This window comes from Blautia sp. AF26-2, from assembly GCF_003460955.1.
Lineage (GTDB): Bacteria > Bacillota > Clostridia > Lachnospirales > Lachnospiraceae > Fusicatenibacter > Fusicatenibacter saccharivorans.
On the sequence record NZ_QTWD01000005.1, the window covers coordinates 634 to 58,304 of the forward strand.

The following is a 57,671-nucleotide window of genomic DNA, read 5'->3' on the forward strand; positions in this document are numbered from 1 at the left end:
TTACTTGAGAAATCAAGTACAAAAATAGGATATCGCGGGATGGAGCAGTCTGGAAGCTCGTCGGGCTCATAACCCGAAGGTCGTAGGTTCAAATCCTACTCCCGCAATTTTATGCCTAGTTAGCTCAGTTGGTAGAGCAGAGGACTGAAAATCCTCGTGTCTCTGGTTCGATTCCGGAACTAGGCATATTTTACGGAGCATTAGCTCAGTCGGTAGAGCACTTGACTTTTAATCAAGTTGTCCGGGGTTCGAATCCCCGATGCTTCACTATGTGGAACCCTTTCGAGGGTTCTTTTTTTGTTCTGCATATCCCAAATTGGTCCACCGGACCAATTTTGATTATGTTTATCTTAAGGTTACGGCGAAAATCTTGCAAAAGAGCAGGAAATGTACTATGCTTTGAAAGAATAAAAAAGAACGGAGGAATCTGTTTATGGCACAAAAAAAGAAAAACAAAAGACGAAGACGCCAGTTTCAGCAGAAAGTGATTTTAAGTGTTCTGCTTGTTATCATTATCGGATTGATTGGCGTGCTTGGATATCAGATGCAGAAGAACGAGAAAAAACAGACGGATGGAAACGCAAGTGCATCCTCTTCGGTTTCGTCATCCTCTCTTGTTGGGGACAGTTCAGAGCCGATATCGGATTCCAGCCCGGAGGAGGAGATTACACCGACGTCTGAGCCGGTACAGCAGATTTCGTCAGATGGTCTGAACAGTCAGCATGCCCTGCTGGTGCGGGAAAGCGATCTGGCTGAGATGATGAATCTGGGCGGAGATGAGAGAATTTATCCGGCGTCGATGACAAAGATTATGACAGCGCTGCTTACCATTGAAAATCTTCCAGATCTGAACGAGACGATTACGGTTCCGGAGGACATCTTCGAGGAACTGACGGCACAGGATGCGTCGGTAGCGGGATTTAATCCGTACGAACAGCCGACGGTTCGTGATCTTCTCTATGGTGTGCTGCTGCCATCCGGCGCAGATGCCTGTGAGACATTGGCGAGAGCAGTCGGCGGATCGGAAGAAGGTTTTGTGGCCATGATGAACCAGAAAGCAGAAGAACTGGGACTTACCAATACGCATTTTGAGAACTGCACGGGACTGCATAACGACAACCATTATTCTACCTGCCGTGATATTGCGGTGCTGATGAGCGAGTGTCTGAAGAGTGATACGTTTCGCGAGATCGTGACGAGGGAGGTTTACACAACGGAAGCTACCGCATCACACCCGGAGGGAATTACGCTGTATGACACGATGCTCCACCGGTTTACCAGCTATGAGATGAGTACGACACTGGAGAACGGGGCAGTCATTGAAGGCGGAAAGACCGGATTTACCGATGAGGCGGGTCAGTGCCTGGTCAGCTTTGCAGAATATGGAGGAGAAGAGTACATACTTGTTACGGCAGAGGCCATGACGGATTCGGGATCTGCGGTGGACAGCATCGCGGATGCGAGTACGGTGTATGGAAGATTACAGTAAATACAGGTGAAAGTGAGAGCTGGAAATGGGAGAAAATTCCCGGTTCCGGCTCTTTTTTTGCGTGAAGCAAGTCGAGAAAATAAGGTGTGGATAACATTAGGGATGTTTTGCACGGAATGCGCAGAAAAGAATTATGTTTTCCACAAAAGAAGGAAGCGCAGGGGAAAAATTGTGGATAACGGAAAGGAAAAATCCAGTTTTTGTGTATAGATCGCGCCGGATGGGAAATACTGCTTACTGTAGAAAAGCAGGAGGAGAGCGAGAAATCGAAAAACGCCTCTGAAATGCTTAAAAAGATATCAGCAGAGGTGGTAAGAACATGAAAAGAGACAAGTTGAGAATCGGCGTGATCACAGCGGCACTGGCAATGATGATTGCAGGCGGAGTGCTGACCTGGCAGCAGGATGCGAGAAACGGTAAGGCAGATCAGGCGAAACAGGGAGAGACGGCACAGCTTACAGAGGACGAAAGCACCGGAACTACAGAACAGCAGACGGAGGAGACGGCGGGAGATGCAGACGGAACGCGTGCCGTACAGGATCAGGCAGATGATGTGGAAAACAGTCTGGAACAGGTGCCGGAAATGGAAGCGGCGTGTGAAGAAGAGGCGGTGGGAAATCCAGAAGCAGATGCAGAGACGGCTCAGAATACACCGGAAGAATCAGATGGGAATACAGAAAGACAGGACGCGCAGGCGGTAAACGGAACAGCGGCGGATCAGAACGGAGAAACAGGATCAGGAGAAACAGCGGCGAATGAAGAAACGAGTGCAGCATCCGGAACTGTGGATTCTGCAGAAAATCAGGAAACGGCAGTTGAGACAGCAGGGGCTGCACAGGATCTGATGTTCAGCGAAGCGACAATCATGGAACTGCCGGTTACTGGAACAGTTCTGATTCCGTATAACATGGAAAATACCGTTTATTTCCCGACACTGGATCTTTACCAGTGCAATCCAGGCGTTGTTTTCTCGGCGGCAGAAGGAACTCCGGTTCTGGCGGCAGCGGACGGAGAAGTTGTGAGTGTGGAAAATGATGCAAGAACCGGCCTCACCGTCACCATGAATCTTGGAAATGGATACGAAGCCATCTACGGACAGCTCACAGACGTTTCCCTCGAGGCAGGCCAGAAAGTTCAGAAAGCAGCACGGATCGGAGCAGTTGCAGCACCGACGAAATATTATGTAAAAGAGGGAAGCAATCTTTTCTTTGAGATGAAAAAAGATGGAAAAGCCATTGATCCTATGGTATATCTCCCGGCAATTTCGGAATAAAAAAGAGGACCTGCACGAAATGGGATGCGGGAAAGTATTATAAAGTGTAGGATTCGCAATCGAATCTTTTTTACAGGTTTTGAATACAAAAAAGGCGGCGCAGACCGCGGATGGTAAAATACCGTTTTTCGATTGCTTTTTATAAAAAAGGCTGGCTGAAAACAGTCAGCTTTACATATAACAAACAGGATTGTTTTGATATAGAAAAAAGGCGGAATAAAAGGAAAGTAACCGGTTACAGAAAATGTGAAAGATTGTCATTTTAGGGGTTTCGTTTTTGGCTGTTATCGGTTAAAATAGACGTAGTGGACAGATCCTGAAAACAAGGAGGATTAGAAAAATATGGAGCTTTTATTTATGGACCCGGTGTTCAAAGAAGCAATCTGGGGTGGAACAAAGTTAAGAGACGTATTTGATTACGAAATTCCGAGCGATACAACCGGCGAGTGCTGGGCGATCAGCGGACATGCCAACGGAATGAGCCATGTGGCAGGCGGAAGATTTGATGGAAAAACATTAGGTGAGCTCTGGAAAGAGGAGCCGGAAATTTTCGGAAATTACCCGGGAAGCCAGGTTCCGCTGCTGATCAAGATCATTGATGCAAAAAATGATCTGAGCATCCAGGTTCATCCAGATGATGCTTATGCAGGAGAGCATGAGAATGGATCTCTTGGAAAGACCGAGTGCTGGTACGTGCTGGACTGCGAACCGGGTACAGAAATTGTTATCGGACACAATGCAAAAGACAAGGCAGAAGTGGAGAAAATGATCCGCAATCATGAGTGGAGCGATTTCATCCGCAAAGTGGCGGTACATAAGGGAGATTTCTTCCAGATCAATCCGGGATGCGTACATGCCATCAAAGGCGGCACACTGATTCTGGAGACACAGCAGAGCAGCGATATCACCTATCGTGTATACGATTATGACAGACTGCAGAACGGCAAACCGAGACAACTTCATGTAGAGCAGAGTATCGATGTTATCGAGGCTCCGTTTAAAACGGCAGATATCGATACCTTTACAGAGGAAATCCCGGGCGCGGTACATACCCATTTTGTAACATGCAAGTTCTACTCTGTAGATAAATACGACATCGACGGTGTATTCACCTTGGATGCGAAAAAATATTATACTAATGTAAGTGTAATCGCCGGAGAGGGTACTGTAAACGGTATTCCGGTTAAGAAAGGTACTCACTTTATTATACCGGCTAATTTTAATGGATGCAGATTTGAAGGAAAGCTTTCTGTAATCTGCTCAAATCCAGAAGCATAAGAGAGGAGAAAAACACAATGAGACTTGGAGCATTAGAAGCAGGCGGAACAAAGATGGTCTGCGCAATTGGAAACGCAAATGGAGAAATTTATGAGAGAATTTCTATCCCGACCGAGACACCGGAAATTACCGTTCCGAAAATGATTGAGTATTTCAAAGAGAAGGACATTCAGGCACTGGGAATCGGTTGCTTTGGACCGATCGACCTGAACAGAAAATCCGAAACATATGGTTACATTACCACAACTCCCAAATTAGCATGGAAGAACTACAACATCGTAGGCGCTTTCGCAGATGCACTGGACATCCCGGTTGGATTTGATACCGATGTAAACGGTTCTGCACTGGGTGAGGCTACCTGGGGAATCACAAAAGGTCTGGACAACAGCATTTACATCACCATCGGAACGGGCGTTGGAATGGGAATTATTTCCAATGGCAAGCTGTTGCACGGCATGCTTCATCCGGAAGGCGGACACGTTCTGCTGACCAGACATCCGAAAGATACTTACGGCGGAAAATGCCCGTATCACAGCAACTGCCTGGAAGGCCTTGCTGCAGGTCCTGCCATTGAAGCACGCTGGGGCAAAAAAGGTATTGAGCTGGCAGACAAAAAAGAGGTATGGGAGCTTGAGGCTTACTATATCGGACAGGCACTTGTAGACTGCATCATGCTGCTCTCCCCGCAGAGAATCGTTTTGGGCGGAGGCGTTATGCATCAGGAGCATATGATGCCGCTCGTAAGAGAAGAAGTAAAGAAACAGCTGAACGGATATCTTGTAACAAAAGAACTTGAGGATCTCGACAGCTACATTGTACTTCCAAGCCTGAACGACAACCAGGGTATCATGGGCGCATTGAAACTGGCGGTAGATGAGCTGGCAATGCAGTAAAAATAAAAATGAGAAAACCGTTCGGAGAAATCCGGACGGTTTTTTGCTTACAGGAAACTTCGTTGAATTTTCCTGCGAAGCAGGACTCTTTCTTATTTTTTTGATTGCGCCTAAAAGAACCGAGTGTTAAAGTTACATAGAATACAGATGAACAGAAGGAACGGAATTTGAAATGGAACAGGGGAATTTTACATATATTCTGGAATGCAGCGATGGATCTTTTTATACAGGCTGGACCAATAATTTGGAACGCAGAGTAAAGGCACACAATGCTGGAAAAGGAGCGAAATATACAAAGAGCCGCAAACCGGTAAAACTGGTGTATTTTGAAACCTTTTTAACAAAACAGGAGGCTATGCGGAGAGAATGGGAAATTAAGCAGCTTTCGCGGGTAGAAAAATGGAAGCTGATTCAAGCGAAGAAGCAATAAAAATACAAAAACAGACGGCTCAAACAGGCACAACGGTAGGTGCAGGCGAGTAGTCTGTTTTTTTGTGTCAAAGCAGGTCGAACGATTCCAGAAGAAAATAGATATTTTGACTTGAAAAATAATTTTATCCTGCTATAATAAAAGAAACAATGATAAGTAGTAATGAAAACTACATGAAGTAGTAATTGAAATACACAGCGTTTCTGACAGGAAAGGAGTGAGTAGAATGAAGTATATCAGAAAAAATGGAATCAAGGATCCTGGCAGTGCGATTACACATGGGATTGCACTGATCCTGGCGGTGGTGGGAACGCTGCCATTGCTTTTGAAGGCGGCGCGGGAGCCGGATCATCTGCATGTGGTTGCGATGGCGGTGTTTATGCTGAGTATGATTTTGCTGTATCTGGCGAGCACCGTGTATCACACGTTTGATGTAAATGGGAAGGTAAACCGTCGACTGAAAAAGTTTGATCATATGATGATTTCAGTGCTGATTGCGGGAAGCTACACACCGATCTGCCTGATTGCACTGCATGGACGGACGGGAATTGTACTTTGTGCATTGGTGTGGGCAGCAGCAATTGGCGGAATTCTTGTCAAGGCATTCTGGATCAATTGTCCGAAGTGGTTTTCCTCAGTGTTGTATATCGCAATGGGATGGCTGTGTGTACTGGCATTTCATCCGCTGTTTCTGGCTCTTTCATGGCCGGCATTTGGATGGTTGCTGGCGGGCGGCATCATTTATACGGTCGGCGGGGTGATTTACTCCTTAAAAATGCCGATGTTTAATGCGAAGCATAAAAAGTTCGGAACACATGAAATTTTCCATCTGTTTGTGATGGGTGGCAGCTTCTGTCATTTTATTGTGATGTATTATTTTGTGGCGGCGATGCCGGTATAAAAACTTGTTTGAAGATAAAACAGTAATGCAAAAATAAAATACTGCGGAACGTATTTTCGTTATACCCGGGTATTAACATTTATTTGGGAAAACTTTACGCTCCGCAGTACTATTTTTGCATTATTTTTTCTTTTGACGGTATTCACTCGGAGAAATTCCGTAGACTTTTTTGAATACCTGTGTAAAATAAGAAAAATTCGTGTAGCCGATATTCGTTGCAATTACACTGACCGGGAGATTGGTTCCCTCAAGCAGGGAAATCGCAATTTTCAGTTTTTCCTGCACGATATAGTCAGAAAGTGAAATTCCTTTTACCTTTTTGAAAAGCCGGGAGAGGTATTCCGGGTTCATGTATACCTGATGTGCGATTTCGGTGCGGGTAACATTCTGGTGAATATTTTTCTGAATAAAATTTACCACCTGGTCGATCTGTGAAACACCTGGTTCTGCGCTAATTTGAAGGCTTTTTAGATAATCAACGGAAAAATCAAGCAGTTTATGCATCTCTTCTATGGAATGACAGGAGTTGTTCAGGGCGTGAATATCGTATTCTTTTTCAAAAACACCGTGTGCATCGATGTGGTGATGGTTCAGAATCTGATAGAAGATCTGAAGAAAATCCTGTAAAAAGAGACTGAGCATTTTCTGGTTTACATGGCCGGATTCTTTTTGGCGGAGCAGATAATCATGCATGTCTGCACGGACGGCATCGTAATAACCAGAGGAGAGCATGAAATTCCAGTGGACAAAATCCGGAGGGGTGTAGGGAACCTGGGAAATGCTGGATTTCTGATAAAAAATACCGCTATAGTTTGCCACATTTTCACTGCGCTGTTCCAAAAGCTGCTGTATTTTATCTGGTAGCAGAAGAAAATTTGCAGAATGAGCACAGTAGCATGCTATTTTAAAGTGGAGATACTGTGAAGCGGCTTCCACAAAAGTATGCAAATAAATTTGCACCTGATCTTTTGTAAAATTATCGGTTTCGTATAAAATAAGGGCAAAAACCTGTTCGTGGACATGGCAGAAAAGCAGTTTTTTAGTGAACGGCTTAAACAGCTCGGAAACGACATTCTGCAGGATAGAGCGGAGGAGAGAAAGGTCACGAACTGGATGTGGCGTGTCCTGTTCGAGAATATCAATCAAAGTCAGAACACAGGAACGGCCGGGATCGAGTTTTATGGAGATCGTGTCCAGAAAACTCAGAATATTCTGCGGTTCTGCAGGCTGTTTCTGCAAAAATTCATTTAAAAGCACATCAAGAAGATCCATTTCGCGTTTGCTGAAATAGTTTCCATATTCACTGTAAAATTTTTCCTTTCTTTCCTTTTGAATTTGCAGGACTGCTTTCTGAATGGAAACCTCAATTGCACTGTAGGGAGCGGGCTGAATCAGATAATCGAATCCGCCGAGTTGCAGTGCTTTTTGTGCATAGGAAAAATCTTCATGTGAGGTGAGAAAAATACATTTGATTTCTGGAAAATGCTCCGCAACCCATTCATAAAGTTCAAGACCGCTGCCGAGCGGCATTTCGATATCGCAGAGCATGATATCCACGGAATTGTTTGAAAGAATTTCACGCGCACGGATAATGTCGTTAGCACAGAAAACCTGTCGGATGGAAAGCGCATCCCAGTTGATGCCGGAATGAATACCGGCGACAACATCGGGTTGGTCATCAATAATCAATACATTCATTCGGGATTCCTCCTCTTTCTAGGATAATGAAAACAAATTTTCGTTTGAGAGTAAGCTACTTTTAGTTTCTGAACTGGTATTTGGTTCTTCCTGGATGGGCAGGATAATTTCTGTCAGGGCGCCGGAGGAATTGTTCATACAGATCAGTCCGGCCTGATCACCGTAAAGTAAGGTAAGTCGTTGACGGAGATTGTGTATACCGATGTGCTGTCCGGTTACTGCATCTTCTGTATGTTGCAGAAAGGACTGCAGAAATTCGTCCGGAAATCCGGTTCCGTTATCCTGAATACTGATATTTAAATAATTTCCTTCTTCAGTCTCTGTCAGCTGTACGGAAATGTGTACATTGAGCGGCTGGCTGGAGATTCGCCCATGCTTAAAAGAATTTTCGACGAATGTCTGAATGCAGAGCATGGGAACCGGAAACTTTGAAACAGCGGGATCGGCAGAAATGGTCAGCTCAGAAGAATCTCTTGTGTTTAGCTTCTGAAGTTTATAATAATTCTGTACCTGATTCAGTTCCGTCTGCAGTGGCACAAGACTGCTGTTGTCGCGGAAGGTATAGCGGATATACTGGGAAACATATAAAATCATTTGCTGTGCATCGTTTCCTTTATTCTGTTGAATCATACCGTAAAGAGTTTTCAGGCAGTTCAGATAAAAATGAGGCTTCAACTGAATTTGAAAATATTGCAGCTGAGATTTTTGAATGATCAGCTTATTTTCATAAGTGCGGATTTTCAGATTGTGAATTTCATCCATCATTCGGTTAAAAGTGGAATTAAAGACGGAAAATTCACGGATAAACTGTGTTTCCTGCAGTTTTGAGTTCAATTTACCGTTTCGAATATTCTCCATGGTAGCGATTGCATCTCTTAATGGAGAAAAGTAAATTTTGATGGCCAAAAAACACATGAACGGAATCAAAAGCAGTGCCAGCACAGAGGCAATGATGGCAAACATCTGTGTCGCATTTAAATAAAACTGGCTTCCCTGGTAAGGGGAAAGGTAAAGCATGGTAATATCAGCATATTTTAAGCGATCCTGTACAACAAAAAAGTTTTCTTTTTGTCCTTTTTTGATGTGGTTATTGTCTTCAGGCGAAAAGGTCAGTTTATTTTCTGTAATGGTTTTAGAAGGATTTAATACGGTTCCGTCGTTGGAAAGATAGACGAGTGAACTAGTTTTATGCGTCTGTGTGGCGAGGCGAGATGGAGCCATGACCAGATCAAAATCTACGAGAGAAACACTGTAGGCATTGGAAAAACCGATAAGGCGAACCAAAAAGTATTTATCACCGACTTTATCGTAAAACCAGGATTTGGGAGTTGATTCAAAATCAAGGGATTTTACGTAATTCTGCATTGTTATTAATTCTTTATAGGAATAGCAGTCCTGATAGGCACAGCGGCAGACATCATTGGGAGCAGAATAAATATAGACAGCACCGAGACATTCTGTCAGAGCAAGCTGTTCCCGTGCTTTATTCACAATGGAGAGTGTATTTAAATGAACATCGAGCGGATCAAGTTTATATTTTAGTTTCTGATAATTCCAGTTCGTAGCCCAGTTCTGTGCCATTGAGGTTTCTATCTGGGAAAGATCTGCTTCTAACTGTTCCTGATAGAGAAACAGAGCATTTCGATTTGCAGAAGCGATTTCGCGGTTCAGCAGGCGAAGCGAGTAGAAATCAAAAAATATCGTCAGAAATGTAAGCGGAATAAGCATGATAAGGCTTATAAGGGTGAAAAAAATTTTTGATGAGATGTAAAAATTTTTACGAGATAACATAAGAACCTCCCAAAATATAACAATATAAGAAAAATCGTGTGAGCGTTCCAACTGTTGGAACATGCCATTTATTCTAATATAGATGTCGTGTGTTTTCAAGAAATAAGTATACAGATTCGTTAAAATAACGAAAGTTACAGTGGTATGTCACAATATATAAAGAGAAAGTCACAGATTTTATAGAGAAAGAGATACTTCTTTGATAGGATATAGCTATTCGTAAAACAAAGAAAAGAACAAAGGAGAGAAATGTAATGAATAAGAAAAAAGCAATGGCATTTTTACTTGTTTCTGTTATGGCGGGAAGTATGCTGGCAGGTTGCGGAAGCGATGCAAGCTCTGCACAGGGTTCATCTTCTAAGAGCGCAGAAAGTAGCAATAATGACAGCTATACAGTAAAAATTCTGGCACCTGGTGATGCAAGTACAGATGACTGCGCAAAAATTTCTGAAGCAGCGAGCAAAATCACAGAGGAAAAATTTAATACAAAAATTGAAGTAACAAGAGTTGGCTTTGGAAGCTATGATCAGCAGGTAAACCTGACATTGGCATCTTCTGAAAAATTGGATCTGATGTATGAGTACTGTGGAAATGTAACATCTGCAATCAGCAGCGGACAGATCCTTCCGATTACGGATTATCTGGACAGCTATGGCAGCGATATGAAATCTGAAATCAGTGAATCCGACTGGAAATGTGTAACCTTTAACGGCAATATTTATGGTGTTCCGTCCAATAAAGAGAAAGCAACGGGATGGGGATTTGCTATGAATAAAGAGATGGCAGATGCAACCGGAATTGACTATAGTTCTATTAAAACAGAAGAGGAGTTGGAGCCGCTCCTTGAAAAAGTAAAAGAAATGTATCCAGATGTATATCCCATTGTTTCTCATGTGGGTTCCATGAGCCTTATGACAAACCCAGATGACCTTGGTGGAGATATCGGATCTTTAGAGAGTGTATCTTCTGACAGCACAGAAGTTATTAATTACTACGCAACAGATAAATATATGAACGAAATGAAACTTCGCTATGACTGGGCGCAGAAAGGTCTGATCATGCCGGATGCTTCCACTTCTACTGAAATGGCAAATAGTCTGATTGGTTCTGGTAAAGGTTTTGGACGTTTTACAAATACAAAACCAGGTATCGAGCAGGAGATCGAAAAAGAGTCCGGAAAAGAAATCGTTGTTTTGAATCTGGTAGAACCATATACTACCACAACACGTGTTGACATTGTATGGTATGTTCCGCATAACAGTGATAAACCGGAAAGAGCTGTACAGGTATTAAACGAGATCTACACAAACCCGGATCTGGCAAATATTCTTATCAATGGTCTGGAAGGAACTCATTATGAGTTTACAGACAAAGACAACGGTGTCATCAACTACCCAGACGGTGTAACAGCAAGTAACACAGGTTATACCAGTCTTCCATGGGCTTGGCCGAATGAGGCAATTTCCTATGTATGGGAAGGAAATGATCCGGATATCTGGGATCAGACCCAGGAGTTCAACAACAATGCGGTTGTTTCTCCGGCCAAAGGTTTTGCATGGGACAACACAAATGTACAGAACGAAGTAACTGCATGCGCAAACGTAACTGCCAAATATGGTCCTGCACTGCAGTGCGGTTCCTTGGATCCAGAAACTACCATTCCGAAATTCCTGGATGAGTTGAAAGCAGCAGGAGCAGATACCATCATCGCTGAGAAGCAGAGACAGTTAGATGATTGGCTGGAAGCCAACAAATAATGGAGGCTGGGAAGATGAAAAGAAATTGGGGTAAAATTCGCAGATTTATTCCCATGTATCTGATGCTGCTTCCGGGGCTTGTATACTTATTTATCAATAACTATATGCCTATGGCTGGAATTATCATTGCATTCAAGAAATATAATTACAGTCTGGGAATCTTCAAAAGCCCGTTTACAGGTCTTAAAAACTTTGAGTTTTTGTTTAAGACAAAAGATGCTTGGACAATTACAAGAAATACACTGGGATATAACATTATTTTTATCGTGCTTGGAACAGTCCTTGCAATTGCAGTAGCAATTCTGCTGAATGAGATCCGTTCCACGATGGGAAAGAAAGTATACCAGACCCTAATTCTGGTACCGTTTCTGATTTCTATCGTCGTTGTCAGCTATTTGGTATATGGATTCCTGAGTACAGATGCGGGATTTATTAACAACAGTATTCTGAAACCGATGGGAAAAGAGGCAATTGGATGGTATTCCAATGCGAAATATTGGCCATTCATTTTGATTTTTGTCAATATATGGAAAAACCTGGGATATAACTGCATTATCTATTATGCAACGGTAGTAGGATTGGATGCCAGTCTTTACGAGTCTGCATCTATCGACGGTGCAAACCGCTGGCAGAGAATTGTACATATCACACTACCGGGATTGAAAACAACCATTATCACCTTGACGCTGATGAGTGTAGGACGTATTTTCTATTCAGATTTCGGACTGTTCTATCAGGTACCAATGAACAGCGGACCGTTGATCGATGTGACTAACACCATCGATACTTACGTATATCGTGGATTGATGGAGCTGAATAACATTGGTATGGCATCTGCCGCAGGTCTTTATCAATCACTGGTAGGATTTGCACTGGTACTGATTGCAAACCTGATTGTTCGAAGACTGGACGAAAACAGTGCATTATTCTAAGCGAAGGGAGAGTATGAAAAATGGTTGAAAGAAATAAAAGCTTTCAGATTGCAGCTAATGTGATTATGATCTTACTGTCCGTTATGTGTATCGTCCCGTTTATTCTGCTGATTATGTCATCAATCACCAAAGAGAACATTCTATTAAAATATGGATATTCTTTCTGGCCGCGTGAAATCAGTTTTGATGCATACAAAACACTGCTGGTAGATTCAGGCAGTATTGTAAGAGGTTATATCATTTCCGCACTGGTAACGGTAGTCGGAACCGTGGCAAACCTGACTCTGACAACATTGTTTGCCTATCCACTGTCAAGAAAAGAGCTTCCGGGAAAAGCATTTTTCTCCTTTGTGATTTTCTTTACGATGTTGTTCAACGGTGGCTTGGTACCGTCCTATATGATGTGGACTGGAATCTTTCATATTAAAAATACCATCTGGGCACTGATTGTTCCAAATCTTCTGATGGGAGCTTTCTATGTCATCATGATGAGAACGTATTTCACCACCAACATTCCTGATGCGGTCATCGAGGCTGCAAGAATTGACGGAGCAGGTGAGTGGAGAATTCTGGCAAAAATTGTTCTTCCGATGTCTACGCCGATTATTGCTACACTGGCACTTCTGGTCGGCCTCGGATACTGGAATGACTGGTTGAATGGTCTGTACTATATCAACAACGATAAACTGTACAGTATTCAGGTTCTGCTGAATAAGATGCTTCTGGATGTGCAGTATCTAATGAGCGGTGCTTCAGGAGGAGCATTGACACAAAGCATTACACTTCCGGCAACTGGTATCAAAATGGCCGTTGCAGTTATGGGAGCACTTCCAATTCTGGTTGTGTATCCATTCTTCCAGAAATACTTTGTGAAAGGTATTGTGATTGGAGCTGTAAAGGGCTAATAGAATTCTTATAATAGAAAGCAGACTTTCCAGATACACGCAGGAATGCGTGAGAATGGAAAGTCTGTTTTTTTGATGCAGCTTTAGTTCAGCTTAATATTTTTAAACAGCGATCCCAGTGTCGTTGTCACTTCCTCTGTCTCCGGGAGTTCGATGGTTTCTTCCTGAATTTCTTCGGCGGCAACGTCGTCGAGTGCCTTCATGGAGAGACTGAGTTTGCCGTCTTTGATGGCAATGACTTTTACTTTGACTTTATCGCCGACTGCCAGAACTGCAGACGGATGTTTGATGCGTTTGGCGCAAATCTGGGAGATGTGGACGAGGCCGGAGAGGCCGTTTCCGAGGTTGATAAATGCGCCGTATGGCTGCAGGCTTTCAACGGTTCCTTCGGTAACAAGGCCGACTTCTACGTTGGAGATTTTCTCTTTGCGCTCTTCGTCTGCTTTCTCGCGGAGAATTTCGCGGGCGGAGAGAATCAGACGGTCTTTTTCTTTGTCAAGGTCAAAAACCTGAACTTGAATGTCTTTGTTTAAATATTCGTTCAGATCTTCCACATAGTTCAGGGAAAGCTTGGATGCCGGGATAAAGCCGCGGATTCCTTCAACATAGGCAATCACGCCGGCATTTACAATGCCTTTTACTTTTACATCCAGTACGGTTTTCTCTTCTTTGTACTGTGCGAGTTTTTCCCATGCGAGGATATCGTTTGCCTCTGCGCGGGAGAGAAGAATGTTGCCGTGGCCGTCGTCTTTGCGGATCACGGTTGCGGTGATTTCGTCACCGACCTGAACAGCGTCTTTTAAGGAGAAGCCAGGCTCGTTGCTGAAGTCCTCGGCGCGGATGACGCCCTCTGCGTAGTATTTCAGATCGAGAATCACCTCTTTTTCATCTACGGAGATGACGGTTCCGGTGAGCATGTCGCCTTCCTCAATTTTTTTGAAGGAAGCTTCCAGCTCTGCGGAGAAGTCATCCATGGTTAATTGTTCTTCTGACATAATGAAACACCCCTTTTTCGTAAGAATAACAGGAAAACGAGAGGAAAATTGTGGATTTATGAAAAAATCGGGTTCAATTTTGCACGTTTTTCTATCTGCGTTTATCTTAACATAAAAGATTTTCTTTGACCAGATGAAAAAAGGATGGTAATATGTGTGTAGTCGTTACCAAAATTACTGAGACGCGCACTTGCTGCGCGGCTGCAGGAGAAAGTGATTCAGGTGGCCGCCCGGAACTTCGCGGAGCGAATTTGCATGTGCAGGGCGGCGGTTACTGGTCACGAAGTGAGCAGTAACTGTAGTCGTTACAAAAAAAGAAGTAAAACTACCGGGACGAACTTACTGTATACCACAAACATACAGAAGGGAGGAGTACTATTATGAAATCAAATTCAAGAGTTTATGTAATTGGACATAAAAATCCGGATACGGATTCCATTTGTTCGGCGATTGCCTATGCGGATATCAAGAACAGGACAGATAAAACCAAAACCTACATGGCGCGGCGTGCCGGTCAGATCAATGAGGAGACCGAGTATGTACTGAAGCGTTTTGGCGTGCGCGCACCGGGGTATCTGCCGAATGCGGGAACGCAGGTAAAGGAAATTGAAATCCATGAGGTGCCGAGCGTACCGGGCACGATTTCCGTGAAGAAAGCGTATTCCATGATGAAAAACAACAACGTGGTCACACTGCCGATTACTTCGCCGGACAATGATCTGCAGGGCGTGATTACGGTCAGTGATATCGCAGAATCCTATATGGATTCTTATGACAGCCATGTCATGTCACTGGCAAGGACGCAATACCGCAGTATCGCGGATACGTTGGATGGTTCGGTTATTGTCGGAAATGAACATGGTTATTTTATCCGCGGAAAAGTCGTTGTCGGCGCATTCCATCCGGATACGATGGAGAACTACATCGAAAAAGATGACCTTGTCATTCTCGGAAACCGTGCGGAGGACCAGCTCTGTGCAATCGAGATGGATGCAAGCTGCATTATCGTCGGACTTGGCGCAAAGGTGACGAAAACGATTCAGAAATTTGCAGAGGAAAAATGCTGTGTGATCATCAGCAGTCCGCATGACACGTATACGATTGCGCGTCTGATTAACCAGAGTATTCCGGTCAAATATCTGATGCGCAGAAGCAATCTGATCACGTTCAACACCGAAGATTTCCTCGATGATATCAAAGAAGTTATGAAAAATCAGAGACACCGCGATTTCCCGATTCTGAACAAGAAAGGAAAATATGTGGGAACGATTTCCCGTCGGAACCTGATCGGAAATGCAGGAAAGAAACTGATTCTCGTCGATCACAATGAGGAATCACAGGCGGTCGATAACGTCAAAGAGGCGGAGATTCTCGAGATCATCGACCATCATCGTCTGGGATCACTTGAGACGATGGCGCCGGTTATGTTCCGCAATGAGCCGGTGGGCTGCACGGGAACGATTATGTATGAAATTTATAAGGAAAAAGAGCTGGAGATCGCGCCGAACATCGCAGGACTGCTCTGCGCAGCCATCATTTCCGATACGCTGATGTTCCGGTCGCCGACGTGTACGTTTCTTGACAAAGCGGCAGCAGAGGCACTGGCGGACATTGCAGGCATCAGCATTCCGGAGTTTGCATCCGAAATGTTCCGTGCAGGAAGCAACCTGAAAGATAAATCACCGGAAGAAATTTTCTACCAGGATTTCAAAAAATTCATCATGGGCGATGTTACGTTTGGTGTCGGCCAGATTACATCCCTCGATGCGGGCGAACTGGAATCCATCAAGGAACAGCTTCTGCCGCAGATGGAAAGCGAGTGCGGAAAACACGGCATCGAGATGGTATTCTTTATGCTGACCAATATTATAGAAGAATCTACAGAGCTTCTGTATTATGGAAGCGGGGCAAAGGAAGTCATCGAAAAAGCTTTTGAAGATCTTCCGGTCAACGAGGTCAGCTGCGAGCTGAAGGGTGTTGTATCGAGAAAGAAACAGCTGATTCCGGCATTTATGATGGCGCTGCAGAATCAGTAAAAACAGAAAAAATAAAAAAGCGTGGTTCCGGGCCTGAAAACAGATCCGGGGCACGCTTTTTTCGGTCATAAAAGAGTGAAAAAGAGGAAAGGAAAGAAATAAGAATGGGAAAACAGACATGGAAAGCGGGAAATATGCTGTATCCGCTGCCGGCGGTCATGGTGTCGGTGCGCGGAAAGAACGGGGAGGACAACATCATCACCGTTGCCTGGGCCGGCACGGTGTGTACGAATCCTCCGATGGTATCGATCTCGGTGCGGCCGGAACGCTACAGCTATCAGATGATCAAAGAGAGCGGTGCGTTCGTCATCAACCTGACGACGGAGGACCTCTGCTATGCGACCGACTACTGCGGCGTGCGCTCGGGAAGAGATGTGGATAAGTTCAAAGAGATGAAACTGACGAAAGTCGAGGCGGAGGAGATTTCCGCACCGATGATCGGGGAGTCGCCGGTTAATATCGAGTGTAAAGTGGAGCAGGTGCTCGAACTGGGCTCGCATCACATGTTTCTTGCAAAAGTTGTGGCTGTCCATGCGGATGAGGCATACATGGATGAGCGCGGCCGCTTCGATCTGAACCGCGCGAAACCGATTGTGTATTCCCACGGAGAGTACTTTGGAATCGGGAAAAAGCAGGGAACCTTTGGCTGGAGCGTGAAGAAAAAATCGAAAACACCTAATATAAAAACAAAAAACCGCAGCTAATCTTTATTTTCTAAAGAATCAGCACGCGAAATTTTATAGTACTTTCGGTAAAAATATACAAAATCGACAAAAATACTGGGTAAATATTAGAAAACGCTACAAAATCATGATTTATTAGGAATTTTTTGCGTGAAATATTGCAAAAACCGGATATTTTATGCTATAATATCAACCAATCGTTGACCTTATAAAATTAAGTGTTCCGGAGGACGGGAGAATCCACCGGAGACGCGAGAGAGTGCGGAAATGATTTTCTCCACGCTTTAAGGCTGATGAGAACCGCAGATGGATCTTTTAAAGAAATCTTTCTGCACTACATTAAGGGAGAAATTTCAAGGAGGAAACGAACATGTCATACGTAGATGAGGTTATTGAGTCCGTAGTTGCAAAAAACCCAGCTGAGCCGGAATTCCATCAGGCAGTCAAAGAGGTTCTGGAATCTCTTCGCCCTGTTATTGAAGCAAACGAGGAAAAATACAGAAAAGTCGCTCTTCTGGAGAGAATGGTAGAGCCAGAGCGTCAGATCAAATTCCGTGTGCCGTGGGTAGACGATAAAGGACAGGCTCATGTAAACACCGGATATCGTGTACAGTTTAACAGTGCAATCGGACCTTACAAAGGAGGAATCCGTCTGCATCCTTCTGTAAATATTGGTATTATCAAATTCCTGGGATTCGAGCAGGTATTCAAAAACTCACTGACCAGCCTTCCGATCGGCGGAGGTAAAGGTGGTTCTGACTTCGATCCGAAAGGAAAATCTGACAGAGAGATCATGGCATTCTGCCAGAGCTTTATGACAGAGCTTTGCAAATATATCGGCGCAGACACCGACGTACCGGCTGGTGACATCGGAACAGGCGCAAGAGAGATCGGCTTCATGTTCGGACAGTACAAGAGAATCCGCGGCGTATACGAAGGCGTTCTGACTGGTAAAGGTTTAAGCTACGGCGGATCTTTAGCAAGAACAGAGGCTACCGGATACGGACTGCTGTACCTGACCCAGGAGCTGCTGAAACTGAACGGCATCGACATCGCAGGCAAGACCGCTTGTGTATCCGGTTCCGGAAACGTTGCAATCTATGCAATCGAGAAAGCTACTCAGCTTGGTGTGAAAGTTCTCACCTGCTCTGACTCCAACGGATGGGTTTACGATCCAGACGGAATCGATGTAGCTGCATTAAAAGAGATCAAAGAAGTAAATCGTGCCCGTCTGACCGAGTACAAGAAATATCGTCCAAACTCTGAGTACCACGAAGGACGCGGCGTATGGGTTGTAAAAGCAGACCTTGCTCTTCCTTGCGCAACTCAGAACGAGCTGCTGCTTGAGGATGCAAAAGCACTTGTTGAGAACGGATGCACTGCAGTATGCGAGGGCGCTAACATGCCTACTACTCTGGAAGCAACCAAATATCTGCAGGAGCACGGCGTAATCTTCGCACCTGGAAAAGCTGCAAATGCAGGTGGTGTTGCAACATCCGCACTCGAGATGTCCCAGAACTCTGAGCGTCTGTCCTGGACCTTCGATGAAGTTGATGCAAAACTGAAAAATATCATGATCAACATCACACACAACATGGTTGATGCTGCAAAACGTTACGGCCATGAGGGCGACTATGTTATGGGCGCTAACATCGCAGGCTTTGAGAAAGTAGCTGACGCTATGATGGCTCAGGGAATCTGCTAATCTAATTTTGAGAAATCCAAAGGGATCTCCGGTTAAGAACGGGGGTCCCTTTTTGCATAAAAGATAGAAGAAACACAGAAAAATAACGAAAATTACAGTGTACAAAAAACATTACATTTTGCAACGAGACTAGACAGAAGAAATAGACTTTCACGCGGTACCGTGTGAATAAAACGACAGAATATGCGAGTAAGTTGTATTATTATGCATAAATGCAATATACAGGTAAGATAAAAACGTAAGAAAAACGTAAGAAAAAAGATGTTTTATGTTCAGAAATAGAGCGTATAGTAAACAAAAATAATGCAAAAATAATGAAAAGCAGAAGTTGACAAGAGCTTGCGCGAGAAATATAATTATTTATGTATTGATAAAGAACTTGTTTGCATTAATATGTAATGAATTTGCATACAGGGAAGAGGAAGAGAAGATGACATTAAAAGATTGCTACATGCAGATGGGAGCAGATTACGAGGAAACCGTTCAGCGGCTTCGCAGTGAATCTCTGATTCAGCGGATCATTTTAAAATTTCCTCAGGATCCGAGCTATCAGGAGCTTTGCCAGGCACTGGCGGACGGAAATATTGAGGTTGCATTCCGTGCAGCTCATACATTAAAAGGCGTGTGCCAGAATCTTGGCTTTAACAATCTGTACGAGCCAAGCGCCGAGCTGACCGAGCGGTTAAGACCGCTGCAGGAGACCGAGACGGATGATCTGATGCAGAAGGTGACGGAAGAATATAACCGCACCGTAAAAGCGATTGAGGATTTCCAAAACGCTTAAATTGAAGGAAGAAAACAAGGAGACATTGATCTGTGAGATGAGGAACACAGACCGGTGTCTCCTTTTTTATGGAATTCTGTACAAGATGCGGGTTGACGGGAAAAAAGAAACATGATAATCTTTTTACATAAAAGCACAGCTTATGAAGAAGAATTGCTTAAAAAGAAAAACTTATAAGTATCTATAAGAAAAAACAAGGACGCTTTGCCGGAAAAATTCCGGCTGTGCAGGGCATATTCCATACCGAAAGGCAAGGCAGCCCAAATCTACAAAAGCAGGAGAAAAGCAATGAAAAAAGAAAAAAGTTCAGCTATGGGAACCCCGTACACCTTTGAAGGACGGATTCCGCTGAAGCAGGCGATTCCGCTTGGATTGCAGCACGTAATGGCGATGTTCGTAGGAAACCTCACCCCGCTTCTGATCATCATGGGAGCGTGCGGTCTGACGGCGGATGCGGGCTACGGTGCACTTCGTACGGCTCTTTTGCAGAATGCAATGACAGTAGCCGGTATTGTAACACTGGTACAGATGTTTTCGATTGGACCGATCGGCGGTAAAGTACCGATTGTTATGGGTACATCTTCTGGATTCCTCGGCGTATTCAAGAGCGTGACAGCCGTGCTGGGACAGGGCGCGCTGACGTACGGCGCTATCCTTGGTGCGACAATTGTCGGCGGTCTGTTTGAGGGCGTGCTTGGCGTCTGTTTAAAGCCGCTTCGTAAATTTTTCCCGTCGGTTGTTACCGGCTGTGTCGTTATGGCGATCGGTCTTTCGCTGATTCCGGTTGGAATCAATTATCTCTGCGGCGGTTCCGGAACGAACGATTACGGTTCCATACAGAACCTGTTCCTTGGCATGGTCGTTCTGATTGTAACGCTGGCACTGAAGCACTTTACAAATCCGAAGGGAATCTTAAGCACGGCTTCAATTCTGATCGGTATTTTAGTCGGCTACGTGGTAGCTATTATTATGACCATGGTTCTGCCGCATACCGGAACGGCGGTTCTTGAGGATGGAAGCACTGTTTCCTATACATATTCCTGGGTTGTCAATTTCCAGCAGGTAAAAGATGCGTCCTGGTTCGCACTCCCTGGTATTGCAGGCTTTGGAAAACTGGCTGAGGTAAAACCAGTCTTCCGTGTGGAGGCAATTCTCCCGGTAGCGATCATGTTTATTGTAACAACCGTTGAGACGGTCGGCGATATCTGCGCCTGCGTAGAGAGCGGTATGGACCGCGAGGCAACCGATTCTGAGCTTTCCGGCGGTATCATCTGCGACGGTCTTGGATCCAGCTTTGCAGCAGCACTCGGCGTTCTCCCGAATACTTCTTTTGCACAGAACGTCGGCATTATTTCGATGACAAAAATCGTAAACCGTATGGCACTTTCCTGCGGAGCCATTTTCCTGATCCTCTGCGGACTCTGCCCGAAGATTGCAGCATTTGTATCCATTATGCCGCAGTCCGTACTCGGCGGTGCAGCCGTTATGATGTTTGCGTCAATTCTGGTTTCCGGTATCCAGCTCATCACAAAAGAGCCGATTACGAGCCGTGAGATCACGATCGTTTCTGTTGCACTGGGTCTTGGCTACGGCCTTGGTTCCACAGCGGGAGCAACTTCTGAGCTTCCTTATTATATCCAGCTGATTTTCGGCGGCTCCGGTATTGTTCCGGCAGCTGTTGCGGCGATTGTACTGAATATTATTATTCCAAAAGAGAAGAAAAAAGCAGAATAAAGAACAAAAAAAGAAAAAGAACCTCTTATGTTTCCGGAAAGAAGTATTCCCGGGGAGAGATAAGAGGTTCTTTTTTATTGTGCTGCCCGGCATTCGGAGGGAACTGCCGGTAGAAGGCTCTGCAGGTAAAATGTCTGAAAATACGAGGAATATACAAAATGACGGAAAAAGCACAAAAAATCCGTCAATAGATAAAAGAATAACGAAAAAGAAAAAGTCAAGATTGACTATAAATTTTAAAATAGTGTACAAAATCGACAATATGAATTAAAAAAACGAAATAAATTGTGAAAAATACATAAAAAATGCTTGTCAAAACGGGTGGAAGAGAGGTGTAATCATTGCATAAAAAGTGTGACGAAAATGTGAAAGTTTTAGGCAAAACGTATGATTAAAAACAATGGATTCTTCGTAAGCCTGGACAAAAGCAACAACGGAGCACGCAAAAAGAACGTAAATCACAAGGAGGACACCAAATGAAAAAGAAAGTAATTTCTGCATTACTGGCAAGCACCATGATCGTAAGCCTGGTAGCATGTGGCAGCACTGGAGGAGACAGTTCTGACACAAACAGCAAGAGCAGCGGCACAACAGCATCAAGTACGGCAGGCGGCGATGAAGCAAAGGATACCTCATCGGACAGCGGCTCCGGCGATGCAGCAGGTTCTGGTGACTGGGTTGCAGCAGCTGATGAAGCAGATGATGCAGTACCGGGTGAAAATGACGATCGTGCGTTTGCAAAATTTGATCATGTCGTAGAAGTACATTATGGATATCAGATCGACCCGAAGGATACCACACTTCCGGACGGCGATTCCGTAGATAACAACCAGTACACCAGATACCTTCTGGATAACTACAACATCAAAGTTGTCTGCGACTGGACTGCAGGTAATGCATCTGACTTCCAGCAGAAAGTATCTCTGGCAATCGCATCTGCTTCCCTTCCGGATGCAGTCGTTGCACCAACCCGTAACTACCTGGTACAGGCAGCAAGAGCAGATCTTCTTGCAGACCTCTGGCCGGAGTTCAACCAGTACGCATCCAAACAGGTAAAAGAAATCATCGAGACTACCGAAGGACGTGCGATCAACAATGCAACCGTAGACGGAACCTTCTGTGCACTGCCAAACATATCGGTAGATACCGATGGTGTTTACCTGTACTTTATCCGTCAGGACTGGCTGGATCAGTTAGGACTGGAAGTTCCGAAGACCGTAGATGAACTCGGCGAAGTAGCTCAGAAATTTAAAGACGCAGGTCTCAGCCCGGATTATGCAATTGCAGGTATTGATAACGGCGGAAGAACCTACTCCAACTTCCTGAACTCCTCCAACAACGGATACGGTTTCGATGCTGTATATCAGGCATTCAATGCAACACCGGGATATTTTCTGAAAGATGATTCCGGCGAACTGTACTGGGGAACTACAACAGATGAAATGAAAGAAGCCCTTACCACCTTACATGACTGGTATGAAAAAGGCCTCATCAACCCGGAGGTTGGAACCACAACCAACGGCGACAATGCAAACAATGTTAAGAACGGAACCTGCGGTATCTTCATGGGACCATGGTGGAGCCTTGGATACGGAAACCCGGATTCCTTCCGTAACGATAACAATGCAAACTGGCAGGCATATCCGCTGTACACCAAAGACGGTGAGTGGAATGTTCATATGAAAGACGTTGGAACCACTTATACTATGGTAAACAAAAACGCATCGGATGATGTGAAGAAAGCCATTGTTATCATGAACAACGTACTCGTTCGTGATGAGTCTACCTTCGATACTTCTGTAGCAATCGGCTGGTATCCGCTGCGTAACTGTATGGCAGCTACCGATGAGTGCGAGTATGAGTATGATGCACTGATGGGAATCATCAAAGGCGAAGCAAGCGCAGATGATTATCAGCAGGGCGGAAGCAAATTCAACGGTCTGTACAAGAACCTGGCAAACGATGCCGCAACTCTGAAAGACGTTATCTCTGAGGACTATGACGGATCCAGAGATCTGGCAGTAACCGATATGGATGTCAATACCAACAACGGACAGTTCAACAGATTCTATGCACTGCTGATTGGTGATCGTCCATACGCAACACTTGAGCCGGATCACAAGATCTATTCTGAACTGTACTACACCATCGACGGAATGGATACCTACTGGACCCAGATTTCTGACCTGGAAGACAAGAGTATCCTTCAGTTCATCACTGGTGCGAAGAGCCTTGACGAGTGGGATCAGTTCTGCACCGACTGGCATGTACAGGGCGGCGATCAGATCCTTGAGCTGGTAAAAGATTACCTGGCTGAGTAACTAATGTAAATGTATGATGTGGAGGGTGGGGTACAGGAAAGCCTGTACCCCACTACTTTAAAAAAATGACATCAAAGGAGGAGCTTGCCGTGAAGAAGAAAAAAGGCCGTCTCGGGCTGTCAAATTCCTTTCACTATACGTTAATGGTTCTGCCGGGTTATATCTGGCTGTTCATGTTTTCTATCGTTCCGATGGTTGGTATTGTAATGGCATTCCAGGATTACAATCCGAGCAAAGGATGGTTCGGCTCTCCGTGGGTAGGTTTGAAATGGTTTAAATACCTGACCGTTATCCCGGATGCAAAACGGGCACTTGTCAATACTCTGATTATTGCAATCGCAAAGGTTATCCTGAATATCATCATTCCGCTGGTGTTCGCACTGCTGCTGAATGAGGTAAAGAATATGAAGTTCAAAAAGACGGTTCAGACGATCGTATATCTGCCGCACTTCGTATCCTGGGTTATCCTTGCAAACATCATCACCAATATCCTTGGCGCAAACGGAATTTTCAACACGGTCCGCAGCGCAATGGGCGCAACGGATACCGTTCTTCCGATGACCATGCCTGGCATCTTCCGTCAGTTACTGATCGGAACTGATGTATGGAAAGAGTTCGGTTACAACGCAGTTATTTATCTTGCAGCGCTGACCGGCATCAGCCCGAGCCTTTACGAGGCAGCTGCAATCGACGGCGCAAGCCGCTGGAAACGTGTATGGCACATCACCATCCCGGGACTAGTTCCGACCATCGTTCTTCTGACCACACTGGCAATGGGCAACGTTCTGAATGCAGGTTTCGACCAGGTATTCAACATGTACAACCAGCTGGTTATTGAAACTGGTGATATCATCGATACATACGTATACCGTATTGGTATTACAAACATGCAGTTCTCGCTGGCTACTGCAGCAGGTCTCTTTAAATCTGTTGTCAGCTTCGTGCTGGTTGTTACTTCTTATGTTTGTGCTTACAAGTTTGCTGATTACAAGATTTTCTAAGGAGGGCAGAAATTATGATAGAAAGCAAGAGTTTTGGCAGCAGAGCGTTTAAAGTCATAAATGCTATCATCCTGATTCTCCTGGCATTCAGCTGTTTTTATCCGTTATGGTATACGTTCTGCGTATCTATTTCTTCAAAAGCAGCCGCTGAGGGCGGTCTTGTAACGATTTACCCGATCGGATCAAACGTAAAATCCTACAGCCTGATTATGGGTGATTCCGCATTCTGGAATTCCTTCTGGATTTCCATCAAGCGAGTTGTGATTGGAACCATATGGACCATGGTTGTCCTGATTATGATGTCCTATCCGCTGGCAAAGAGCAAAACAGAGTACAAACCGAGAAACGTCCTGATGTGGATCCTGGTATTCTGTATGCTGTTCAATGGTGGTACCATTCCGTGGTTCATCACCGTTAAAAATTATGGTATGATCGATACGATGGCAGCACTGGTTCTGGCTGGTTCTGTTCCGGTATTCAACGTACTCCTGATGATGAACTTCTTCCGCGGCATCCCGGGAGACCTCGAGGAGGCAGCCCGTGTAGACGGCGCCGGCCCGTGGCGTATCCTGTGGCAGATTGTAGTTCCGTGTTCCAAACCGGTTATCGCAACCATCGTCCTGTTTACATCCGTTGGTTACTGGAACGAGTATTTCCAGGGCCTGGTATTAATGAACAAAGAGACGAACTATCCGTTACAGACCTACATCCGTCAGATCTCCGTTCAGATCCCGGTAGGTGTAACCCTGACAGCAGAGCAGTATCAGCAGTTAGCACAGAACTCTAACAAATCACTGGAGGCAGCAAAGGTATTTATCGCCCTTGTTCCTATGCTGATTGTATATCCGTTCCTGCAGAAATACTTCGTAACCGGTATTACACTGGGAGCAGTAAAAGAATAAGAGAAAACGCAGAAAAAGCGGCTTCTGAATCGAAACAGGAAGCCGCTTTTTTGCGCTTTTTTTCTTGCGTCCGGGGAGAAAACAGCGTAAGATAAAAAGGTATTGAGGTGAAAAACAAAATGTTTCTGGAGGGGATTTTATCATGAAAATACTTACATTCGGAGAACTGATGCTGCGTTTAAAAACACCGGAGCATCTGAAAATACTGCAGGCAGATACCTTTGAAGCCAGTTACGGCGGCGCGGAGGCGAACGTCGCGGTTTCTCTGGCAACACTCGGGAACGATGTTTCCTACGTGACAAAAGTGCCGGAGCACCAGGTCGGACAGGCGGCCATCAATGAAATCCGCCGGTTCGGTGTGGATACGACCCGTGTTCTGCGGGGCGGCGGCCGCGTCGGTATTTACTATTTTGAAAAGGGAACCAACATCCGACCGACGAGCGTGGTTTATGACCGCGCCTACAGCGCGATCGCGATGGCAGAAGCGGAGGAGTTTGACTGGGAAAAACTGCTCGATGGCGTGGATCTCTTTTATTTCTCCGGTATCACGCCGGCCATCAGCTGCGAGATCGAAAAGACGCTGGAGATCGCTCTTATGCTCTGCAAAGAGAAAAAAATTCAGGTGGTATGTGATCTCAACTACCGCGGAAAAATGTGGTCAGCAAAGGACGCACAGCGCGTCATGCGCCGTCTGATGTCTTACGTGGATGTCTGCATTGCAAATGATGAGGACTTTGAATCATCGCTTGGCATTCCGGCGTATGATGGAGATATGTCGCGCGGCATTGAACAGATCGAGTCTTACAAAGAGGGCATGCTGGAAATTCAGAAACAGTTCCCGAACTGTAAAGCAGTTGCGAGCGTGCTGCGCAATCTCTACACCGTGGAGGACGGCGACTGGATGGGAATTTACCTGAAAGACGGAAAATTCTATGAGAGCCCGGTTCACAAAGTACACAGCTTTGAGGCAGTCGGAGCCGGTGATGCGTTTGGTGCAGGACTGATTCACGCGATGGCGCATGATTTTGCGCCGCAGAGAACCATCGATTTTGCGATTTCTGCAAGCGTCTTAAAGCTGATGATTCAGCACGATGCCAACGTGGTCAGCGAAAAAGAGATTGAGCAGATCATGAAGCAGGGCGGAACAAATCTGCAGAGATAGAGGAAACAAAAAGATTCCGAGAGTACATACAGGACAGCAGGAGGAATAAAACTTGAAGAAACGGAATATTATATTAATAGGAATGCCGGGAGCCGGCAAAAGCAGCGTTGGCGTTATCCTTGCAAAGGCTTTGGGGTATGAGTTTATTGATACGGATCTTGTGATTCAGCATCGGGAGAAACGTCTTCTGCGCGAGATTATTGCAGATGAGGGAAATGAAGGCTTTCTTGCGATTGAGAATGAGGTCAATGCGACTCTGGAAGCCGATGAAAGCGTCATTGCACCGGGCGGCAGCGCTATTTACGGGAAAGAGGCGATGGAGCATTTTAAAGAGATTGGAATAATCGTTTACCTGAAGCTGTCGTATGAGGATCTGGCAAAGCGTCTTGGAAACCTGAAGGGACGCGGCGTTGTGCTGAAAGAGGGTCAGACGCTCAAAGATCTTTACGATGAGAGAAGTAAACTGTATGAACAGTATGCCGAGATTACGGTCGATGAGAGCGGAAAGGATATCCAGGGTACGATTCTGGCACTTCGCGAGCAGATTGGCATGTAAGAAGGAACGGTGGAATATTCGGAGAATTTTCAAAAACATAATATTACGTAATAATAAGGAAAATGTTCTGAAAGTTAGAAATTACATATAACGTTTCTCTGAATATTCCTGACCGGAAACGGTGGAAAAAAACGGAAATAGTACGGAATATATTAAAATTGATTTACAAAATATTAGATTTGAGTTAAGATAAGGGGAGACTGAAAAATTACTGCGGGGAGCAGTGCGTTTCAGTGAGTCCAGAGTGTGTAAAAAAAACAGCAGAACAGACTTTGAATCGTTATTTCGGATAAAACACACTCGTTAAGTTATGAAAAAGAAAATTTGAGGTGAATATATGGAACAGTATGTCATCAGAGGTGGAAATCCTCTTGTGGGCGAAGTGGAAATCGGGGGAGCAAAAAACGCGGCGCTTGCAATTCTTACGGCAGCAACGATGACCGACGAAACGGTCCTGATCGAAAATCTGCCGGATGTCAGCGATATTAATGTACTTTTGGAAGCAATTGCAGAGATCGGAGCTACTGTGGACCGCATCGACCGTCATACCGTGCGGATCAATGCATCGACTATCGGTGATCTGAGTGTTGACTATGAATATATCAAAAAAATCCGTGCGTCTTATTATCTTTTAGGCGCGCTGCTTGGAAAATACAAAAGAGCGGAAGTTCCGCTTCCGGGCGGATGTAACATTGGAAGCCGTCCGATCGACCAGCATTTAAAGGGATTCCGCGCACTCGGCGCTGAGGTAAGCATCCGTCACGGCGCAATCGTGGCAAGTGCGGCAGATCTGCATGGAAGCCACATTTTCCTGGATATGGTTTCTGTTGGAGCCACCATCAATATCATGATGGCAGCTTCGATGGCAAGAGGAAATACAACGATTGAGAACGCAGCAAAAGAGCCGCACGTTGTCGATGTGGCGAACTTCCTGAACAGCATGGGAGCAAACATCAAAGGAGCAGGAACCGACGTGATCCGGATCAAGGGTGTCGATACCCTGCACGGAACCAGCTATGCGGTCGTACCGGATATGATCGAGGCAGGTACGTATATGTTTGCAGCAGCAGCCACAAAGGGCGATGTGCTGATTAAAAACGTGATTCCAAAGCATCTGGAAGCAACAACCGCAAAGCTCGAGGAGATTGGCTGCGACGTAGAAGAGTTTGACGATTCCATCCGTGTGAGCGCAAGCAAACGTCTGGGCAGAACACACGTAAAGACACAGCCGTATCCGGGCTATCCGACCGATATGCAGCCGCAGATCGCGGTTACACTGGCACTGGCAAACGGTACGAGTATTGTAACAGAGAGTATTTTTGAAAATCGCTTTAAGTATGCGGATGAGCTGGCACGTATGGGCGCCTGTATTAAAGTGGAAGGCAACACGGCGATCATTGACGGCGTAGAAAAATTTACCGGAGCAGAGGTTTCCGCACCGGATCTTCGCGCAGGTGCAGCACTTGTGATCGCAGGACTTGCAGCAGAGGGAATTACTGTGGTAGATGATATCGTATATATTCTGCGCGGATACGAGGATTTCGATGGAAAGCTCCGAGGACTCGGCGCTGAAATTGAGCGCGTGAATAATGCAAAGGATATCCAGAAATTCCGGTTAAGAGCGTGAAAACAGTATAAAACAAATGTTGACAAAAAGGACGGTGCAATAAAAGGTACCGTTCTTTTATTTTATTTTACCTTATTGCGAAGAAATTGGCTTAAATTTTACTACTATTATTGTGAATTATTTTTATCTTTCAAATAATAAGAACTGACTTGACAAAAGAGATTTATCTGTGCTATATTCAACTACAGTTGTAGTGTGTAACTCGATTTTTGGAGGCATTAACTATACATAACAGGAATTGTTTATGTGGGTTAGTGTCTCTTTTTTGTGCTCTGTTTTAGAAAAAAGAGTACAGACCGGCTAAAAAGATGCAAAACCGCAGAAACTTTTCTTGTAAAAAGTATAAACTACACAAGGAGTAAAAAAATGAAGGACAAAATTTTTAGTGTTCTGCAGCGAGTGGGAAGAAGCTTTATGCTCCCGATCGCAATTCTTCCGGTAGCCGGACTTTTACTGGGAATCGGAAGCTCATTTACCAATGCAACCACAATTGAAACGTACGGGCTGACAAGTTTGCTCGGCAACGGCACAATTCTTCATGCGCTGCTGGTGATCATGAACAAAGTAGGAAGTGCGGTGTTTGATAACCTGCCTCTGATTTTTGCGGTAGGTGTTGCAATTGGTATGGCAAAGAAGGAAAAAGAGGTTTCTGCCCTGTCAGCCGTTATTGCATATTTCGTTATGAATACAGCGATTAACGCAATGCTGACTATTACGGGTCAGATTCTGGAAAACGGAGAAATTGCAGAATCTGTTCTGGAAGGAACCATCACTTCTGTCTGCGGTATTCAGTCGCTGCAGATGGGTGTGTTTGGCGGTATTATTGTCGGTCTTGGAGTCGCAGCACTTCATAATCGATTTTACCGGATCCAGCTTCCGAACGCACTTTCTTTCTTTGGAGGTACTCGTTTTGTACCAATTATTTCTACGATCGTCTATATGTTTGTGGGAATTTTAATGTATTTTGTATGGCCGGTTGTACAGAACGGCATTTATGCGCTGGGTGGCCTGGTAACCGGCTCCGGTTATGTCGGAACGCTGATTTTCGGTCTGATTAAGCGAGCACTGATTCCATTTGGTCTGCATCACGTATTCTATATGCCGTTCTGGCAGACAGCAGTCGGAGGTACCATGGAAGTGGCAGGACAGATGGTGCAGGGCGGACAGAATATTTTCTTCGCACAGCTTGCGGATTCTGCGAATGTCGCACATTTCAGTGCAGATGCAACGAGATATTTCTCCGGAGAATTTATTTTTATGATTTTCGGACTTCCGGGAGCGGCACTTGCCATGTACCATTGTGCGAAACCGGAGAAGAAAAAAGCAGCAGGCGGCCTGCTTCTTTCCGCAGCACTTGCGTGTATGGCAACTGGTATCACAGAACCGCTGGAATTCTCTTTCCTGTTTGTTGCACCGGCGTTGTTTGTCGTGCAGGTTATTCTTGCGGGAACAGCTTATATGATCGCACACATCCTGAATATCGCGGTAGGTCTTACCTTTTCCGGCGGACTTCTGGACTTCTTCCTGTTCGGTATTCTGCAGGGAAATGAAAAGACAAGCTGGATGAGGGTGATTCCGGTCGGCATTCTTTATTTCTTCCTGTATTATTTTATCTTCAAATTCATGATTAAAAAGTTTGATTTTAAGACACCGGGCCGTGAGGATGATGATGTAGAAACCAAGCTTTATACGAAAGCAGATGTAAATGCCAGAAAAGAAGCGCAGAACGATGGGGTGGCATCGGAAGATGCCATGAGTGAAGCGATCACAAAAGGTCTTGGCGGAAAGAAAAATATTTCGGATGTGGACTGCTGTGCGACAAGACTGCGCTGTACTGTTCATGATGCAGCGAGAGTCAGCGATGGTATTTTAAAGGCGACAGGGGGATCTGGCGTTGTGCATAAAGGAAATGGTGTACAGGTTATTTACGGACCGAATGTAACTGTGATAAAATCAAATTTAGAGGATTATCTGGAAAAAGCTCCGAATACGTATGCGGAAGCAGAAAATACACCAACCCAAAAAGAGGCGGAACCGACGCAGGAAACAAAAGAACAGAAGGTTGTGGATACGATTACTGTCTGCAGCCCGATAAGCGGACTGGCAGCCGACCTTTCTACTGCGCCGGACGAAGCGTTTGCGGAAAAGATGATGGGAGACGGCGCTGTTGTAACACCGGAAGATCCTTATGTGCGTGCTCCGGAGGACGGAGAAGTTGCGTTTGTTTTTGACACAAAACATGCGATTGGATTTGTAACCGATTCCGGGGTCAGCCTTCTGATTCATGTCGGAATTGATACAGTAAAACTGAACGGAGAGGGATTTGAGGCACTGGTAGAAAGCGGTCAGACCGTGAAAAAAGGTGATCCGATGCTGAAGCTGGATCTGGAATATCTGAAAACACATGCGCCGTCGGTTACATCACCGGTTCTTTGCACAGAGCTGGAGGAGAACCAGAGAATCCGTCTTTTGACAGACGGACCGGTAAAAGCAGGAGATCCTTTATTTGCGATTGAGATTCTCGCGTAAGCTGAGCCTTAAAAACGGGTGAGAAGAATGTACAGGATAGCAAAAACACTGAACCACAATTCATTTATTGGAGTGGAAGAAGAAAATAACCGGGAATATCTGGTCATGGGGAAAGGAATTGCATTTGGGAAAAAAACGGGACAGCGTGTGCAGCCGGGAGACGATGCCCGCATTTATTCCCTGACGGAGATGACGGAGAGAGGAAATGCCAGAACCATTGTACAGGGCGTTTCTCCGCTCAGCCTGGAGCTGGCGAGTGCCGTGCTTGACGAGGCAGAAAAGGAATTTGGAAAAATTGACCGTTCCATCGTCTTTCCAATGGCAGATCATCTGGATTTTGCTGTCCGGCGGATTCAGAACGGTGAGCAGATCAGCAATCCGCTCACCGACGATATCCGTGTGATGTTTTACAAAGAGTATAAAGTTGCTTCCTGTATCAGGGAGCTTTTAAAAGAACGGCTTCAGATCGAAATTGATGAACATGAAATCGGCTATCTTGCACTTCATGTTCATTCGGCAATTGTGGAGGAAAATGTTTCACAGGCCATGGAAGTAGCAAGAGCAGTCCGGGAGAGCATTTCTTTGGTGGAGCATATCACCGGGCATACCATCGATGTGATGTCGTTGTCGTATAACCGTATGATGAACCATATCCGCTATATGGTTGCAAGAGCGGTCAGTGGGGAAAAACTGAAAGTAAATATGAATGACTACATGTCCGTAAAGTTTCCGAAAGCCTTTCAGGCGGCGAAACGAATCTGTGAGGAGATGGAAAAGAGGCTGAAACTTCCGATGGAGGAGATCGAAATTGGATATCTCGCTATGCACATAGAACGGATTATGGATAGAGAAGAAGGAGAATAAAAGCATGAAATCATTTGAATATACCATTAAAGATGAACTGGGAATCCACGCAAGACCGGCAGGAATGCTGGTAAAGGAGGCAAAAAATTTTGCATCGGAATGCACCATCACAAAAGATGGAAAAACGAAAAAACTGACTCAGTTGATGATGCTGATGTCACTTGGTGTAAAGCAGGGAGATACCGTAACCGTTGCAGCAAACGGAGAGGACGAAGATGCAGCGATTGAGACGCTGAAAGCGTTTTTCGAAGCAAATCTGTAAAAAGTACGCTCGGAGGATAAAAAATGCAGTATTTTCAGGGGAAATCCGTATATAAAGGAATTGTTATGGGACCGGTTGCGGTTCTGAAGAAAAATGATTACCAGGTTAAAAGAGCCCGGATTGAAGATCCGGAAGCAGAAGTAAAACGTGTGAAAGAAGCCGTGGAGGTTTCGAAAAAACAGCTTGGCAGACTGTATGACAAGGCAGTCCGGGAAGTTGGAGAGGCAAGTGCGGCGATCTTTGAAGTCCATCAGATGATGCTGGAGGATGAGGACTATCTGGAATCAATGGAGAACATGATCCGGACAGAACTGGTAAATGCAGAATATGCAGCGGCAGCAACCGGCGATAATTTTGCAGAGATGTTTGCAGCTATGGATGATGAATATATGAAGGCACGTTCCGCAGATGTAAAAGATATTTCCGAACGTCTGGTCCGCAATTTAAGCGGAGAGGGAGATAACGACCTGAGCTCTATGGAACCATCTATTATAGTGGCAGACGATTTAAGTCCGAGTGAAACTGTACAGATGGACAAAGAAAAAATACTTGCGTTTGTGACTGTACATGGATCTACCAATTCTCATACTGCGATTCTTGCGCGAATGATGAACATTCCGGCGTTAATCGGTGTCCCGATGGATTTAAACGGTCTGAAAACAGGCATGACGGCCGTTGTAGACGGTTTTTCAGGTCAGGTTATCTTTGAACCTGAGGAGGACGTACAGAAAGAAACCGAAAAAAGAATGCAGGAAGAAGCAGAAAAACAGAAGCTTCTTGAGGAGCTGAAAGGAAAAGAAAATGTTACACCGGATGGCCGTAAGATCAACATCTATGCAAATATCGGCAGTGTTGGTGACCTTGGCTATGTGATGGAAAATGACGCCGGTGGAATCGGACTTTTCCGAAGTGAATTCCTCTATCTTGGAAGAAATGATTTCCCAACGGAGGAAGAACAGTTTCAGGCATATAAACAGGCCGTGCAGACCATGGCAGGCAAAAAAGTGATTATCCGTACGCTGGATATCGGGGCAGATAAGCAGGTAGAATACTTTAATCTTGGAAAAGAAGAAAATCCGGCGCTTGGGTACCGTGCAATCCGGATTTGCCTGAAACAGCCGGAAATTTTTAAAGCGCAGCTTCGCGCATTGTTCCGCGCGGCCGTTTACGGAAACCTTTCTGTCATGTATCCGATGATCACATCAACAGAAGAGGTAGAAAAAATCTACGCAATTGTTGCAGAGGTAGAGGAAGAGCTGAAAGCACAGGAAGTGCAGTATAAAATTCCGGAGCAGGGCATTATGATCGAGACACCGGCAGCCGTGATGATCAGCGACCGTCTGGCGGAAATGGTGGATTTCTTCAGCATCGGAACGAATGACCTGACGCAGTATACCCTGGCGATTGACCGTCAGAATGAGCAGCTGGATGATTTCTACAATCCACACCATGAAGCCGTTCTTCGGATGATTCGCATGGTGGTGGAAAATGCACACAAATGCGGAAAATGGGCAGGAATCTGCGGGGAGCTCGGTGCAGATCTGACATTGACGGAGCAGTTTGTACGAATGGGAGTGGATGAGCTTTCTGTTGCTCCGTCCATGATTCTGAAGCTGCGGAAGGTTGTCCGCGAGATGAAAGCAGAAGAGTAGAAAAAACGATACAGCAGATAAGAAAACTCTCTGTTTTGGAGAGTTTTCTTATCTGTTCACAAATAACAGAAGATACAGCCGAAAAATCAGAAAAAAAGAAAGGATGTTTGGGACAACAGTAAGAAAATGTCTCAAATCCGTTTATTTCCTCTTGACGAATGGCGTATTTTGCGATAGTGTATCAGAGTAGCAAAAAAACAAAATCAAAAATTCAGTTGCTTTTCTCTTATTCAGAGTGGTGGAGATACATAGGATCTGTGAAACCACGGCAACCCCCAGACAGAATAGTCTGTACGGGAAGGTGCCAGCCTGAGCGAAATTTTCGAACAATAAGGGGATTTGAACATTACTATTCAGGTCCGCTAAAAATTGCGGATCTTTTTTTACGAAAAAATGTTCAGGGAAAGCCAAAGCCCACGAACGAAAAGCAAAAGAGAAGAGAAGAAAAAAAGGAGAAAAAGAATGGAAAAAAGACTGTTTACTTCTGAGTCTGTAACCGAAGGACATCCGGACAAAATCTGTGATGCCATTTCTGACGCGATTCTGGATGCGCTGCTTGAGCAGGATCCGATGAGCCGTGTAGCTTGCGAAACCTGTACTACAACAGGATACGTTATGGTAATGGGTGAGATTACATCCAACGCACACATTGATTTCCAGCAGGTTGTACGTGATACCGTTCGCGAAATCGGCTACGACCGTGCAAAATACGGATTTGACGCAGATACCTGCGCTGTTGTAACTGCAATTGACAAACAGTCCACCGATATCGCTATGGGTGTAGACAAAGCGCTCGAAGCAAAAGAGAACAATATGAGCGATGAGGAGATCGATGCCATTGGAGCAGGAGATCAGGGAATGATGTTCGGATTCGCAACCAACGAGACCGAAGAGTACATGCCATACCCGATCTACATGGCACACAAACTGGCTCGCCAGCTGACCAAAGTCCGCAAAGACGGTACTTTAACATACCTGCGTCCGGACGGAAAAACACAGGTAACCGTAGAGTACGATGAGAACGGCAAACCGTTCCGTCTTGATGCGGTTGTTCTTTCCACTCAGCATGATCCGGAAGTATCCCAGGAGCAGATTCATGAGGATATCAAAAAATACGTATTCGACGAAATCATTCCGGCAGACATGGTAGATGAGCACACCAAGTTCTTCATCAACCCGACCGGCCGTTTTGTAATCGGCGGACCTCATGGAGATTCCGGCCTCACCGGACGTAAGATCATCGTAGACACCTACGGCGGATACGCTCGTCACGGCGGCGGAGCTTTCTCCGGAAAAGACTGTACAAAGGTAGACCGTTCTGCAGCTTATGCAGCACGTTACGTAGCAAAGAATATCGTAGCAGCAGGTCTTGCCGACAAATGCGAGGTCCAGCTTTCCTATGCAATCGGTGTCGCTCATCCGACTTCCATCATGATCGACAGCTACGGCACAGGAAAACTCTCCGACAACAAACTGACCGACATCGTTCGTGAGAACTTCGACCTTCGTCCGGCTGGAATCATCAAAATGCTGGATCTGCGCCGCCCGATCTACAAACAGACTTCCGCTTACGGCCACTTCGGAAGAAACGATCTGGATCTGCCGTGGGAGAAACTGGATAAAGTAGAAGACCTGAAGAAATACCTCTAATTTCAGGTTTTTCTGTTTATAGAAAGTTTAGAAAGATTCATCTAAGTTAATGAAAAATCCTCAGGCGTTGTGCTATAATAAATTTAGACTGCGTACTGGGGATTTTTTGTGCGCAAAAGTACGAAATATGTGTTGGAAAACAGGTGGATCTTATATGGAAAAAAAGAAGAAAAGCATGAAATTAAGGACGAGAGTAATCATTTCTTTTTTCATCATCATACTGGTTCCGATCGTGATGTGTGCCTTGACGTTTTACTTTTTTGTAGGGTATAAAGCAAAGATTATCGGTGAAAAATACGGTCTTGCGAACGCAACATACCGGACGATTTCGAACAACACCTTGCTGCTGAATGCGATGACATCAGAAGAGTACGACGAAGTAGAGGATACCGCGAAATCGGATACGGCAAAGCTGGAAGAAACGAATTATCTCTCTGTTCTGAATGCAAGACTGCAGAAAAAACAGTCGTTTATCGCGGTGCGCGAGGATGGTGTTATCATTTACAATGGCTCGGAGGAGCTGTCGTCGGAGGAGCTGGAAAATGAGCTGCCGAAATACGGTGACCCGGGGGCCAATTTGAAGGGCGGCGTTTATTTCCGCAATGAAAAACAGTGGATGGTCAAACAGGTGGACTATGAGAACTCGGACGGAAAAGAATGCAGTGCGTTTATCGTCACCAAGACAGACCAGATTGCGCCGCAGATTACAGGCATGGTAAAAGAGCTAGGCATCGTGATTGTGCTGATTCTGGTGCTCACCAGTCTGGGCCTGAGCTTCTGGATTTACCGCGGTGTGATCGGACCACTCGAGCAGCTGAAAAAGGCGACACAGAATATCAAAGACGGAAATCTGGATTTCACTGTTGAACCGTGCGGCGTGGCGGAGATTAATGACCTCTGCGAGGACTTTGAGGAGATGCGTATCCGGCTGAAAGAGACGGCGGAGGAAAAAGTCGAGTTTGACAAAGAGAATAAAGAGCTGATCAGCAACATTTCGCATGATCTGAAAACACCGATTACCGCGGTCAAGGGTTATGTCGAGGGAATCATGGACGGTGTGGCAAATACGCCGGAGAAGATGGACCGCTACATCCGCACCATTTACAACAAAGCGAATGAGATGGACCGTCTGATCAATGAGCTGACGTTTTATTCCAAGATTGACACGAACCGCATTCCGTATACGTTTTCGAAGATTCACATTGCGGATTATTTTGATGACTGCGTGGAGGAACTGAATCTGGAGCTTGACGCGCAGCATGTGGATCTGACATACTTTAATTATCTCGAGGACGACCCGATCGTCATCGCGGATGCGGAGCAGATCAAGCGTGTCATCAATAACATTGTAAGCAATTCCATCAAATATATGGACAAGAGCCATAAGGTCATCAACATCCGTCTGCGCGATGTCGGAGATTTTGTGCAGGTGGAGATTGAGGATAACGGAAAGGGAATTGCGACGAAGGATCTGACGAAGATTTTCGATCGCTTTTATCGCACCGATGCGTCCCGCAACAGCACGAGAGGCGGCAGCGGAATTGGTCTTTCCATCGTGAAGAAGATTCTTGAAGACCACGGCGGAAAAGTGTGGGCCACCAGCAAAGAAGGGGTGGGCACCACGATGTACTTTGTATTAAGAAAATATCAGGAGGTACCTGTTTCATGAGTAAAATACTGATTGTTGAGGATGAGGAATCCATTGCAGATCTGGAGAAAGATTATCTGGAGCTTTCGGGCTTTGAGGTGGAGATTGAAAACCAGGGAGACACCGGTCTTGTACGGGCGATCAAGGAGGATTTTGATCTGCTGATCCTGGATCTGATGCTGCCGGAGGTGGATGGCTTTGAGATCTGCCGCGAAGTGCGTGAAAAGAAGGATATTCCGATTATCATGGTTTCTGCAAAAAAAGATGATATTGATAAAATCCGCGGACTGGGCCTTGGTGCGGATGACTATATGACAAAGCCGTTTTCCCCAAGTGAGCTGGTTGCGCGCGTGAAAGCACATCTGGCACGGTACGAACGTCTGGTCGGAAGCGGCAAGAAGGAAAATGATATCGTGGAGATCCGCGGCATCAAGATTGACAAGACGGCACGCCGCGTGTGGGTGAATGGCGAGGAGAAGCAGTTTACGACAAAAGAATTCGATTTGCTGACCTTCCTTGCGGAGAATCCGAACCGCGTCTTTACAAAAGAGGAGCTGTTCCGGGAGATCTGGGATATGGAGTCGATCGGAGATATTGCGACGGTTACGGTGCATATCAAGAAGATCCGTGAAAAGATTGAGTTTAATACGGCAAAGCCGCAGTATATCGAGACGATCTGGGGCGTGGGATACCGGTTTAAAGCATAAAAATTTTGCGTTTCGGGGAGATTGAAAATGGGAAAAATTTACTATCTGATGGGAAAGAGTGCTTCGGGGAAGGATCATATTTATGAGCATCTGCTCAAAGAGACATCGTTCGATCTGAAACCGCTGGTGCTGTACACAACACGGCCGATTCGGAGCGGAGAGCAGGACGGAAGAGAGTATTTCTTTGTGGATGAAGCACGGCTTTCCAGGCTGCGGGAGGCTGGAAAGATTATCGAGGAGCGCATGTATCCGAGCGTGATGGGACCGTGGTATTATTTTACGGCGGACGATGGGCAGATTGACCTCGAAAAACAGGATTATCTTGGGATTGGAACGCTGGAATCCTACGTGAAATTAAAGGACTATTTTGGGGAGCAGGCCCTGGTACCTCTGTATGTGGAAGTGGATGATGGACTGCGCCTGTCCCGTGCGCTGGAACGCGAGAGAGGACAGAAAGAGCCAAAATACGCCGAAATGTGCCGCAGATTCCTGGCAGACTGCGAAGATTTTTCCGAGGAAAATATAGCAAAAGCAGGAATTGTACGCCGTTTTTCGAATAATACAACGCCAGAAGCCTGTTTTTCCGAAATTCAGAATTTTGTGGAACAACAGAAAAAGATATGATATAATGAGCGTTAGTGAGAGGAATGTGCTTGCACATTCAGCGAACGGCGAATGGCGATCATGATAGCTGCGAAAGCAGCGTCAAGCACCGAAGGTGCGAATCATGATATACTAAGAGCAGTGAAAAAATTTCAGGGGGTGATTTTATGCAGGGTTTTCAGAAGGTTGTAGGACATCAGGAAATCATAACGCATTTACAGAATGCCATTTCGATGAATAAAGTATCTCATGCTTATCTTTTTGGCGGAGAGAGTGGATCGGGAAAGAAAATGATGGCTTCACTGTTTGCGATGACGCTTCAGTGCGAGAAGCACGGGGTCGAGCCCTGTATGGAATGCCCGTCCTGTAAAAAGGCACAGAGCCAGAATCATCCGGATATCATTTATGTGAAGCATGAAAAGCCGAACACCATCAGCATCGATGAAATCCGCGGGCAGCTCATTAACGATGTGATGATCAAGCCGTACAGCAGTCCGTACAAGATTTATATCATCGACGAGGCGCAGAAGCTGACACTTCAGGCGCAGAACGCGCTGCTGAAGACGATCGAGGAGCCGCCGGCCTACGCAGTTGTCATGCTTCTGGCAGACAACCCGGATGCGCTGCTTCCGACGATTTCGTCACGCTGCGTGCAGTTAAATTTAAAACCAGTGGGAGACCAGCTTGTGAAAGATTATCTGATGAACGAAATGCATGTGCCGGATTACCAGGCAGAGGTTGATGCGTCCCTGGCGCAGGGAAATATCGGAAAAGCAGAGCGGATTGCCCGTTCTCCGGAATACGAGGAGACGCTGGAAAATGCACTCCGCATGGCAAAGTACGCCGACAGTATGCCGCTGTATGAAATCGTGGAGACGATCAAAAAACTGACGGCCGAAAAAGACAATATTGATGATTATTTCGATATCTTTTCTTTATGGTTCCGCGATGTTCTGCTCTTTAAGGCGACAAAAGAGGTCGATTCCCTTGTGTTCAAGCAGGAGCTGAATGGAATCCGTGCGAGGGCAAATAAAAGCTCATACGAAGGCCTGGAGAAGATTATAGAGTCGATTCAGAAGGCAAGAACCCGTCTGAATGCGAATGTGAACTTTGATTTAACCATGGAGCTTATGTTCCTGACAATGAAGGAAAATTAATAACATGATAACAATTATAGGAGTACGTTTTCGAAACGTAGGAAAAGTATATTATTTCTCGCCGCGAGATCTGGATGTCTGCGTGGGCGACCATGTCATCGTAGAGACGGCGCGTGGAGTGGAATATGGATTTGTCGTGCTGGGACCAAAAGAGGTCGATGATTCGAAGGTGGTTCAGCCGCTCAAAGAGGTGATCCGTATCGCAACGCCGAAGGATGATGCGAGAGAAGAAAACAACCGCGAGAAAGAGAAAGAAGCATTTGAAATCTGCCAGAAGAAGATTCGGGCGCACAACCTGGAAATGAAGCTGATCGATGCAGAATATACGTTTGATAATAATAAAATGCTGTTTTACTTTACAGCCGACGGAAGAATCGATTTCCGTGAGCTGGTAAAGGATCTGGCGGCTGTGTTTAAGACGAGAATCGAACTGCGTCAGATCGGTGTCCGCGATGAGACGAAAATTCTTGGCGGAATCGGAATCTGCGGAAGACCGCTCTGCTGCCATACCTATCTTTCGGAGTTTGCACCGGTTTCGATCAAGATGGCGAAGGAACAGAATCTGTCCCTGAATCCGACCAAAATATCAGGTGTCTGCGGACGACTGATGTGCTGCCTGAAAAATGAGCAGGAAACGTATGAATACCTGAACCGCAAGCTTCCGGGTATCGGCGATATTGTGACGATGCCGGACGGCATGAAGGGTGAGGTGTCCAGCGTGAATGTGCTTCGCCAGCTTGTGAAAGTGCTGGTTGATGTGAACGATGAGAAGGAGCTGCGGGAGTACCCGGTGGAGGAACTCAAGTTCAAGCCGAAGCATAAGAAAGAAAAAGGCAAAGAAAAGAAAAAAGACAGAAACATCTCCGGCGAGCAGGCTTCTTTGGAAGAGGCAAAACAGCCGGAATAAGAAAAAGATAAAGAAAGTCCTGTGCTCACACGAAATCTGTGGTGCACAGGCTTTTGGCTTTACAGAAAACTTCGTTGAAATTTCCTGTAAAGCAAAAGCCCTCCGGGCAGGATCGCACTGCGGCAGAGGGGAATTAGGTCGCCGGAGCGACCCGCCGCAGGCGGAGAATCCTGCAAAGCAGGATTCTTTGTGGCGAGAAATGCGTTGCGGAAGCAAATGACAAAAGCGGGGAAATCTGGTATACTGGAACGCAGAGAAGTGAGGCATCCAATAGGCAAAGCAGGTTGTTTTGATACTACCATTTTGCATGCGAAAAGGATAGAAGATGGGAAGATCTGCAGCGACGGAGACTTTTTTCGCCGGAGCAGAAAAAGAGGAAGGATTTATGGAAAACAGAGAAGAATTTTTGAAGCCGGGAGAGCGGCTCGATGATCTGCAGAACGGTTACTGGATGATACAGAATCCATCCCTTTTCTGCTACGGAATCGATGCAGTGCTGCTGGCCTCCTACGCAAAGGTGAAACGCGGGGAGTGTGCGATGGACTTCTGTACAGGATCGGGAATTGTACCGATTCTTTTGAAAGCAAAGACAAACGGAGAGCATTTTTCCGGGCTGGAAATTCAGGAATACAGCGCCGAGATGGCGCAGCGGAGTGTGAGGTATAATCATCTGGAAAATGAAGTTGAGATTTTCCGGGGAGATGTGAAGACGGCATCGCAGCAGTTTGGAAAAGAAGTATTTGATGTGGTAACGTGCAATCCGCCGTATATGACAGGACAGCACGGACTGACGAATGCGCTCGAGGCGAAAACAATTGCGCGGCATGAGGTGCTGTGCTCATTTGATGATATTGCAAAAGAAGCGTCGGCGGTTTTAAAGACAAAAGGACGGTTTTATCTGGTACACCGGCCGTTCCGGCTGGCAGAGATTTTTTCAACGCTGAAAAAGTATCATCTGGAACCAAAAAGGATGCAGCTGGTATATCCGTTCGTGGACAAGGAGCCGAATATGGTGCTGATTGAGGCGATGAAGGGCGGGAATCCGAGAATTACCGTGGAGAAGCCGCTGATTGTGTATGAGACACCGGGCGTGTATACAAAGGATATCCGGGAATTGTACGGTGATGGAAGGTAGAAACCCGTACAGACACGCTCTAATACATCGTTATTAAATAGGACACTTGGGGACAGAATTTGCAGGAGTTTTGAAATAGAAAGAAAATTGCCGGAAAAGATCTGGCAAAGAGGAATCAATATGGCAGGGAAATTATATTTGTGTGCAACACCGATTGGAAATCTGGAGGACATGACCTTCCGTGCAATCCGTATTCTGCAGGAAGTCGATCTGATCGCGGCGGAGGATACGAGAAACAGCATTAAGCTGCTGAATCACTTTGAAATTCACACGCCGATGACAAGCTATCACGAATACAACAAATACGACAAGGGACGCGAACTGGTGCAGAAGCTGCTGGCGGGAACGAACATTGCGTTGATTACGGATGCAGGAACGCCGGGAATTTCCGATCCGGGAGAGGAACTCGTAAAAATGGCGTATGAGGCGGGAATTGAAGTAACAAGCCTGCCGGGCGCGTGCGCGTGCGTGACGGCACTGACGCTGTCGGGACTTTCGACGAGAAGATTTGTGTTTGAAGCATTTCTTCCACCGGATAAAAAAGAGCATAAGCTGGCGCTGGAGCGGCTGAAAAATGAGACACGAACCATGATCGTGTACGAGGCGCCGCATCATCTGCTGAAGACATTGCGAGAACTGCTGGAAACGCTCGGAAATCGCAGACTGACGATTTGTCGTGAGCTGACCAAAAAGCACGAGACGGCATGGCAGACTACGATGGAAGATGCCATCACACGCTATGAGCAGGAAGATCCGAAGGGCGAATGTGTTCTTGTGATCGAAGGCAGAAGCCAGAAAGAAATCGAGGACGAAGCGAAGGCTGCGTTTGAGGAGATTTCGATTGAGGAACATATGAAACGGTATGAAGACCAGGGGATTACGCGGAAAGAGGCGATGAAGCTCGTGGCAAAAGACCGTGGCGTGACGAAGAGAGATATTTATCAGTATTTACTGGGAAAAGAATAACGATATGCCGGCGGGCAGGAAAGAGAGGAAGAAGTATGAAAATCTATTATCAGCATCCGAATACCTGGTTTGGAGATTGCATGCCATTTGGAAAGGATGACACCTTTTATCTGTTTCATCAGAGAGATACCAGAGTGCCGTGTCCTTTCGGAGAGCCGTTTGGCTGGGATCTGGCAACAACAAAGGACTTTGTGACATATGAGGATTGTGGAGCAGCAATTCCAAGAGGAACCGATGAAGAGCAGGATCAGTTTATTTTTGCCGGAAGTATCTGCGAGGATCGGGAAGGAAAATATCACGCATTTTATACCGGCTACAACCGGGATTATCCCAAACAGGGAAAACCGTCACAGGTACTGATGCATGCGGTCAGCGAGGATCTGAAACACTGGACGAAAACTCAGGATACGGTAAAATTTGCTCCGCAGCCGGGATATGATCCGGATGACTGGAGAGATCCGTTTGTACTGTGGGATGATGAATCGGAAAAATATATCCTGATTCTGGGTGCACGGCTGGAAGGCGACAAGCATAAAACAACAGGAAGAACGGTTTACTTTACATCAGACAATCTTGTGGACTGGGAGTTTCAGGGAGACTTCTGGGCACCGGATCTGTTTACGATGCATGAGATGCCGGATCTGTTTAAGATGGGTGACTGGTGGTATCTGATTACAACAGAATATTCTCATGCTTCCACACAAGTGTATCGAATGGCAAAGAGTCTCAAAGGACCGTGGATTGCACCGGATGACGATGCGTTTGACGGAAGAGCTTATTATGCCGGAAGAACCTTTATGTTAAATAATCAGAGAATTTTGTTTGGCTGGGTTCCTACACGTGCGAATGAGACAGACAGCGCAAATCTTCGCTATACGCCGGATTCGGACAAGGAAGATTTTATCTGGGCGGGAACGTTTGTTGCACATGAGCTGTACCAGAGGAAAGACGGCACACTTGGATGCCGGATCCCGGATACCGTATGGAATGCATTTAAAGATGAGAAAAAAATTGATGATGTAAAACTGGAAAAAGAATCGGGAAGAGCACTGAAACATGTGCTGACACACACCGGTGACTGTTATCGATATGAAGCAGATGTTACGTTTACAGAAGGTACGCGTGGATTCTCGATCGGGGTAAGAGCACAGGAAGCAGATGATGAATTTTATTCCTTTACCTTTGAATGCCCGAAGGATCGTGTGATTTTCGAAAAATCTCCGAACTGGCCATGGCCGCAGATGAACAATATGGGTCTGGAACGTCTGATCCGTCTGACACCGGGGAAAAAATATCATGTACAGATTATTGTGGATGATACAATTGCCACATTATATGTGGATGGAGTTGCCCTGAACACCCGCATGTATACCAGTCCGGGAGAAGGAATCTGTCTGGGAGCCATAGATGGAAGTGTGGTATTTGAGAACCAGAGTATTGCATATCGCTAAAGTGGGAAAAGAATAACAAAAACGGAGGCAGATGCAGGAATACGATTACAGTTCACTTTGCAATGAAGCACTTGTTATTTCACTGCGTAAGAAAGTGATTCAGGCGTGAGCAGCTCTCCATTTGCGAAGCAAAAGGAGGGCTGCGAATGTTACAGTTTGCTAGATATCAGTGAACTGTAACGGATTGCTTCTGGGAAAGAGACAGATCATGGACGAAAAGCGGTAAAAGTTTTGTATTATTATATTTTTTTACAGAGTTGGAGATTTTCCTTGCCCGGTAGCTCCTCCCGTCTGTTATAATGGGCGTAATGAAGTTTTTTTGAGGGAGGAAATTTTTTATGTCACAGTCACAAACTCAGCGGAGTTCCCGGGTTGATCTGCTTCACGGCTCGATTCTGAAATCTCTGCTTCTTTTTGCACTTCCGATCATGGCATCCCGTGTATTTCAGCAGATTTACAACACGATGGACACACTGATTGTCGGCCATACACTCGGCGATTCGTCGATTGCAGCTATGGGTGCCTGCTCGTCGATCTATGAAATGATGACCGGATTTACGTTCGGCGTCGGAAACGGGCTCGCGATCGTCACGGCGCGATGCTTTGGAAGACAGGAGACGGAACGGATGAAAAAATCCGTTGCATCCTGTATCGTTATTGGTATTACCGTTACACTGGTGGTCACCGTTCTTGCAACGATTTTCATGCATCCGCTGTTGCGGCTGCTGAAAACACCGGCAGAAATCCTCGAAGAATCCTACAGCTACATTTCAATTCTATCCGTTTTTCTGTTTGTCATGTTTGCCTACAACCTGTGCTCCGGTCTGTTGGGAGCAATCGGAAACAGCTTTATGCCGCTTGTTTTCCTGATTATTTCATCGTTGGTAAACATTGTACTGGATTTGCTGTTTATCCGTTCTTTCGGCATGGGTGTTCGCGGTGCTGCAATTGCAACCGTGATTGCGCAGGGAATTTCCGTCGTGCTCTGCCTGATTTATATTGTTACCAAAGCAAAAATTCTGCTTCCGGAAAAACGTCATTTTGAACCGGATCGCGGACTGTACATGGAGCTTCTGGCACAGGGATTTTCGATGGGATTTATGAGCAGTATTATCTATGTCGGTTCGATTGTCCTGCAGCCGGGCATCAACAGCCTTGGCTATGAAACAATTGCGGGACACACGGCTGCGAGAAAGCTGTTTTCCTTCTCGATGATGCCGCTTTCCTCGATGGCACAGGCAGTCAACACGTATGTGGCACAGAACCGCGGCGCGGACAACTGGGAGCGCGTGCGGAAAGGCATTCGCTATGCTTATATTTTCTGCTTCAGCGTGACCGCATGCCTGATTCTCCTTGTCACTCCGCTTGCACCGACGATGGTTCATCTGATCTCCGGTTCTTCCGATCCGACCGTCCTCGGAAACGGAGCCCGCTACCTTCGTGTAGCCATTCCGTTCTTCTTTGCACTTGGCCTTGTCAACTGCAGCCGCCTTGCACTGCAGGCACTCGGAGAAAAGATTCTTCCGCTGCTGTCGAGTTTTATTGAGCTTTTCGGAAAAATTATTTTTGCGATGGTGTTTATCCCGCGCTACCACTACAGTGCCGTGATCTGGTGCGAACCGATCATCTGGTGCTTCATGGCAGCAGAACTTGTGATTTCGCTGTATCGAAATCCTTATATGAGAAAAGGGAAGTCTGGAAACTGATTTTTTTCAAAAACAGAACCCGGGGCAGTCTACAAAAAACGGTAGATTGCCCCGGGTCTGTTTTTTTTGACTAAATAAAGGAAGTCCCCTGCTTCTATTGCGAAAAACAGCAGATTTACTCTGCCCAGGTACCATTTACAAAAATATCGGTTTCGCTTCCATCTTCGCGGATACCTACGATGTGCAGGTCATCCGATCCAACCATAAAGTCAACGTGGATCAGAGAATCATTCACACCTTTTTCCAGAATTTCCTCGTTGCTCATCTCCAGAAATCCATCGAGCACCTCAGGGAAACCGGCGCCAGCGGCAACGTGGCAGCATGCGTTTTCATCGAAAAGGGTATTAAAGAACATCAGCCCGGACTGGTTAATCGGAGATTCTTTCGGAACGAGTGCAACCTCGCCGAGCATTGCAGCACCGGCGTCCATGGCGAACATTTTTTTCAAAACCTCTTCGCCCTGCTCTGCGTGGCAGTCAACGACTTTTCCATCCTTGAAATCGACGGTAAAGTTGTTGATGATCTGTCCCGACCAGCTTAAAGGTTTTGTGGAAACGAGACGGCCTTCACATTTTCCTCTCATCGGGCTGGTGAAGACTTCTTCGGTCGGCATGTTTGGAACGTAGAAGGTGTTGTTCGTATGGTTGATATCACCGGCGCCGCTCCATTTTGCGCCCGGAATCAGCTCAACGGTGAAATCCGTACCGTTTTTGCTGGTGTAATGCAGCTTGTGGAATGCCTGCTCATTCAGCCAGCTGGCTTTCTGGGTCATGAGGTCGCAGTGTGCCTGCCAGATCTTTTCTGCATCTTCGCCGTCTTTTAAGTAAACACAGTCGAAAATAGCATCCCACAGTTTTTCAACAGCAATATCCTCCGGCTCGCCCGGGAATACTTTTTCTGCCCATTTTGGAGAAGCGGCGGCAACGATCAGCCACTGATGCTTTCCATCGAGCTGGTCACGGTATTTTTTAATGACCTTTCCACGCATCTGACGAACGGTGGAGAGCAGGTCCGCAGGAATGCCGGCGAGCTCGTCCGGATCGGAGGAGTCGATGAAAATGCGAACCGGCAGATCAACCGTCATCTGTTTGAAACGCTCTTCTTCCCAGTGCGGAACCGCGCCAAGCGTTTCTGCGGTGGCATACTGATAATGCATTTTGTTGATCTCACCGCATTCCCAGATCACTTCCACATAGCTTGCGCCCGCCTGATAGCACTCCTCTGTCACCATCTGGGTAAGCAGAACCTGATCGACGCCGGCCTGGAGGCGGACACGCTGTCCTTTCTGTACATTTGCGCCGATTTTTACGATCAGCTTTGCATATTCTCTTAATTTTGCCTGAAATTTTGCTTCATTCATGATAAAAGACTCCTTTTTGTGATTTTTAAAACTGAAATGGATCATTAAAGGCTCCATAGTACGAAACCGGTTCGCCCGCGGAAAGCAGATGATGGACATCGCCGATGGTCTGGCAGCGGAAGTACACTTCACCCGGCTTGCGTTCCTCACTTCCGACAATTGTGACGGAAGTCGGCGCCAGGAACATGCCCTGCCAGAGCTGTACCGGCGTCATATTCAGCAGATGCGACAGTGCCACACAGGTGACGCCGAGATGACAGAAGCAGACGATGACGGCTTCACGGTTTGTTTCATCCGAAGCGTGATAGCGGTAGCCGTCGCGTACATAGCCGTAGCGCGCAAGCAGTGCATCGAGTCCGTCGGTCACGAAATGGTAATTCTCGTCCATGTTTCCGGTCTGCATAATCGGATTTTTCGTCCAGAGATCCTGGTCATAGAGATCCCGGTTTGCATCGAGCACATCAGGCAGAAAATCCCATGGAATCCGGCGTTTTCCAGTCTCCGGGTCCAGGACGGGTGCATCAAATTCCCGCAGCCATGGGAGAATTTCAGCTTCACGGCCCACATTTTTCAGCGTAAAAGAAGCCGTATCTTTTGCACGGCCAAGCGGAGAACAGTAAAAATCGGTGACATTCCATTTCGCTGTGCGTTTCGAAAGCAGCTCGGCCTCGCGCCAGCCTTTTTCGGTCAGAGAATCAATTTCATAATTTGGTTCGCCGTGGCGGATAAAAATAATTTTCATAACGTTCCTTTCTTCGTATGTCGAAAAAATGGTGGATTTCGACATAGAAAAGTAAAATTTCGTCCCGAAAGATCTGTGCCGGAGCATAAAAGAATTCAGAACTAAGAGCATTTCATTCAGTATATCATAAATAGTCAGATTTGTGTGAATTTCTTATCGGCCTCTCCCCCAGTTCAGCTCCCCGTTGGTAAACTCAGCCCAGTTGTACTGCGCCATGTATTCGCCATGGTACTGGTTGATCGCGGAAAGTTTTCCCTCGCACCAGTCAAAATAGTCACAGGAGACTTCTTCCGGGCAGATCCACAGGCTTCCTCTGGCGGACGCAACGAGCGTTTCACAATGATACACTTTTAACGAATAAAAATTTGTGAAGCGGAAGCTCCCTTTTTGATACGCTGCATCTTGAGAGAGTAGCTAGTAGCAGTCCTGTAGGTAGGTGCAAACAGGAGAAAAATATGCTATAGTAAAAACAGCGTAAGGGGAAACAAAAAGTAATGCAGCAAGAGGAAAGAGGATGATAAACTGTCGGTCATCATGGTCTGTCTGAACGCTCAAAAAGAAACCGATGATGTATTTCTTCAGATGATGAAGACACTACTTGGTGTTGAAATGCCGGAGAATGAATTTTTGAAATTGATGCATACGTAAAAAAAACAGGCACGATTCCCGAAAAAGGTGATTCGTGCCTGCTTTTTTTACTTTTCTACTTCTTCATACTGGTTGCCTTCCGAGTCACGCAGGTTATCATCTACATAAATTTTTCTTCCTTTGGTATCCAGTCTTTCTTTGTAGTCCATAGAGAAGGCACCCAGTGAAGCGGCCAGAAAGCTAAAAACAATCGTCGCTTTAGAAAGGTTCTGTAAAAATTTGAGGGCGCCATAAATAATCAGGTTTTTGTAATACTCCAGCCGCAGTCCTTTTTCAACACCCCGTGCAGTGAGGCGGCAGATAAGCAGAACAACGGCCAGCATAAATGCACCGATAACCAGAAGAAAAATTCCGGCTTCATGATATTTTCCAGGTAAATAGCAGGCGCCGATTACGATCATAATCGGGGCAATTAAGGACATGGTAAAAACCATTTCGGCACGAAAGGTAAAAAATCGATACATCAAAAAGATTAAGATTAGGATAGCGATGAAAAGCATATTAGTTTTCTCCTTCGTAATGTTATAAATGATATAAAGCTTTTTTGCAGAAAAAGCAGATGAATTTGTGTGAAAAATTTTGCATATTTTGGCTTTTTCCTGTATACTTAGATCAATGTCGACAGGAAAACAGCATTCTGCCCAAGCCATCGGATATTTGCTGTTGTCCGGAAAGGAACTTTGATACTACATGAGCGATTTTTCACAAAGGCTTGAAAAGGAAATAAAAAATACAGGAAAAACTTTATATTATCTGTCTGAGGCCAGTGGTATGCAGCTGGATTACATTTCTAAAATGAGTAAAGGAAAACGTATTCCAAAAGAAGAAGAGCGCCTGACCTGTCTTCTTGATGCGATGGAATGCACCGGAAATACAAGAGCAGATCTCCTGTTCCTTTATCGCCAGGAAAAAATGGGAAAGAGCCAGTGGCAATGTATGGAAGAACTGATCCGTATTATCCAGCAGGATGTGGTTGAATTTCCTCAAGTCTCTGTTTCTACAAGTGTTTCAGGAATTCCGGATACGGATATGACGCTGGACAATATCTTTGCAATTTATGCGTGTATTCGAAAAGCAATGATAAATGCTTCCGATTCCACGATTTGCTTATGTACTCCGGAAATTTCACTGGAACATTTACGATATCTTGTTCAGATTATTCATGAAGTGCCCTATCGCAGATTAGAGCATCTTTTTCCTTTGCTGCAGAATCAGACAACGGAAAATACACTGGATAACCTTCGGAAAATATGCAGTCTGAAACCGGCAATGAACTATGAAAACTACAAACCATTTTATTATTACGTTTCTTCTGCTGAGTCCGAGGCGAAAAAAGCAGGCTTACTTCCCAACTGGCTGATCACAGACCATATTGCAATTGGAATCAATTTTCATACGGCGAAAGGAATCATTCTCAGAGATGCGCAACAAATACAATTACTGAAGAATTCCTTTATTCAGGAAAGAAAAATAGCAAAGGAAATGTTGTTTTGCTCTGATTTAAATGCTTATGTAAAAGATGTCAATGTTATGATGAATGAAGGTTATGTAACGCATAACTATTATATTGAATATTCACCATGTCTTCTGCATCTGATTCCGTTAAATGTACTGAAACAGCAGATCATCCTGGATGGAGTGGAAAAAGAACAGCTCTTATCTTCTCTCTTTCAGCGGATCCGGCACATGGAAACGGAAAGTATGGTACATATTTTCTGCATATCTGGCTTACGACAATTAATGGAGCAGGGACGTATTGCGGGCTATCCGGATATGCTTTATAAGCCTCTTGATCCTGCGATGCGCCTGTGGCTGTTGAAAAGTTATTATCAATATATGCTGCACACACCTCATTCCTGCATTTGTGTAAAAGAAAATTTCGTCCAGCTGCCGAAACACATCTCCATTGTATGTAGCTCTAATGTTCATAATGGAATTGCATTTTGGAACAATACAAGTCATGGATTGCAATATTATATTTTAAAAGAATCCGGCTTTTCACAAAAACTATATGAATTTTGCCAGTTTCTGGAGAATGGAAACATGGCATGGTCACAGGAGGAGACGCTGGATATTATTCGAAACATGATTGTGGAATATGGAGGCACCTTATAAACCGCGCTTCCAGGAAAATAAAGGATTCTTTCGGGACAGCTTTTCTCCTGCTATCTCTGGAAGAGCCGGGAGAAAAGCCCCTTCCTTTTTGCCGGGCGGGATGCAGCAGGTACATTTTGATTGATATATTGCTGAAACATGTTTTTTGAATCCTGAATGAGACCATTTAATTGCGCATTCTGACCAGCAGAAAACAGATCACACAATACAACTCCTTTTTGGGCATAGTACAATGCATTTTCCTTTCGCTCCAGTCTCATATTTGCAATTTGGAGCGTTTGATAGATAGGGATTTGATAGACCGGCATTTCTTCCGGAAGCAAAAGATCGCTGTAATGATACAGAAGTAATGAGATTTCTTCCGCTGCTTCCTGGATCTGCTCGGGATTTATATGTTCTTCCTGTACATTCTGAAGATACATAGATCCACATCCGATACAAATGCGGATGAATGCTTTGGACACAGTTTCTCTGATTTGTGGATTTAGAATTTCTGCATTCCATATATATATTCGATACTTTCTGCCAGACGCCAGCTCTTTTCGGCCAATTCGGTGCATTTGTGTCCCTGTATTTTTTCTGCTGTTACGACGGAAATGCATGCCAGCATACATTTCAGTTCATTCATCAATAAAATTTCAGCAGTTTTTTCTTTTGGGATTTTTAACTGCATTTCCTGTTCCAGCTTTTCTTGCTGGTGTTCTGTAAAATCCTGTAATTCTTTGATGCTCTCCGGATCGCTGAACTGAGATTCCTCCAAAGTTATTTTGCAGATCATTACCCGGAGCAGATTCTGATAGGTTTCTTTCCAGATTCCCGGTTCTTCTGATTGATTACTGATGGCCATGCATCTTCTGAAAAGATCTGTTTTATCAAAGGCCGACAGATATGGATTGTTGGAAAATTGCAGAATCTGAAAGGCTGTACAATGAAAATTTTCTTTTGCAGCTGCCTGCATCAGGAGCTCGGGATATTTTCGGGCATTCATAGACGCAACAGAAAATTCCTCTGCCTGTTTTTGAGCAGAAAGCAGCATTTTCTTTGGGGCTTTCTGTAGCAAAAATCCATTTTCCGGAAAGAGATTTCCAAAGATATTTTTAAAAATAGCTTGTTGTACTGCTGCTTTCAGTGTCATTGCATGAGAATGCATCTGCGGGCAATCCAGATTTCCGGCGACTGCTGTAATTTCATATTTTTCTTTGAGTGAAAGCAGCGCCGGAACAAGCAGATATTCTGTATCTGTCAGAATTTCCAGACGATGATAGACATCATGGTACGGCGCACCCGCGAGATCTCCCTTGGAAAACAGGAGCTTCGGGAAAAAATTCCAGCAGATACCTTCTAAGGTATGGTCTGTTACCTTTGCCTGCGCCAGCTCATAGATAGAATCATATCCTTCCTGATTGCTTTTTACTGTAACATGGGTATCGGATTGCACAGAATATAATTGACGTTCATAATAATTGGACAGAAAAATTCTGTCGCCCAAGTGATCCCAGGAATACATATAGTCCATATAGGATTCATACACATGATTTCCAAACATACTTGTCGTTGGTCCGACAAACAGAGAGTTCCACGCTTCGTAAGTATCAAGTTTTTGATTAAAAGCATTTACCATTTTTGCCTGTTCTTCTTTTGTATATTTGGAAATTTCCGTTCGTTCATTTGTCTTTTGCACAGAAGTTCCGCCTTTGCGGCGTCCGTGCTCAACCAGGAGAAGAAAGATGATTTCTTCTTTTTCCAGAAATTCTATTTCAAAAGAAATATCCCATGATTTTTCATCACAATAGGTTCTGTAATTACTACCTGAATTTATCGCTTTTTGTAATATTTCGGGATCAAGAGTTTCCCATGGAATCGAAACAGGAAAGTCCATATTTTATTTCCTCCAGGTGTCTGCTGATAAAATGATGTTGGAGGCAAAAAATATTTTGCCTCCCTTGTCATCCGATTGCTTTGCATGATATGCTTTGGCAATTCTTATTTTAATACTTTGATAGATACTTTTCCGCCAATTCCGGCCTGACACTGAACTTTTAAGATATCTCCGTCTTTTAAATCCAGATCCAGGTAACCATCACCAGTTTTAAACATGGCACCGGCTAAGGATTTTCCTATTTCGCCGACGGATATTTGTTCTGCGAGGCCGCTGCCTGCAGAAAATCCAATGATGGACCCCATCAGATTGACATTCCCTTTTTTGCTGTCTTTTGCCGGATCTATCATAGAAATACGATGAACGCCAGGAGTTAAGCTGATTTCATATGGAGTCTTAGATGCCTCATATAAAGTTCCTTCTTTTTCGTCATCAATAAAGATGCCTATTTTTGCTTTGGAATTCATCATTTTATTGTACTTGAGTGGATGAAACATTTTGTCCATGACGCTCATGGAAAGATCTTTTGCCATTCGATTGGAATCTTTTACTGTTAATACTAATCTTGCACTCATATTTTCCCTCCTGAAGTCAAGCGTTTCAAGTGATGCGCTTTTGTATTTTGGGTATCGGATTGTTGTTTTGGTATGGAATAGAATGATCCGATTCCGGCTAAAATTTGTGTTTATTATACTATTATTTGAAAAACTATATGAAATAGGCATAAAAATTAGACAAAAAATCAGATGAAAACATAAATTAAACTTTTAATGATTCCTATGATCCGATTTTTTTAAAAGAAAATTGATTTTATGGGAAAACAAAACTTATTTTGGAATGGAGAGAAGCGCAGGAGGCTGTGAACGACAGAACAAAAGAAAGAAATGACAGAAAACAGATACCGCGGTGGCAAAGCTGTTCACAAAGCTGGCGGGCGTGACAACGGCGTCTTATCTGTGGGTTGAAACAAAATATCATGAAAAACAGAAAAGAAGCATATCGTATAAAGATAACGGATGAACGCAGGTGAATCCATGAACAGACTCTGGAGCGGTATGCTTCTTCTTGGTATTGCCTACGGTGCTTTTTGCGGAAAGCTGCCGGAGGTGACAGACGGTGCGCTGCGTGCTTCAAAAGAGGCAGTTGTGCTGGCAATTTCTCTTCTGGGTGTGACGGGCCTTTGGAGCGGGCTGATGGAGATTGCAGGGAAAGCGGGAATGATCGACAGCCTGGTAAAAAAGATGGGACCGGTCATGCGCTTTTTGTTTCCAAAGGTACCATCGGATCACCCGGCCATCCAATCGGCTGCCACAAATATGATCTGTAATGTATTCGGTCTTGGCGCAGCGGCAACGCCGCCGGGCCTTCTTGCCATGGAACAGTTCGAAGAGCTGGAAGAGGAACGGCGGAAAAACAAAAATCCGGCCGCTGTTCCGAAAGGAACTGCAAACCGGGAAATGTGCACCTTTCTGATTTTAAATATTTCTTCCCTGCAGCTGATACCGGTCAACGTGATTGCATACCGCAGCCAGTATGGCAGCGTGCATCCAACGGCCATTGTCGGACCGGCACTGGCAGCGACGGCAGCAAGCACGGTAGCGGCTGTTTTATTCTGCAAATGTATGGAAAAATGCAAAAGCTGAGAATGCGGTCTGCCCAGGAATATTTATAAAAAAACAGTAAATTCGCCTTCTTAGGACTAGCCGCCGCGGCAACGGCTTGGTACAATAAAAGAAATGAGGGATATTGAATTTTACATAGGAGGAACACAAGAGCATGGCAGGATATGTGAGTCTTCAGGATGTAACCAAGACATACAAAATGGGTGAAGTCACCATCAAGGCCGCGGATGGAATCAGTTTTGATGTGGAAAAAGGTGAGTTTGTGATCGTTGTCGGCCCGAGCGGCGCGGGAAAGACGACCGTTCTGAATATCTTAGGAGGCATGGACACGGCGACTTCCGGAAAGGTGCTGGTGGACGGCGCGGAAATCAGCAAATACCGAGGCAAGAAGCTGATCCAGTACCGGCGGGAGGATATTGGATTTGTTTTTCAGTTTTATAATCTGATGCAGAACCTGACGGCGCTCGAGAATGTGGAGCTGGCGATGCAGATCTGCCGGCATCCGCTGGATGCGTCGGAGGTGCTTGCGGAGGTTGGGCTGGAAGAGAGAATGAATAACTTCCCGGCGCAGCTTTCGGGCGGAGAGCAGCAGCGTGTGGCGATTGCGCGTGCGCTGGCGAAGAATCCGAAACTGCTGCTCTGCGATGAGCCGACCGGCGCGCTCGATTATGTGACGGGAAAAGCGATCTTAAAGTTGCTGCAGGATACCTGCCGGGAGAAGGGGATGACGGTCATTGTCATCACTCACAACTCGGCGCTGACACCGATGGCGGACCGCGTGATTAAAATCCGAAACGGAAAAGTGGCGGGAATGAAAACAAATGAGAACCCGACGCCGGTGGAAGAGATAGAATGGTAGGTGGACGATGAGAGCATTTCGAAAAGACTTTATCCGGGAAATCACAAAGAACAAGGGGCGGTTTCTGTCAGTCTTTTTCATCGTGCTTCTTGGCGCGGCGTTTTTCTCGGGCATCCGGTCGGCGGAAGGAGATATGAAGGTTTCGGCGGACCGGTATTATGATGAAGTAAATTATATGGATTTGAAAGTCCTTGGAACGCTGGGGCTGACAGACGATGATCTGGCGGATATCGCGAAGACGGATGGCGTGAAAGCGGTCTACGGCGGAAAAACGGTGGAAGTGCTGCATGACATCGGCGAGAGCGAGCAGGTTGTGAAACTGATTGCGCTGACGGACGGTGTGAATGAGCCGCGCGTGGTTGAGGGACGGATGCCGGAGAAAGAGGATGAAATTCTTGTTGATACGCAGTTTCTGAAAAGTTCCGGTTGTGAGATCGGGGATCAGGTAACGTTCACTTCCGGAACGGAGGATCCGCTCTCAGATTCGCTGACCGGGGACACGTTTACGATTGTTGGTTCGGCGACACTCCCTTATTATATGGATCTGAACCGGGGAACGGGCTCGATTGGAAACGGAAGCATCAACAGTTTTGCACTGCTGCTTCCGGAGACATTTACCTCGGATCTCTATACAGAGATTTACGTCCAGGCGGACGGCGCACAGGAAGAGGCGAGCTACAGCGATGCGTATGATGAGACGGTGAAGGCTGTACAGACGAAGATTGAAGCGCTCGAGGATGCGGCGTGCGACCGGCGGTATACGGCAGTCAAAACCGAAGGACAGGAAAAGATTGATGATGCAAAACAGCAGGTCGCTGATGCAGAGCAGAAATTAGCGGACGCAAAAACAGAGCTGGATGACGGTGCACAGCAGCTTGCCGACGCGAAAGTGACGATTGCGGACAAAGAGCAGGAACTTCTCGACGGCGAACAGACGTTAAAGGACAAAGAACAGGAGCTTCTTGACGGAAAGCAGACGATTGCTGAGAAAGAACAGGAACTCCTTGACGGAAAACAGACCATTGCAGACAAAGAGCAGGAACTTCTCAGTGCGAAAGCAACCATCGCCGATAAAGAGCAGGAACTGGCATCCGGCAAGGCAACGCTGAAAGATAAAGAGGCGGAACTTGCGAGCGGAAAAGCGACGCTGGAAGCAAAGGCGGCAGAGCTGGAAAGCGGAAAAGCGGAGCTGAATCAGAAAGCCGATGAACTTGCAAGTGGAAAAACCACACTTGAGGCAAAAGCGAAAGAACTTTCCGACGGAAAAGCACAGCTTGCAGAGAAAGAAACAGAACTGGCATCCGGCAAAAAAGAGTTAGAGGAAAAAATGACGCAGCTTTCGGCGGCAAAAACCGAACTGACTCGGAAGCAGACGGAGCTGAATACTGCAAAAGAGCAGCTTTCCGAAAAAGAAACGGAATTGAATATTGCAAAGGAGCAGCTTTCCGCTGCACGCGAGGAACTGGACAACAAGAAAGCAGAAACCGCTGCAGGACGCACACAGTATGAAGCGCAGAAGGCAGCGTATGAAGAACAGAAGAGTCAGTATGAGACAGCCAAGGATCAGTTAGCCCAGATTTCCAGGCAGCTTCCGATGGTGGAGGCTGCGCAGACAGAAGTGACTGGTCAGATCGAGGTGATTGAGGCTCAGCTTGACGGACTGACGGAGGAAGATGAAGCATATGTATCCCTGTTGGAACAGAAAACTGCGCTGGAAGCAAAGCAGACAGAGTTAGCACAGCAGCTTTTCACGATGCAGGAGCAGAAAACATTTCTGGAACAAAACATCGCAGCGTTTGAAGCAGCAAGCGCTGATGCGGAAGCCCGGCTTGCGGCTGCAGAAGCTCAGATTACCGACGCAGAAAGTCAGCTTGCCGCTGCAGATGCACAATTAACAGAAAAAGAGCAGGAATGCGCCGCAGGCGAGGCACAGATTGCTTCTGCAAAAGAAGAACTGGAAAGCGGCGAAGCTCAGATTACAGAGGCTCTTGCCCAGCTTCAGGATGGAGAAGCACAAGCAGAAGCTTATCAGAAACAGATTGAGGATGGCGAAGCCCAGCTTGCATCCGCCAAAGCAGCGATTGCCGACGGAGAAGCTCAGCTTGAGACGAATCGCAGTAAATTAAAAGACGGAGAAACTCAGCTTGCGGCTGCCAGAGCCCAGCTTGCTGATGGGGAACAGCAGATTGCATCGTACCGACAGACGATTCAGTCGGGTGAGGCCCAGCTTGCCGCTGCAAAGCAGACAATTTCCAGTGGAGAAAGTCAGCTCGCCGACGCGAAACAGACGATCGCCGATGGCGAAACCCAGTTAGCAGAAGCAAAGCAGACGATCGCCGATGGAGAAAGTCAGCTC

The 57,671-nt window shown here is 45.6% G+C and carries 47 protein-coding genes, 3 tRNA genes and 1 riboswitch (1 of these 51 running past the window's edge); of the genes, 41 read left to right on the plus strand and 9 right to left on the minus strand.

Going from position 1 to position 57,671, the window contains the following annotated elements:
- Positions 1-33: 33 nt before the first annotated feature.
- The 9 genes from DWY63_RS07610 (at position 34) to trhA (ending at position 6,264) form a co-directional block, all read left to right on the plus strand.
- Positions 34-107 (plus strand) — tRNA-Met (locus tag DWY63_RS07610).
- Between the two features lie 6 nt (positions 108-113).
- Positions 114-186 (plus strand) — tRNA-Phe (locus tag DWY63_RS07615).
- A gap of 8 nt (positions 187-194) precedes the next feature.
- Positions 195-267: transfer RNA gene (locus DWY63_RS07620), tRNA-Lys, on the plus strand.
- 166 nt (positions 268-433) lie between these two features.
- Entirely contained in the window at positions 434-1,489 is a 1,056-nt protein-coding gene (locus tag DWY63_RS07625) for a D-alanyl-D-alanine carboxypeptidase family protein (RefSeq protein ID WP_117801775.1), read from the plus strand.
- Positions 1,490-1,808: 319 nt separating this feature from the next.
- The gene (locus DWY63_RS07630) at positions 1,809-2,762 is read left to right on the plus strand and encodes a M23 family metallopeptidase (RefSeq protein WP_055220294.1); all 954 of its coding nucleotides are present in this window, start codon (positions 1,809-1,811) and stop codon (positions 2,760-2,762) included.
- Positions 2,763-3,104: 342 nt separating this feature from the next.
- Positions 3,105-4,040: a mannose-6-phosphate isomerase, class I gene (manA, locus tag DWY63_RS07635; protein ID WP_055220297.1), complete on the plus strand. Its 936-nt coding sequence runs from the start codon at positions 3,105-3,107 to the stop codon at positions 4,038-4,040.
- Between the two features lie 17 nt (positions 4,041-4,057).
- Complete coding sequence (locus DWY63_RS07640) at positions 4,058-4,933, plus strand: ROK family protein (RefSeq protein ID WP_022461220.1); 876 nt, start codon at positions 4,058-4,060, stop codon at positions 4,931-4,933.
- Positions 4,934-5,105: 172 nt separating this feature from the next.
- Positions 5,106-5,363: a GIY-YIG nuclease family protein gene (locus DWY63_RS07645; RefSeq protein ID WP_055220299.1), complete on the plus strand. Its 258-nt coding sequence runs from the start codon at positions 5,106-5,108 to the stop codon at positions 5,361-5,363.
- Between the two features lie 226 nt (positions 5,364-5,589).
- A complete protein-coding gene (trhA, locus tag DWY63_RS07650; protein WP_117801776.1) occupies positions 5,590-6,264 on the plus strand; it encodes a PAQR family membrane homeostasis protein TrhA in 675 nt (224 codons plus the stop codon).
- A 120-nt stretch (positions 6,265-6,384) separates the two neighbouring features.
- Here trhA and DWY63_RS07655 read toward each other — a convergent pair whose 3' ends face one another.
- Both DWY63_RS07655 and DWY63_RS07660 read right to left on the minus strand, forming a co-directional pair.
- A complete protein-coding gene (locus DWY63_RS07655) occupies positions 6,385-7,962 on the minus strand; it encodes a response regulator (RefSeq protein ID WP_117801777.1) in 1,578 nt (525 codons plus the stop codon).
- An 18-nt stretch (positions 7,963-7,980) separates the two neighbouring features.
- Positions 7,981-9,753 carry a sensor histidine kinase gene (locus tag DWY63_RS07660; RefSeq protein ID WP_158568338.1) on the minus strand — a complete coding sequence of 591 codons (1,773 nt, stop codon included), beginning with the start codon at positions 9,751-9,753 and terminating at the stop codon, positions 7,981-7,983.
- A gap of 254 nt (positions 9,754-10,007) precedes the next feature.
- On the opposite strand from DWY63_RS07660, the gene DWY63_RS07665 reads away from it, so the two are divergent.
- From DWY63_RS07665 to DWY63_RS07675, 3 genes are read left to right on the plus strand one after another with little or no spacing between them, the layout of a single operon-like run.
- Positions 10,008-11,510 (plus strand): ABC transporter substrate-binding protein, encoded by a 1,503-nt coding sequence (locus DWY63_RS07665; protein WP_117801779.1) that lies wholly within the window; start codon positions 10,008-10,010, stop codon positions 11,508-11,510.
- Positions 11,511-11,524: 14 nt separating this feature from the next.
- Positions 11,525-12,442 (plus strand): ABC transporter permease, encoded by a 918-nt coding sequence (locus DWY63_RS07670; RefSeq protein ID WP_117801895.1) that lies wholly within the window; start codon positions 11,525-11,527, stop codon positions 12,440-12,442.
- A gap of 20 nt (positions 12,443-12,462) precedes the next feature.
- Positions 12,463-13,347 (plus strand): carbohydrate ABC transporter permease, encoded by an 885-nt coding sequence (locus DWY63_RS07675; RefSeq protein ID WP_117801780.1) that lies wholly within the window; start codon positions 12,463-12,465, stop codon positions 13,345-13,347.
- A gap of 83 nt (positions 13,348-13,430) precedes the next feature.
- Here DWY63_RS07675 and DWY63_RS07680 read toward each other — a convergent pair whose 3' ends face one another.
- Positions 13,431-14,342, minus strand: coding sequence for a 30S ribosomal protein S1 (locus tag DWY63_RS07680; RefSeq protein WP_117801781.1), 912 nt, complete (start codon positions 14,340-14,342; stop codon positions 13,431-13,433).
- A 380-nt stretch (positions 14,343-14,722) separates the two neighbouring features.
- Between DWY63_RS07680 and DWY63_RS07685 the strand changes: the two genes are divergently transcribed.
- The 25 genes from DWY63_RS07685 to DWY63_RS07810 all read left to right on the plus strand — a co-directional run bounded on the left by DWY63_RS07685 (position 14,723) and on the right by DWY63_RS07810 (position 46,090).
- Positions 14,723-16,378, plus strand: a complete 1,656-nt coding sequence (locus DWY63_RS07685; protein WP_117762172.1) for a putative manganese-dependent inorganic diphosphatase — start codon at positions 14,723-14,725, stop codon at positions 16,376-16,378.
- 104 nt (positions 16,379-16,482) lie between these two features.
- Positions 16,483-17,082: a flavin reductase family protein gene (locus tag DWY63_RS07690; RefSeq protein ID WP_117510675.1), complete on the plus strand. Its 600-nt coding sequence runs from the start codon at positions 16,483-16,485 to the stop codon at positions 17,080-17,082.
- Positions 17,083-17,431: 349 nt separating this feature from the next.
- Positions 17,432-18,766, plus strand: a complete 1,335-nt coding sequence (gene gdhA, locus DWY63_RS07695) for an NADP-specific glutamate dehydrogenase (protein WP_055220308.1) — start codon at positions 17,432-17,434, stop codon at positions 18,764-18,766.
- Between the two features lie 430 nt (positions 18,767-19,196).
- Positions 19,197-19,550 (plus strand): Hpt domain-containing protein, encoded by a 354-nt coding sequence (locus DWY63_RS07700; protein WP_117801782.1) that lies wholly within the window; start codon positions 19,197-19,199, stop codon positions 19,548-19,550.
- A 288-nt stretch (positions 19,551-19,838) separates the two neighbouring features.
- Complete coding sequence (locus DWY63_RS07705; RefSeq protein ID WP_117762173.1) at positions 19,839-21,284, plus strand: uracil-xanthine permease family protein; 1,446 nt, start codon at positions 19,839-19,841, stop codon at positions 21,282-21,284.
- A 476-nt stretch (positions 21,285-21,760) separates the two neighbouring features.
- Positions 21,761-23,605 (plus strand): extracellular solute-binding protein, encoded by a 1,845-nt coding sequence (locus tag DWY63_RS07715; protein WP_117801783.1) that lies wholly within the window; start codon positions 21,761-21,763, stop codon positions 23,603-23,605.
- A gap of 89 nt (positions 23,606-23,694) precedes the next feature.
- Complete coding sequence (locus DWY63_RS07720; RefSeq protein ID WP_238046142.1) at positions 23,695-24,606, plus strand: ABC transporter permease; 912 nt, start codon at positions 23,695-23,697, stop codon at positions 24,604-24,606.
- Positions 24,607-24,620: 14 nt separating this feature from the next.
- On the plus strand, positions 24,621-25,508 hold the full coding sequence (locus tag DWY63_RS07725) for a carbohydrate ABC transporter permease (protein ID WP_117801785.1): 888 nt from the start codon (positions 24,621-24,623) through the stop codon (positions 25,506-25,508).
- A gap of 142 nt (positions 25,509-25,650) precedes the next feature.
- Complete coding sequence (locus DWY63_RS07730) at positions 25,651-26,670, plus strand: sugar kinase (protein WP_117801786.1); 1,020 nt, start codon at positions 25,651-25,653, stop codon at positions 26,668-26,670.
- A 52-nt stretch (positions 26,671-26,722) separates the two neighbouring features.
- The gene (locus DWY63_RS07735; protein WP_117801787.1) at positions 26,723-27,226 is read left to right on the plus strand and encodes a shikimate kinase; all 504 of its coding nucleotides are present in this window, start codon (positions 26,723-26,725) and stop codon (positions 27,224-27,226) included.
- Positions 27,227-27,563: 337 nt separating this feature from the next.
- Positions 27,564-28,853: a UDP-N-acetylglucosamine 1-carboxyvinyltransferase gene (locus DWY63_RS07740; RefSeq protein WP_117801788.1), complete on the plus strand. Its 1,290-nt coding sequence runs from the start codon at positions 27,564-27,566 to the stop codon at positions 28,851-28,853.
- Positions 28,854-29,219: 366 nt separating this feature from the next.
- Positions 29,220-31,382: a PTS transporter subunit IIABC gene (locus DWY63_RS07745; protein WP_117801789.1), complete on the plus strand. Its 2,163-nt coding sequence runs from the start codon at positions 29,220-29,222 to the stop codon at positions 31,380-31,382.
- A 27-nt stretch (positions 31,383-31,409) separates the two neighbouring features.
- Positions 31,410-32,246, plus strand: coding sequence for a PRD domain-containing protein (locus tag DWY63_RS07750; RefSeq protein ID WP_022461277.1), 837 nt, complete (start codon positions 31,410-31,412; stop codon positions 32,244-32,246).
- Between the two features lie 4 nt (positions 32,247-32,250).
- Positions 32,251-32,508, plus strand: a complete 258-nt coding sequence (locus tag DWY63_RS07755) for an HPr family phosphocarrier protein (RefSeq protein WP_117801790.1) — start codon at positions 32,251-32,253, stop codon at positions 32,506-32,508.
- A gap of 23 nt (positions 32,509-32,531) precedes the next feature.
- Positions 32,532-34,160: a phosphoenolpyruvate--protein phosphotransferase gene (gene ptsP / locus DWY63_RS07760; protein WP_117801791.1), complete on the plus strand. Its 1,629-nt coding sequence runs from the start codon at positions 32,532-32,534 to the stop codon at positions 34,158-34,160.
- 223 nt (positions 34,161-34,383) lie between these two features.
- A riboswitch (SAM riboswitch) is annotated at positions 34,384-34,496 on the plus strand.
- A gap of 126 nt (positions 34,497-34,622) precedes the next feature.
- A complete protein-coding gene (gene metK / locus DWY63_RS07765) occupies positions 34,623-35,810 on the plus strand; it encodes a methionine adenosyltransferase (RefSeq protein ID WP_055267252.1) in 1,188 nt (395 codons plus the stop codon).
- Positions 35,811-35,985: 175 nt separating this feature from the next.
- The gene (locus tag DWY63_RS07770; RefSeq protein WP_117510729.1) at positions 35,986-37,479 is read left to right on the plus strand and encodes a sensor histidine kinase; all 1,494 of its coding nucleotides are present in this window, start codon (positions 35,986-35,988) and stop codon (positions 37,477-37,479) included.
- On the plus strand, positions 37,476-38,165 hold the full coding sequence (locus tag DWY63_RS07775) for a response regulator transcription factor (protein ID WP_117801792.1): 690 nt from the start codon (positions 37,476-37,478) through the stop codon (positions 38,163-38,165). Before DWY63_RS07770 ends, DWY63_RS07775 begins: the two co-directional genes overlap by 4 nt.
- Positions 38,166-38,192: 27 nt before the next feature.
- A complete protein-coding gene (locus DWY63_RS07780; RefSeq protein WP_117801793.1) occupies positions 38,193-38,789 on the plus strand; it encodes a guanylate kinase in 597 nt (198 codons plus the stop codon).
- 146 nt (positions 38,790-38,935) lie between these two features.
- Complete coding sequence (gene holB / locus DWY63_RS07785) at positions 38,936-39,925, plus strand: DNA polymerase III subunit delta' (RefSeq protein ID WP_117801794.1); 990 nt, start codon at positions 38,936-38,938, stop codon at positions 39,923-39,925.
- Between the two features lie 4 nt (positions 39,926-39,929).
- The gene (locus DWY63_RS07790) at positions 39,930-40,832 is read left to right on the plus strand and encodes a PSP1 domain-containing protein (protein ID WP_055220331.1); all 903 of its coding nucleotides are present in this window, start codon (positions 39,930-39,932) and stop codon (positions 40,830-40,832) included.
- A gap of 385 nt (positions 40,833-41,217) precedes the next feature.
- Positions 41,218-41,967, plus strand: coding sequence for a tRNA1(Val) (adenine(37)-N6)-methyltransferase (locus DWY63_RS07795; protein WP_055220409.1), 750 nt, complete (start codon positions 41,218-41,220; stop codon positions 41,965-41,967).
- Between the two features lie 120 nt (positions 41,968-42,087).
- Positions 42,088-42,933, plus strand: a complete 846-nt coding sequence (gene rsmI, locus DWY63_RS07800) for a 16S rRNA (cytidine(1402)-2'-O)-methyltransferase (protein WP_055220333.1) — start codon at positions 42,088-42,090, stop codon at positions 42,931-42,933.
- A 35-nt stretch (positions 42,934-42,968) separates the two neighbouring features.
- Entirely contained in the window at positions 42,969-44,384 is a 1,416-nt protein-coding gene (locus DWY63_RS07805) for a family 43 glycosylhydrolase (RefSeq protein ID WP_055220335.1), read from the plus strand.
- Between the two features lie 338 nt (positions 44,385-44,722).
- Positions 44,723-46,090, plus strand: coding sequence for an MATE family efflux transporter (locus tag DWY63_RS07810; RefSeq protein ID WP_055220337.1), 1,368 nt, complete (start codon positions 44,723-44,725; stop codon positions 46,088-46,090).
- Positions 46,091-46,205: 115 nt separating this feature from the next.
- Here DWY63_RS07810 and DWY63_RS07815 read toward each other — a convergent pair whose 3' ends face one another.
- The 4 genes from DWY63_RS07815 to DWY63_RS07830 form a co-directional block, all read right to left on the minus strand.
- Positions 46,206-47,450, minus strand: coding sequence for an aminopeptidase (locus tag DWY63_RS07815; RefSeq protein WP_117801896.1), 1,245 nt, complete (start codon positions 47,448-47,450; stop codon positions 46,206-46,208).
- A gap of 25 nt (positions 47,451-47,475) precedes the next feature.
- Positions 47,476-48,192, minus strand: coding sequence for a histidine phosphatase family protein (locus tag DWY63_RS07820; RefSeq protein ID WP_117801795.1), 717 nt, complete (start codon positions 48,190-48,192; stop codon positions 47,476-47,478).
- Between the two features lie 153 nt (positions 48,193-48,345).
- Complete coding sequence (locus DWY63_RS07825) at positions 48,346-48,540, minus strand: hypothetical protein (RefSeq protein ID WP_055220341.1); 195 nt, start codon at positions 48,538-48,540, stop codon at positions 48,346-48,348.
- A gap of 347 nt (positions 48,541-48,887) precedes the next feature.
- Positions 48,888-49,490 (minus strand): hypothetical protein, encoded by a 603-nt coding sequence (locus DWY63_RS07830; RefSeq protein ID WP_117801796.1) that lies wholly within the window; start codon positions 49,488-49,490, stop codon positions 48,888-48,890.
- Positions 49,491-49,611: 121 nt separating this feature from the next.
- Here DWY63_RS07830 and DWY63_RS07835 point away from each other — a divergent pair, with 121 nt between their 5' ends.
- On the plus strand, positions 49,612-50,955 hold the full coding sequence (locus tag DWY63_RS07835) for a hypothetical protein (protein WP_147343061.1): 1,344 nt from the start codon (positions 49,612-49,614) through the stop codon (positions 50,953-50,955).
- Positions 50,956-51,439: 484 nt separating this feature from the next.
- On the opposite strand, the gene DWY63_RS07845 is transcribed toward DWY63_RS07835, so the two are convergent.
- Together DWY63_RS07845 and DWY63_RS07850 are read right to left on the minus strand one after the other, a co-directional pair.
- Positions 51,440-52,636: a hypothetical protein gene (locus DWY63_RS07845; RefSeq protein WP_147343062.1), complete on the minus strand. Its 1,197-nt coding sequence runs from the start codon at positions 52,634-52,636 to the stop codon at positions 51,440-51,442.
- Positions 52,637-52,938: 302 nt separating this feature from the next.
- Complete coding sequence (locus DWY63_RS07850; RefSeq protein WP_117510709.1) at positions 52,939-53,409, minus strand: hypothetical protein; 471 nt, start codon at positions 53,407-53,409, stop codon at positions 52,939-52,941.
- Between the two features lie 459 nt (positions 53,410-53,868).
- Between DWY63_RS07850 and DWY63_RS07855 the strand changes: the two genes are divergently transcribed.
- The 3 genes from DWY63_RS07855 to DWY63_RS07865 all read left to right on the plus strand — a co-directional run.
- Complete coding sequence (locus tag DWY63_RS07855) at positions 53,869-54,477, plus strand: hypothetical protein (RefSeq protein ID WP_055220413.1); 609 nt, start codon at positions 53,869-53,871, stop codon at positions 54,475-54,477.
- 133 nt (positions 54,478-54,610) lie between these two features.
- On the plus strand, positions 54,611-55,315 hold the full coding sequence (locus tag DWY63_RS07860; RefSeq protein WP_117801800.1) for an ABC transporter ATP-binding protein: 705 nt from the start codon (positions 54,611-54,613) through the stop codon (positions 55,313-55,315).
- 7 nt (positions 55,316-55,322) lie between these two features.
- A protein-coding gene (locus DWY63_RS07865; protein WP_117801801.1) for an FtsX-like permease family protein crosses the window boundary here: on the plus strand, positions 55,323-57,671 show its 5' portion. The gene runs 1,917 nt beyond the window's last position; the window shows 2,349 of its 4,266 coding nt (coding positions 1-2,349); its start codon is at positions 55,323-55,325; its stop codon lies beyond the right edge, outside the window.

Coding starts and splice junctions, on each gene's coding strand:
- DWY63_RS07670 (WP_117801895.1), top strand. CDS start 11,525: ATGAAAAGAAATTGGGGTAAAATTCGCAGATTTATTCCCATGTATCTG.
- DWY63_RS07725 (WP_117801785.1), top strand. CDS start 24,621: ATGATAGAAAGCAAGAGTTTTGGCAGCAGAGCGTTTAAAGTCATAAAT.
- DWY63_RS07815 (WP_117801896.1), bottom strand. CDS start 47,450: ATGAATGAAGCAAAATTTCAGGCAAAATTAAGAGAATATGCAAAGCTG.
- DWY63_RS07770 (WP_117510729.1), top strand. CDS start 35,986: ATGAAATTAAGGACGAGAGTAATCATTTCTTTTTTCATCATCATACTG.
- DWY63_RS07810 (WP_055220337.1), top strand. CDS start 44,723: ATGTCACAGTCACAAACTCAGCGGAGTTCCCGGGTTGATCTGCTTCAC.
- DWY63_RS07755 (WP_117801790.1), top strand. CDS start 32,251: ATGAAATCATTTGAATATACCATTAAAGATGAACTGGGAATCCACGCA.
- DWY63_RS07705 (WP_117762173.1), top strand. CDS start 19,839: ATGAAAAAAGAAAAAAGTTCAGCTATGGGAACCCCGTACACCTTTGAA.
- DWY63_RS07730 (WP_117801786.1), top strand. CDS start 25,651: ATGAAAATACTTACATTCGGAGAACTGATGCTGCGTTTAAAAACACCG.
- manA (WP_055220297.1), top strand. CDS start 3,105: ATGGAGCTTTTATTTATGGACCCGGTGTTCAAAGAAGCAATCTGGGGT.
- DWY63_RS07860 (WP_117801800.1), top strand. CDS start 54,611: ATGGCAGGATATGTGAGTCTTCAGGATGTAACCAAGACATACAAAATG.
- DWY63_RS07645 (WP_055220299.1), top strand. CDS start 5,106: ATGGAACAGGGGAATTTTACATATATTCTGGAATGCAGCGATGGATCT.
- DWY63_RS07700 (WP_117801782.1), top strand. CDS start 19,197: ATGACATTAAAAGATTGCTACATGCAGATGGGAGCAGATTACGAGGAA.
- DWY63_RS07805 (WP_055220335.1), top strand. CDS start 42,969: ATGAAAATCTATTATCAGCATCCGAATACCTGGTTTGGAGATTGCATG.
- DWY63_RS07690 (WP_117510675.1), top strand. CDS start 16,483: ATGGGAAAACAGACATGGAAAGCGGGAAATATGCTGTATCCGCTGCCG.
- DWY63_RS07680 (WP_117801781.1), bottom strand. CDS start 14,342: ATGTCAGAAGAACAATTAACCATGGATGACTTCTCCGCAGAGCTGGAA.
- DWY63_RS07675 (WP_117801780.1), top strand. CDS start 12,463: ATGGTTGAAAGAAATAAAAGCTTTCAGATTGCAGCTAATGTGATTATG.
- DWY63_RS07790 (WP_055220331.1), top strand. CDS start 39,930: ATGATAACAATTATAGGAGTACGTTTTCGAAACGTAGGAAAAGTATAT.
- rsmI (WP_055220333.1), top strand. CDS start 42,088: ATGGCAGGGAAATTATATTTGTGTGCAACACCGATTGGAAATCTGGAG.
- DWY63_RS07750 (WP_022461277.1), top strand. CDS start 31,410: ATGTACAGGATAGCAAAAACACTGAACCACAATTCATTTATTGGAGTG.
- DWY63_RS07715 (WP_117801783.1), top strand. CDS start 21,761: ATGAAAAAGAAAGTAATTTCTGCATTACTGGCAAGCACCATGATCGTA.
- DWY63_RS07855 (WP_055220413.1), top strand. CDS start 53,869: ATGAACAGACTCTGGAGCGGTATGCTTCTTCTTGGTATTGCCTACGGT.
- DWY63_RS07795 (WP_055220409.1), top strand. CDS start 41,218: ATGGAAAACAGAGAAGAATTTTTGAAGCCGGGAGAGCGGCTCGATGAT.
- gdhA (WP_055220308.1), top strand. CDS start 17,432: ATGTCATACGTAGATGAGGTTATTGAGTCCGTAGTTGCAAAAAACCCA.
- ptsP (WP_117801791.1), top strand. CDS start 32,532: ATGCAGTATTTTCAGGGGAAATCCGTATATAAAGGAATTGTTATGGGA.
- DWY63_RS07850 (WP_117510709.1), bottom strand. CDS start 53,409: ATGAGTGCAAGATTAGTATTAACAGTAAAAGATTCCAATCGAATGGCA.
- trhA (WP_117801776.1), top strand. CDS start 5,590: ATGAAGTATATCAGAAAAAATGGAATCAAGGATCCTGGCAGTGCGATT.
- DWY63_RS07775 (WP_117801792.1), top strand. CDS start 37,476: ATGAGTAAAATACTGATTGTTGAGGATGAGGAATCCATTGCAGATCTG.
- DWY63_RS07655 (WP_117801777.1), bottom strand. CDS start 7,962: ATGAATGTATTGATTATTGATGACCAACCCGATGTTGTCGCCGGTATT.
- DWY63_RS07740 (WP_117801788.1), top strand. CDS start 27,564: ATGGAACAGTATGTCATCAGAGGTGGAAATCCTCTTGTGGGCGAAGTG.
- DWY63_RS07745 (WP_117801789.1), top strand. CDS start 29,220: ATGAAGGACAAAATTTTTAGTGTTCTGCAGCGAGTGGGAAGAAGCTTT.
- holB (WP_117801794.1), top strand. CDS start 38,936: ATGCAGGGTTTTCAGAAGGTTGTAGGACATCAGGAAATCATAACGCAT.
- DWY63_RS07835 (WP_147343061.1), top strand. CDS start 49,612: ATGCAGCTGGATTACATTTCTAAAATGAGTAAAGGAAAACGTATTCCA.
- DWY63_RS07665 (WP_117801779.1), top strand. CDS start 10,008: ATGAATAAGAAAAAAGCAATGGCATTTTTACTTGTTTCTGTTATGGCG.
- metK (WP_055267252.1), top strand. CDS start 34,623: ATGGAAAAAAGACTGTTTACTTCTGAGTCTGTAACCGAAGGACATCCG.
- DWY63_RS07640 (WP_022461220.1), top strand. CDS start 4,058: ATGAGACTTGGAGCATTAGAAGCAGGCGGAACAAAGATGGTCTGCGCA.
- DWY63_RS07685 (WP_117762172.1), top strand. CDS start 14,723: ATGAAATCAAATTCAAGAGTTTATGTAATTGGACATAAAAATCCGGAT.
- DWY63_RS07820 (WP_117801795.1), bottom strand. CDS start 48,192: ATGAAAATTATTTTTATCCGCCACGGCGAACCAAATTATGAAATTGAT.
- DWY63_RS07830 (WP_117801796.1), bottom strand. CDS start 49,490: ATGGCTTGGGCAGAATGCTGTTTTCCTGTCGACATTGATCTAAGTATA.
- DWY63_RS07660 (WP_158568338.1), bottom strand. CDS start 9,753: ATGTTATCTCGTAAAAATTTTTACATCTCATCAAAAATTTTTTTCACC.
- DWY63_RS07630 (WP_055220294.1), top strand. CDS start 1,809: ATGAAAAGAGACAAGTTGAGAATCGGCGTGATCACAGCGGCACTGGCA.
- DWY63_RS07780 (WP_117801793.1), top strand. CDS start 38,193: ATGGGAAAAATTTACTATCTGATGGGAAAGAGTGCTTCGGGGAAGGAT.
- DWY63_RS07625 (WP_117801775.1), top strand. CDS start 434: ATGGCACAAAAAAAGAAAAACAAAAGACGAAGACGCCAGTTTCAGCAG.